The 54,269-nt window shown below is 71.1% G+C and carries 60 protein-coding genes, 1 rRNA gene, 1 pseudogene and 1 riboswitch (1 of these 63 running past the window's edge); of the genes and pseudogenes, 19 read left to right on the top strand and 43 right to left on the bottom strand.

Annotation, left to right across the window (positions count from 1 at the left end):
- The 13 genes from IO36_RS04450 to IO36_RS04390 form a co-directional block, all read right to left on the bottom strand.
- On the bottom strand, positions 1-251 hold the 5' end (the start) of the coding sequence (locus tag IO36_RS04450; protein WP_037616336.1) for a hypothetical protein. It extends 397 nt beyond the left edge of the window; only the first 251 of its 648 coding nucleotides appear in the window; the start codon lies at positions 249-251; its stop codon lies off the left edge, out of view.
- Positions 248-544 (bottom strand): hypothetical protein, encoded by a 297-nt coding sequence (locus tag IO36_RS04445; protein WP_037616333.1) that lies wholly within the window; start codon positions 542-544, stop codon positions 248-250. Before IO36_RS04445 ends, IO36_RS04450 begins: the two co-directional genes overlap by 4 nt.
- Positions 544-1,290, bottom strand: a complete 747-nt coding sequence (locus tag IO36_RS04440; protein ID WP_037616332.1) for an exonuclease domain-containing protein — start codon at positions 1,288-1,290, stop codon at positions 544-546. Before IO36_RS04440 ends, IO36_RS04445 begins: the two co-directional genes overlap by 1 nt.
- Positions 1,287-2,414: a recombination directionality factor gene (locus tag IO36_RS04435; RefSeq protein ID WP_037616330.1), complete on the bottom strand. Its 1,128-nt coding sequence runs from the start codon at positions 2,412-2,414 to the stop codon at positions 1,287-1,289. The genes IO36_RS04440 and IO36_RS04435 overlap by 4 nt, the downstream gene beginning before the upstream one ends.
- A complete protein-coding gene (locus IO36_RS04430; protein WP_037616328.1) occupies positions 2,414-3,352 on the bottom strand; it encodes a hypothetical protein in 939 nt (312 codons plus the stop codon). Before IO36_RS04430 ends, IO36_RS04435 begins: the two co-directional genes overlap by 1 nt.
- Positions 3,352-3,792, bottom strand: coding sequence for a hypothetical protein (locus IO36_RS45735; RefSeq protein ID WP_063764821.1), 441 nt, complete (start codon positions 3,790-3,792; stop codon positions 3,352-3,354). Before IO36_RS45735 ends, IO36_RS04430 begins: the two co-directional genes overlap by 1 nt.
- Complete coding sequence (locus IO36_RS04420; RefSeq protein WP_037616326.1) at positions 3,789-3,968, bottom strand: hypothetical protein; 180 nt, start codon at positions 3,966-3,968, stop codon at positions 3,789-3,791. Before IO36_RS04420 ends, IO36_RS45735 begins: the two co-directional genes overlap by 4 nt.
- Entirely contained in the window at positions 3,965-4,345 is a 381-nt protein-coding gene (locus tag IO36_RS04415) for a hypothetical protein (protein ID WP_037616325.1), read from the bottom strand. Before IO36_RS04415 ends, IO36_RS04420 begins: the two co-directional genes overlap by 4 nt.
- Positions 4,342-4,596 carry a hypothetical protein gene (locus IO36_RS04410; protein WP_037616323.1) on the bottom strand — a complete coding sequence of 85 codons (255 nt, stop codon included), beginning with the start codon at positions 4,594-4,596 and terminating at the stop codon, positions 4,342-4,344. The genes IO36_RS04415 and IO36_RS04410 overlap by 4 nt, the downstream gene beginning before the upstream one ends.
- Positions 4,596-5,360, bottom strand: a complete 765-nt coding sequence (locus IO36_RS04405; RefSeq protein WP_037616321.1) for a hypothetical protein — start codon at positions 5,358-5,360, stop codon at positions 4,596-4,598. Before IO36_RS04405 ends, IO36_RS04410 begins: the two co-directional genes overlap by 1 nt.
- Positions 5,357-5,725, bottom strand: coding sequence for a hypothetical protein (locus tag IO36_RS42895; RefSeq protein WP_051899990.1), 369 nt, complete (start codon positions 5,723-5,725; stop codon positions 5,357-5,359). The genes IO36_RS04405 and IO36_RS42895 overlap by 4 nt, the downstream gene beginning before the upstream one ends.
- Positions 5,726-5,814: 89 nt before the next feature.
- Complete coding sequence (locus tag IO36_RS04395) at positions 5,815-6,189, bottom strand: hypothetical protein (protein WP_037616320.1); 375 nt, start codon at positions 6,187-6,189, stop codon at positions 5,815-5,817.
- Positions 6,143-6,445, bottom strand: coding sequence for a helix-turn-helix domain-containing protein (locus IO36_RS04390; RefSeq protein ID WP_078942996.1), 303 nt, complete (start codon positions 6,443-6,445; stop codon positions 6,143-6,145). Before IO36_RS04390 ends, IO36_RS04395 begins: the two co-directional genes overlap by 47 nt.
- 184 nt (positions 6,446-6,629) lie before the next feature.
- On the opposite strand from IO36_RS04390, the gene IO36_RS04385 reads away from it, so the two are divergent.
- The 6 genes and pseudogenes from IO36_RS04385 to IO36_RS44160 all read left to right on the top strand — a co-directional run bounded on the left by IO36_RS04385 (position 6,630) and on the right by IO36_RS44160 (position 9,939).
- The gene (locus tag IO36_RS04385) at positions 6,630-7,091 is read left to right on the top strand and encodes a helix-turn-helix domain-containing protein (RefSeq protein ID WP_158997202.1); all 462 of its coding nucleotides are present in this window, start codon (positions 6,630-6,632) and stop codon (positions 7,089-7,091) included.
- A gap of 149 nt (positions 7,092-7,240) precedes the next feature.
- Positions 7,241-7,435 (top strand): hypothetical protein, encoded by a 195-nt coding sequence (locus IO36_RS04380; RefSeq protein ID WP_037616313.1) that lies wholly within the window; start codon positions 7,241-7,243, stop codon positions 7,433-7,435.
- Positions 7,436-7,521: 86 nt separating this feature from the next.
- Positions 7,522-8,904: a hypothetical protein gene (locus IO36_RS04375; protein WP_037616311.1), complete on the top strand. Its 1,383-nt coding sequence runs from the start codon at positions 7,522-7,524 to the stop codon at positions 8,902-8,904.
- Positions 8,898-9,038: pseudogene (locus IO36_RS44165) on the top strand (undecaprenyl-diphosphatase); the annotation flags it as partial. The gene IO36_RS04375 and the pseudogene IO36_RS44165, both read left to right, overlap by 7 nt.
- Positions 9,039-9,381: 343 nt before the next feature.
- Positions 9,382-9,555 (top strand): hypothetical protein, encoded by a 174-nt coding sequence (locus IO36_RS47320; protein WP_167347380.1) that lies wholly within the window; start codon positions 9,382-9,384, stop codon positions 9,553-9,555.
- Between the two features lie 204 nt (positions 9,556-9,759).
- On the top strand, positions 9,760-9,939 hold the full coding sequence (locus IO36_RS44160; RefSeq protein WP_078943018.1) for a hypothetical protein: 180 nt from the start codon (positions 9,760-9,762) through the stop codon (positions 9,937-9,939).
- A 636-nt stretch (positions 9,940-10,575) separates the two neighbouring features.
- Here IO36_RS44160 and IO36_RS04370 read toward each other — a convergent pair.
- Positions 10,576-11,316 carry a glucose 1-dehydrogenase gene (locus IO36_RS04370; RefSeq protein WP_037616308.1) on the bottom strand — a complete coding sequence of 247 codons (741 nt, stop codon included), beginning with the start codon at positions 11,314-11,316 and terminating at the stop codon, positions 10,576-10,578.
- A gap of 277 nt (positions 11,317-11,593) precedes the next feature.
- Here IO36_RS04370 and IO36_RS04365 point away from each other — a divergent pair, with 277 nt between their 5' ends.
- Positions 11,594-12,079 (top strand): nuclear transport factor 2 family protein, encoded by a 486-nt coding sequence (locus IO36_RS04365; protein WP_037616306.1) that lies wholly within the window; start codon positions 11,594-11,596, stop codon positions 12,077-12,079.
- A gap of 103 nt (positions 12,080-12,182) precedes the next feature.
- A complete protein-coding gene (gene lnt / locus IO36_RS04360; protein ID WP_037616305.1) occupies positions 12,183-13,769 on the top strand; it encodes an apolipoprotein N-acyltransferase in 1,587 nt (528 codons plus the stop codon).
- Here lnt and IO36_RS04355 read toward each other — a convergent pair.
- Complete coding sequence (locus IO36_RS04355) at positions 13,687-14,598, bottom strand: Gfo/Idh/MocA family protein (protein WP_037616303.1); 912 nt, start codon at positions 14,596-14,598, stop codon at positions 13,687-13,689. The two genes, lnt and IO36_RS04355, sit on opposite strands and share 83 nt — an antisense overlap.
- A 264-nt stretch (positions 14,599-14,862) precedes the next feature.
- On the opposite strand from IO36_RS04355, the gene IO36_RS04350 reads away from it, so the two are divergent.
- Positions 14,863-15,324, top strand: coding sequence for a hypothetical protein (locus IO36_RS04350; protein WP_037616301.1), 462 nt, complete (start codon positions 14,863-14,865; stop codon positions 15,322-15,324).
- A 124-nt stretch (positions 15,325-15,448) separates the two neighbouring features.
- Here the strand turns inward: IO36_RS04350 and IO36_RS04345 are convergent, their stop codons facing one another.
- From IO36_RS04345 to IO36_RS04315, 7 genes are all read right to left on the bottom strand, one after another.
- Entirely contained in the window at positions 15,449-16,006 is a 558-nt protein-coding gene (locus IO36_RS04345) for a tetratricopeptide repeat protein (RefSeq protein ID WP_037616300.1), read from the bottom strand.
- Positions 16,007-16,118: 112 nt separating this feature from the next.
- Positions 16,119-16,802 carry a uracil-DNA glycosylase gene (locus tag IO36_RS04340; protein WP_037616298.1) on the bottom strand — a complete coding sequence of 228 codons (684 nt, stop codon included), beginning with the start codon at positions 16,800-16,802 and terminating at the stop codon, positions 16,119-16,121.
- 240 nt (positions 16,803-17,042) lie between these two features.
- Entirely contained in the window at positions 17,043-18,623 is a 1,581-nt protein-coding gene (locus IO36_RS04335; protein WP_037616295.1) for an ABC transporter substrate-binding protein, read from the bottom strand.
- A 274-nt stretch (positions 18,624-18,897) separates the two neighbouring features.
- Positions 18,898-19,659, bottom strand: coding sequence for an SDR family oxidoreductase (locus tag IO36_RS04330; protein WP_037616293.1), 762 nt, complete (start codon positions 19,657-19,659; stop codon positions 18,898-18,900).
- 17 nt (positions 19,660-19,676) lie between these two features.
- Positions 19,677-20,438: a 3-oxoacyl-ACP reductase FabG gene (gene fabG / locus IO36_RS04325; protein WP_037616290.1), complete on the bottom strand. Its 762-nt coding sequence runs from the start codon at positions 20,436-20,438 to the stop codon at positions 19,677-19,679.
- A 203-nt stretch (positions 20,439-20,641) separates the two neighbouring features.
- Positions 20,642-21,025 carry a DUF3037 domain-containing protein gene (locus IO36_RS04320; RefSeq protein ID WP_037616287.1) on the bottom strand — a complete coding sequence of 128 codons (384 nt, stop codon included), beginning with the start codon at positions 21,023-21,025 and terminating at the stop codon, positions 20,642-20,644.
- Positions 21,022-21,795 carry a HipA family kinase gene (locus tag IO36_RS04315; RefSeq protein ID WP_037616285.1) on the bottom strand — a complete coding sequence of 258 codons (774 nt, stop codon included), beginning with the start codon at positions 21,793-21,795 and terminating at the stop codon, positions 21,022-21,024. The genes IO36_RS04320 and IO36_RS04315 overlap by 4 nt, the downstream gene beginning before the upstream one ends.
- A gap of 223 nt (positions 21,796-22,018) precedes the next feature.
- Here IO36_RS04315 and IO36_RS04310 point away from each other — a divergent pair, with 223 nt between their 5' ends.
- Positions 22,019-22,465, top strand: a complete 447-nt coding sequence (locus tag IO36_RS04310; protein ID WP_037616283.1) for a Rieske (2Fe-2S) protein — start codon at positions 22,019-22,021, stop codon at positions 22,463-22,465.
- A gap of 34 nt (positions 22,466-22,499) precedes the next feature.
- Here IO36_RS04310 and IO36_RS04305 read toward each other — a convergent pair whose 3' ends face one another.
- Positions 22,500-23,138, bottom strand: a complete 639-nt coding sequence (locus tag IO36_RS04305; RefSeq protein ID WP_037616280.1) for a cysteine hydrolase family protein — start codon at positions 23,136-23,138, stop codon at positions 22,500-22,502.
- A 183-nt stretch (positions 23,139-23,321) separates the two neighbouring features.
- Between IO36_RS04305 and IO36_RS04300 the strand changes: the two genes are divergently transcribed.
- Positions 23,322-23,789 (top strand): pyridoxamine 5'-phosphate oxidase family protein, encoded by a 468-nt coding sequence (locus IO36_RS04300; protein ID WP_037616278.1) that lies wholly within the window; start codon positions 23,322-23,324, stop codon positions 23,787-23,789.
- Between the two features lie 24 nt (positions 23,790-23,813).
- Here IO36_RS04300 and IO36_RS04295 read toward each other — a convergent pair whose 3' ends face one another.
- Positions 23,814-24,764: a LysR family transcriptional regulator gene (locus IO36_RS04295; protein ID WP_051899987.1), complete on the bottom strand. Its 951-nt coding sequence runs from the start codon at positions 24,762-24,764 to the stop codon at positions 23,814-23,816.
- A 75-nt stretch (positions 24,765-24,839) separates the two neighbouring features.
- Here IO36_RS04295 and IO36_RS04290 point away from each other — a divergent pair, with 75 nt between their 5' ends.
- Positions 24,840-25,775 (top strand): DMT family transporter, encoded by a 936-nt coding sequence (locus tag IO36_RS04290; protein ID WP_037616881.1) that lies wholly within the window; start codon positions 24,840-24,842, stop codon positions 25,773-25,775.
- 96 nt (positions 25,776-25,871) lie between these two features.
- On the opposite strand, the gene IO36_RS04285 is transcribed toward IO36_RS04290, so the two are convergent.
- The gene (locus IO36_RS04285) at positions 25,872-27,203 is read right to left on the bottom strand and encodes an aminotransferase class I/II-fold pyridoxal phosphate-dependent enzyme (RefSeq protein WP_078942995.1); all 1,332 of its coding nucleotides are present in this window, start codon (positions 27,201-27,203) and stop codon (positions 25,872-25,874) included.
- A gap of 35 nt (positions 27,204-27,238) precedes the next feature.
- Between IO36_RS04285 and IO36_RS04280 the strand changes: the two genes are divergently transcribed.
- The gene (locus IO36_RS04280; RefSeq protein WP_037616274.1) at positions 27,239-27,928 is read left to right on the top strand and encodes a pyridoxamine 5'-phosphate oxidase family protein; all 690 of its coding nucleotides are present in this window, start codon (positions 27,239-27,241) and stop codon (positions 27,926-27,928) included.
- A gap of 333 nt (positions 27,929-28,261) precedes the next feature.
- On the opposite strand, the gene IO36_RS04275 is transcribed toward IO36_RS04280, so the two are convergent.
- From IO36_RS04275 to IO36_RS04265, 3 genes are all read right to left on the bottom strand, one after another.
- Positions 28,262-29,245 (bottom strand): DMT family transporter, encoded by a 984-nt coding sequence (locus IO36_RS04275; RefSeq protein ID WP_037616273.1) that lies wholly within the window; start codon positions 29,243-29,245, stop codon positions 28,262-28,264.
- A gap of 202 nt (positions 29,246-29,447) precedes the next feature.
- Positions 29,448-30,467 (bottom strand): EamA family transporter, encoded by a 1,020-nt coding sequence (locus IO36_RS04270; RefSeq protein WP_037616272.1) that lies wholly within the window; start codon positions 30,465-30,467, stop codon positions 29,448-29,450.
- A gap of 46 nt (positions 30,468-30,513) precedes the next feature.
- Positions 30,514-31,092 (bottom strand): Clp protease N-terminal domain-containing protein, encoded by a 579-nt coding sequence (locus IO36_RS04265; protein WP_051899985.1) that lies wholly within the window; start codon positions 31,090-31,092, stop codon positions 30,514-30,516.
- A gap of 367 nt (positions 31,093-31,459) precedes the next feature.
- On the opposite strand from IO36_RS04265, the gene IO36_RS04260 reads away from it, so the two are divergent.
- Positions 31,460-31,888, top strand: a complete 429-nt coding sequence (locus tag IO36_RS04260) for a type II toxin-antitoxin system Rv0910 family toxin (protein WP_037616268.1) — start codon at positions 31,460-31,462, stop codon at positions 31,886-31,888.
- A 99-nt stretch (positions 31,889-31,987) separates the two neighbouring features.
- Here the strand turns inward: IO36_RS04260 and IO36_RS04255 are convergent, their stop codons facing one another.
- Entirely contained in the window at positions 31,988-32,644 is a 657-nt protein-coding gene (locus IO36_RS04255; protein WP_037616266.1) for a PadR family transcriptional regulator, read from the bottom strand.
- Between the two features lie 215 nt (positions 32,645-32,859).
- On the opposite strand from IO36_RS04255, the gene IO36_RS04250 reads away from it, so the two are divergent.
- The gene (locus tag IO36_RS04250) at positions 32,860-33,669 is read left to right on the top strand and encodes a PhzF family phenazine biosynthesis protein (RefSeq protein ID WP_037616264.1); all 810 of its coding nucleotides are present in this window, start codon (positions 32,860-32,862) and stop codon (positions 33,667-33,669) included.
- A gap of 105 nt (positions 33,670-33,774) precedes the next feature.
- Here the strand turns inward: IO36_RS04250 and IO36_RS04245 are convergent, their stop codons facing one another.
- Entirely contained in the window at positions 33,775-34,575 is an 801-nt protein-coding gene (locus tag IO36_RS04245; RefSeq protein WP_037616262.1) for a CPBP family intramembrane glutamic endopeptidase, read from the bottom strand.
- 186 nt (positions 34,576-34,761) lie between these two features.
- Here IO36_RS04245 and IO36_RS04240 point away from each other — a divergent pair, with 186 nt between their 5' ends.
- Positions 34,762-36,531, top strand: coding sequence for a substrate-binding and VWA domain-containing protein (locus tag IO36_RS04240; protein WP_037616259.1), 1,770 nt, complete (start codon positions 34,762-34,764; stop codon positions 36,529-36,531).
- Between the two features lie 40 nt (positions 36,532-36,571).
- Here the strand turns inward: IO36_RS04240 and IO36_RS04235 are convergent, their stop codons facing one another.
- Complete coding sequence (locus tag IO36_RS04235; RefSeq protein WP_037616257.1) at positions 36,572-38,089, bottom strand: glutamate-cysteine ligase family protein; 1,518 nt, start codon at positions 38,087-38,089, stop codon at positions 36,572-36,574.
- Between the two features lie 542 nt (positions 38,090-38,631).
- On the opposite strand from IO36_RS04235, the gene IO36_RS04230 reads away from it, so the two are divergent.
- Together IO36_RS04230 and IO36_RS04225 are read left to right on the top strand one after the other, a co-directional pair.
- Complete coding sequence (locus tag IO36_RS04230) at positions 38,632-39,225, top strand: hypothetical protein (RefSeq protein WP_037616255.1); 594 nt, start codon at positions 38,632-38,634, stop codon at positions 39,223-39,225.
- A gap of 410 nt (positions 39,226-39,635) precedes the next feature.
- Positions 39,636-39,830 (top strand): DUF5999 family protein, encoded by a 195-nt coding sequence (locus IO36_RS04225; protein ID WP_037616252.1) that lies wholly within the window; start codon positions 39,636-39,638, stop codon positions 39,828-39,830.
- Between the two features lie 136 nt (positions 39,831-39,966).
- On the opposite strand, the gene gcvP is transcribed toward IO36_RS04225, so the two are convergent.
- Positions 39,967-42,852, bottom strand: a complete 2,886-nt coding sequence (gene gcvP / locus IO36_RS04220; protein WP_037616250.1) for an aminomethyl-transferring glycine dehydrogenase — start codon at positions 42,850-42,852, stop codon at positions 39,967-39,969.
- Between the two features lie 177 nt (positions 42,853-43,029).
- Positions 43,030-43,125: riboswitch (glycine riboswitch) on the bottom strand.
- Positions 43,126-43,236: 111 nt separating this feature from the next.
- Here gcvP and IO36_RS04215 point away from each other — a divergent pair.
- A complete protein-coding gene (locus tag IO36_RS04215; RefSeq protein WP_037616248.1) occupies positions 43,237-43,605 on the top strand; it encodes a PRC-barrel domain-containing protein in 369 nt (122 codons plus the stop codon).
- On the opposite strand, the gene IO36_RS04210 is transcribed toward IO36_RS04215, so the two are convergent.
- The 11 genes from IO36_RS04210 to rrf all read right to left on the bottom strand — a co-directional run.
- Complete coding sequence (locus tag IO36_RS04210) at positions 43,530-45,257, bottom strand: DNA polymerase IV (RefSeq protein ID WP_037616246.1); 1,728 nt, start codon at positions 45,255-45,257, stop codon at positions 43,530-43,532. The two genes, IO36_RS04215 and IO36_RS04210, sit on opposite strands and share 76 nt — an antisense overlap.
- A gap of 72 nt (positions 45,258-45,329) precedes the next feature.
- Positions 45,330-46,004, bottom strand: a complete 675-nt coding sequence (locus IO36_RS04205) for a MerR family transcriptional regulator (RefSeq protein ID WP_078942993.1) — start codon at positions 46,002-46,004, stop codon at positions 45,330-45,332.
- A 218-nt stretch (positions 46,005-46,222) separates the two neighbouring features.
- Positions 46,223-46,696 carry a bifunctional nuclease family protein gene (locus tag IO36_RS04200; RefSeq protein ID WP_006123076.1) on the bottom strand — a complete coding sequence of 158 codons (474 nt, stop codon included), beginning with the start codon at positions 46,694-46,696 and terminating at the stop codon, positions 46,223-46,225.
- Between the two features lie 85 nt (positions 46,697-46,781).
- On the bottom strand, positions 46,782-47,537 hold the full coding sequence (locus IO36_RS04195) for a transcriptional regulator FtsR (protein ID WP_037616242.1): 756 nt from the start codon (positions 47,535-47,537) through the stop codon (positions 46,782-46,784).
- Between the two features lie 42 nt (positions 47,538-47,579).
- On the bottom strand, positions 47,580-48,527 hold the full coding sequence (locus IO36_RS44155) for an FHA domain-containing protein (RefSeq protein ID WP_078942992.1): 948 nt from the start codon (positions 48,525-48,527) through the stop codon (positions 47,580-47,582).
- Positions 48,528-48,588: 61 nt separating this feature from the next.
- A complete protein-coding gene (locus IO36_RS04185) occupies positions 48,589-49,449 on the bottom strand; it encodes a DUF881 domain-containing protein (protein ID WP_037616238.1) in 861 nt (286 codons plus the stop codon).
- A gap of 5 nt (positions 49,450-49,454) precedes the next feature.
- Complete coding sequence (locus IO36_RS04180) at positions 49,455-49,787, bottom strand: small basic family protein (RefSeq protein WP_003988855.1); 333 nt, start codon at positions 49,785-49,787, stop codon at positions 49,455-49,457.
- Positions 49,784-50,689 carry a DUF881 domain-containing protein gene (locus IO36_RS04175; protein WP_107065635.1) on the bottom strand — a complete coding sequence of 302 codons (906 nt, stop codon included), beginning with the start codon at positions 50,687-50,689 and terminating at the stop codon, positions 49,784-49,786. Before IO36_RS04175 ends, IO36_RS04180 begins: the two co-directional genes overlap by 4 nt.
- A 98-nt stretch (positions 50,690-50,787) precedes the next feature.
- Positions 50,788-53,283 carry a mannose-1-phosphate guanyltransferase gene (locus IO36_RS04170; RefSeq protein ID WP_037616235.1) on the bottom strand — a complete coding sequence of 832 codons (2,496 nt, stop codon included), beginning with the start codon at positions 53,281-53,283 and terminating at the stop codon, positions 50,788-50,790.
- Positions 53,284-53,399: 116 nt separating this feature from the next.
- Positions 53,400-54,008 (bottom strand): cardiolipin synthase ClsA, encoded by a 609-nt coding sequence (locus tag IO36_RS04165; RefSeq protein ID WP_037616233.1) that lies wholly within the window; start codon positions 54,006-54,008, stop codon positions 53,400-53,402.
- A 173-nt stretch (positions 54,009-54,181) separates the two neighbouring features.
- Positions 54,182-54,269, bottom strand: a 5S ribosomal RNA gene (rrf, locus tag IO36_RS42890); the annotation flags it as partial.

Here is a 54,269-nt window from a genome sequence, read left to right as displayed (position 1 = left end):
ACGGTGCGAGCTTGGCCGTTCCCCGCGAGGGCCTTGTTCCGCCCGGCAAGGCTGGTGTTCGCCTTTACCGCGGCGGCCAGCTGGCGGACGACGTCCTCGTGGGCGGAGCAGGCGGTGTCGCGCTGGGCTTGGGCTGCGTTCCGGTCGGCCTGGGCCGTGTCGAGCAGGCGCTGCAGATGTGCGGTAGTGGCCTTGAGCGCGGCGAGGGCCTGTTCGTGGTGGTCGCGGGTGACGAATGGGAAGCGGTTCACAGGCGTGCTCCTTGCAGGCGGCCCAGTTCCAGACGGAGGTCGACCCCGGCGGCGGCGAGGGCCTGTTGCAGCGAGAGGGCGAAGCCGGGCACGTCGGTGAGGTCCGTGTCCGGGCGGCCGACCCGGTCGATGTGCTCGGCGACGACGTCCTTCGCGCGGGACAGGTCTTCGTAGGCGCGGCGCATCTGCCGGGTGCAGGCGGTGGCGGTCTTCTGCTCCGAGTCGCGTTCGGCGATCAGTACTTCGATCGCCCGGTCCTTCGCGGCGAGGCGCTCGTTGAGTCGACGGCCCATCACGCCTCACCTGCTCGCGGAGCCGGGATCAACGGCCAGGAACCGTCGATCACCTTGTCCGGCGCCCCGCCCTGCTCCGCGGTGGCCTTCGTCCGGAACCACTGCTGCAGTCCGGCCTGCTGCTCCGCCCGCCACGCCTTCTGCGCCGCGTACAACTGCTGCGGGCCCATGCTGTTGAGCTGCCCGTACTTCGCGAACAGGGCCTCGGTGATGAGCAGTGCGGCCAGCGCGTCGGCCTCGGCGGTGTGCCAGTCCTCCAGCTCGACGCCGTACCGTTCGGCCGTCGGCTTCAGCTTCCGCATGCCCGAGCCGCGCAGCCGCTGAAGGTACTGCCGGTCGATGACGTGCGGGTCCAGCAGGGGAAGCGGGCCCGTGCCGACTCGGTCGTGAACGGTGGGCAGGCCGTTGCGGATCAGGTCGTAGTGGAGGATCGACCAGTCGAAGGAGTGGTTGAAGGCGATGACCGGCAGGTTCTGCCCGATGGCGTAGGCCAGGCAGTTCGCGATCTCGTCGAGCGCGGTCTTGGGGTTGAGCCCGTAGACCTGCACCATTTCGTCGGTGATGCCGTGAACGGCGGTGGCCTCGGCCGGGATCGGGATGCCCGGGTTGATCAGCCAGGAGAAGTCGTGCTCCTTCTGGTCGCCGCCGCGGACGATGAACGCGGCAGTCACGATCCGGTCTTCAAGGGGGTTCGGCCCGGTCGTCTCGGTGTCCCAGGCGGTCTTGCGGGCTACGGCGAAGGTCATCGGACCTCACCCGCCTTCACAGCGGCGAGGTACGTGGTGAGCTGGGCAACCGTGGCTCCCGACGGGTGCAGCCCGCCGTGCCGCTCCGCGAACCCGCCCTCGACCTGCTCGGTGGTGAGTTGGTGCGCGCCTGCCGCAGCGATGACCTGGAACCAGACGTCCTGCACGTCAGCCGGGTCATCGACGAACTCCGCCTCGATGACCTCGTCTTCGGACGGCGTCGGCGGCGGTGTCGGCTGCTCCGGCCCAGAGGCCGGGGGCGTCGCGTCCTTGGGCTTCGCGCCGAGCGCTGCGGCCTTCGCCTTGATGATCGCGGCCAGGGCGTCGTCGAGGTGACCGGCCTGGTTCGCCTGCGTCCACAGCTTGCCGACGTCATCAGGCGTCTTCGCTACAGCGACCAGCGCCGCATAATCCGGCCGGCCACCGGTGATCGCCACGCGCTCCGGGCCCGATGCAACGGCTGTCTGGGCACCAGTCATCTTTCCGGCCATCAGGGCGGCCGGGGTGATCTCGACGTCGAGCGTCGGGACCATGAACCGGGCGGGGCCCTCGTCGCGCTGGACGAGCTTCTCCTCCATGCCGAGCCATCCGGCGACGTACCCGCCGGCCTGGGCCAGCAGTTCGGCGGCGGGCGGGAGTTCGGTGGCGGCGTAGTAGCCCTTGGTGATCAGGAGCCACTGGCCGAGGGCGGGAACGTCGCGGAGCATGACGTTGACCCGGGTGGTGATCTTGCATTCCCGGTTGTCCGGGTCGCAGACGCAGGGCCGGTCCTTCTTGTGCTCGGTGACGCCGTCGCAGCGCCTCTGGCACTTCGATCCGGCGTACAGCTCGTACCACTGGGAGACGGCGTCCTGCGGCGGGATGAGGACGGGGAGCCGGTTGGTGGTGGAGTACACCTCGAACTCGGCGGGGCCGCCGTTGGCCGGGGTCCACGGCTTGACCTCGCCGCCGTAGAGGGCGGCGACCTCGGTGAGGATCTCCCGCGACGGAGAGGTGAAGCGGAAGTGCTTCAGCTTCGCCGGGCTGGTGTAGGCGTTGCCCTTCTTGGACACGCCGGACACGACGTGGCCGATGCGGATCTCGCCGAGCTGCCGCATGCGGCGCTGCAAGTCGATGATGGGCATCAGGCGGCCCTCTCTTCGCTGGTGTTGGGCAGGGTGAGGGCAGGGCGGATGACCTGCTTGGACAGGCCGGACGTCCACTCGGCGTTGCGCTTGACGGTGAGGAAGGCATCGAAGACGGCGTCGTCGGCGACGGCGGGGATGAGGCGGAATCCCTCGGGGCGCAGGTGCAGGACGACGCCGGCCCAGAAGGTGGTGGGCATCGGGACGGTGGATCCGTCGCGGAGCCAGGCGACCTTGGCGTGCCGGTAGGCGGCCATCTGGAGCGAGGCCTCGGGGTAGACGCCCTTGACGTCGAGCTCGCCGCCCGTCTTGGTGTCGCCGCAGAACACGGAGTCGGCGGGGACGTCGGTCTGGAAGTAGGCGGCGAGCGCCTGCGCGATGAGCGGCGAGCGGACCAGGTAGTCGAGGGTGCCGGCGTAGCCGTGCTGTTCGTTGCCGACGACCATCTCGGATGCCTCGAAGGTGACCTGCCACTCCTTGACGAAGCGGAGGAAGTGGCCGAGGAAGGGGGCCATCTCCTCGTCGTCGAGGAGTTCTTCGGGGATCGGTGTGCCCAGCACGTGGGATTCGATGATCTTGTGGACTGCGGTGCCGATGTCGGCGCGCTCGTCCTTCTTGCGGGTGTGGGCCCGGCGCAGCCAGTCGTAGGCCTCGGTGCGCTGGTCGGGAAAGAGGCTGCTGCGGACCAGATAGGGCAGGTTGGCCATCGCGGTCTCGGCGGTGATGTTCCCGGCCCAGAAGGTGAGGGCGTCGCCCTTGCTCGTGCCTTGTTCGAGGATGGTGGTGACGCGGCGGTACTTGGCGCCGGTGACCTTGTCGCGGTACCAGCCCTGGGAGGGCTTGGGGATGCGGTCGGCGCCGGTGGGGGCCGGGGCGGCGGCCTTGCGGCGGCGGCCGGCGGCCGGGGCCGAAGCCCCGGCCTGCACGGTGGTCGTCATCAGGCGGTCTCCTGCCAGTCCTGCGCGGTCTGCGGCAGCGCGGTCACGTCGACGGTCGGGGCGGGCCCCCACACGGCGTCGCCGTAGGCGGCCTGGTGGCGGGCGGCGATCCGTCGGGCCGCGTCGGCGCTGGCGTCGACCTCACCGCGCTGGATCTGGCCGATGACGCGGTCGGCGTCGATGCTCATCGAGCGACGCCCTTCCTGGGACTTGAGGTGGTAGATCCGGCGGCCCGTCTCCAGGTCGACGACCGCGGTGAGGAGCCCGCGCGCGGCCAGCGCGCGCAGGTCCTTCCGGACGGTGTTGCGGCCGGCCGTGGACCACCGGCTCTGGGCGAGGAACCGGACCACGCTGTGGGTGGTGATCGGGTTGCCGTGGGTGCGGGCGGCGAGGATGTTGGCGAGGTAGTCGCGGCGGTGGGCGACGTCGTTGTCGTTCACGGGCGGGGCTTCTTTCGGATGGCGGGTGCCGTGACGTAGCCGCAGGCCAGGACTGCGACGGGGAGGGTCGAGCCGAGGGGCTGCGCCCACGGGTTGGGGAGCGCGGAGGAGGCGACGATCGCGGCCATGGCGGCGAGGAGGGTGACGGCCCAGTGCAGGGCCAGGCGGGCGCTCATGCGGTGGCCTCGCCCTCGCGCTGGCCGGGGATGACGACGGCCGGGGCCGGGGTGAGCGCGTGCAGTCGGTCCGCGAGCCGGGCCGCCGCCTGGTCGTACAGCGGGAGTTCGAAGCCGAGGCGGTCCGTCAGCTTCTCGACGAGGAGGGCCTCCGGCTTCCAGCCGTCGTGGGCCCTGGCCTCGGCGCGGTCGGTGACGATGTCGTCGAGGAGGCCGAGGAGATCCGAGTCGTCGGCGAGGGCCTCGATCATGGCGGTGAGGTAGTGCTCGACGTCGAGCATCGCTCCGCCCGGGATGCGGCGGACGTACAGCCGGTACGGGCCGGTGATGACGGGGCGGCGGAAGATGCGGTGCAGGTACAGGCGGACGCGGTTCACAGGGTGGCTCCGTTCCCGGCAGCGAGGGTGAAGAGGACTGCGGCGATGAGCGCGGTGTCCTGGAGGGTGTGGCGGGCGCGGACGATCTCGACGAGCAGCCGGTCTCGCGCGGTGGCGAACAGCGGCCGCGGGTCGAAGTCCCGCAGCTCGGCGTCGTGGAGGAGGTAGAGCAGCGCCGCGCATGACGCCCAGGCGCTGACTCCCAGCGAGACGGCGGCCGCCCAGTCGGCGGGGCTGTGGGTGGGGGCCATCACGAGCCATCCGGTGCGGGCAGGTCGCGCGACACCCGGTAGTCGTGGTGCAGAGGGGAGTCGTGCGGGTCCTCGACCGCGGCGCGCTGGCCGGCCAGCAGGTTGCGCAGCTTGGCCACCTGCGGCGTCACGTCCCCACTGGCCTCCGGCGACGGGGCCTTGAAGCCGCCCCGCTCTACCGCCCGACGCACAGCACGCGCCTGGTGCTCCCAGTACTCGCGCTGCCCAGGGTCGAGGTACCCCCACCCCTCGCCCTCCGGCATGAACCGCTCGTACAGCCAGGCCGGGAGCGTGTCCCCACCGTTCTCCTCGGCCGCGCGGTCAGCCTCCGTCGGGCAACCGTCCGCGTGCCGGCCGAACCGCTTCGGGCAGCCACACGGGTGTACCGCCTCGCCGACCGCCGACTCCAGGGCGGCCACAGTCGGGCAGGGCCAGGCCATGCCGTCGTGTGCGCAGCGCTCCGGGTCGGGGTGGTTCACGTGCAGGAACCGTGTCCGGCGGATCCGCAGCGACAGCTTCCCGATGTAGTGCAGGTTCGAGTTGGCGCAGGCCTGGCGGTGCGGGCGGATGTTCTCCTCAGCGCTCACGCGGGCTTCCAGCTCGGCGTTCCGAGTCCTCAGCCGCTCCAACTCCGCGGCGGTCTCGGGGGACATCAGCATCTGCGCCGCGTCCAGTGCCAGCGCGATACCCGTCGCCGTTCGGCGGCCCTGCTCCATCGCGGCCAGCACCACACCGGCCGCCGCGTTCACCGACCGGGCGTTCACCGGGCCACCGCCGCGGCGATCTCGTGCATCACCGGGTCATCCGACGCCTGCACCACGGTCACGTAGACCGGCACCACCGGGAACCGGGGCGAGTCAGACCACGTCCGCGTGTGCAGCGTCCACGCCGTCTGGCCGTGCGGCAGTTCGACCTTCGTGACCGTGCCGCCCATCGCTTGCAGCCAGGCACCGAGGACGCCCATGTCCGCGCCCGTGACCTGCACTCCGGTGGGGGTGGCCTGGTGGGCGACGCGCTCCGTGTACGGCAGGTCGCGGACATCCACGGTGCTGCGGTAGCTGAAGTCGTTCCGCTCCTGCGCGGCCTGCTGGGCGCGGAAGGTGCTGCGCTCTGTAATCTGAGTGGTCAAGGTGACCTCTCCTTCACTGTGTGGTGGGGTTGCCGAGTCGTAGGGCTGCTCAGGCCGGCTAGTCGGAGCGGCCCTTCGGCGTTTGTGGGTCAGGTACCGGCGAGCGCCGGGGTCTTCGAGCGCAGGCGGCGGGGGCGGCCGGTCGATACCGGCGGCGTCTCCTTCGCGCGCTGCCGCGCTTCGGACTCTTGGCGGGCGATCTCTGTGATCACGGCGAGGTCCGAGGTGCTGAACATGAGCTGTCGGCTCATGTAGAAGCCGGGGAACTTCCGTCCCGCGCTTCCGTCTTCGGGACGGTTGTAGCCGTCGCGCAGCCAGCTCTGTCCGGTGGTGTCGTCCGGGAGTTCCGGGTCGGTGAGGCCGAGCCGGATCGCGGCGTTGCGGACGTTGTAGAAGTTTTCGAGGGCCGGGGTCGGCTCAGCCGTCCTCTGGGTGGGGACGGGGTGCGTCTTCGTCGCGGCCACGGGAGTCCTTCCTGTGTTCGGTCTCGTCTGTGGGGGCGAGGAGTTGGTGGTTGTCGGTCTGGATCTGGAGGGCGGTGCGCAGTGCCGTGTATGTGGGGGGCCGCATGTCGGTCTTGAGGCCGGTCTCGATCTCGCTGAGGTAGCTGTGGGACATGCCGGCTTCCTTCGCGCACTGGCGGAGGGTGAGGCCGACTTCCATGCGGCGTTTACGGATTTCCGCCCCGTCCACCTGGAAGGTGGGTTGGGGTCTTTCCATGCGTTGAAGGTAGCGGAGGAAACTGGCGGAAACTAGCGGTACGCGCGAGTAACTTGGAGATGTCGCGAGTTTCCGAGAGTTATGACGAGGGTTCTCGCGGGTTCCCGCCTACTTCCCGCCACGTTCCGGTCACGGTACGAAGCGCATATAGCGGTCGCTGGCGGTCGCTGGCATCATGTGCGGCATGGCAACCCCCGATGGCGACCCCACCCGCCACCTGCAGAAACTCGCGGCGCTCGTGACGCAGCGGCGAGTGGCGCTCGGCTTCGCCAGCAAAGAGGCGGCGGCCGACGCCTGCGGGATCTCGCACACGACGTACCGGAAGATCGAGGGCACCGAGACCGCGGCGCCCAGCCGCGTCCGTGACAGCACCTACGCGAAGCTGGACGTGGGCTTCGGCTTCCGGCCCGGTTCGACGAAGGCCGTCGCGGACGGGGTGTCCGACTCCATCACCCTGGGGGACGGCACGCAGCTGATCGAGGGTGGGCAGATCCGGGACTTCAGCCGGCTCGAGGAGGAGGTGGACCGGGCCTTCACCATCTCGGCCCAGCTGACTGCTCCGCACCTGACGCTGAGTGAAGCCAAGGCCCTGAAGGACGAGATGTTCAAGGAGCTGAGGGCGCGCGGAGTGCTAAAAGAGGAGTAATTGCCTCCGGCGACCATGCAACCTTTTTGGCGTTACCTAATCGTGATTTTGGCAAGCTGAGGAAAGTTCAACAACACTCTGTTGCACAGCCGTCACACGTGTAAGCCTGGCGGTCCACATGAGGGGTTCTCCGAGGTCTAGGGGGACCTATGGCGACGATGGTGTTGTTCGACAGAGCCGGTTTCGAGGGCCACGTTCTGGAGGAGGACGGCGAAACCGTCTGTGTCCTGACCCCCGCAGCAGCCACCGATCCCGCGGTTCAGGCGCGGGTACGGGAACTGATGCACAGCCAGGGGATCGATTGCCGAAAGTGCCGCGCCTGCGTGGTCGGCACGGCAGAGTAGTCGGTCGAGTAAGCGGAAGCCGGTGGCAGGGGTGCCTGCCGGCACATCCGCACCCAACACTGCGCGACTCATCTGGGGGATGACGCATGCCCTATCCCGAACAGCGCGGGAACAAGTGGCGAGTCCGATGGAACACCGGCAAGCGGCACCCCGAGACGGGACGCTGGCTGCACGACAGCCAAGGAGGCTTCGACAGCCGGGAAGCCGCCATCGCCTACGGGCTGGACCGCGAGTCCGACATCCGCAACGACCGCTACATCAGCCGCCGCGACGGCGCGGTCCTGATGAGCGAGTACTGCAAGACGTGGCAGCAGACCCTCGACGTCGGTCACCTGCGCAAGAGGAACATCGCCTCGTACATCCGCCTCTACATCGAGCCCCGCTGGGGCGACATGGCGGTCGCCGACATCAAGCCGTCGGCATACCGGGCCTGGGAGCTGTGGCTGAAGGACCAGCCGAACATCGGCGACGCCTACCGGCGGGAGATCCTGCTGGTCTTCAGCATGATGATGGACGACGCGGTCAACGACGAACTGCGCCAGGCCTCCCCCGTGCCCAAGCAGCGGCGCCGCGGCCGGTACGTGAGGCGGAAGAAGGAGCGGAAGCGCAACCTGCGCATCGAGGACGTCCACCAGCTGGCGTGCAACGCCCTGCAGTACTGGGGCTTCACCGGCTACGTCTTCCAGATGATGATGCCGTTCACCGCCATGCGGCCCGCCGAGCTGTACGCGCTGCGCCGCGAGTACTGCCACCCTCAGTGGCCGGCCTCCGACCCCCTGGACGACCGGGACGAAGAGGACCGCGACGAGCGACACAGGGACGACCTGGAGCGCTACGGCGCCGAGCTGATGCCCGCGGTACGGGTGCAGTGGCAGCACCAGCGCGAGGACGGCGAGTTGAAGCTGTTCCCGCCGAAATACGAGTCGCGGCGGGCGCTCGTGCTGCCGCCGTTTCTGGCCGAGCTGCTGGAGATGCTGCTCGCGAGCCACGAGTCCGAGTGGGTGTTTACGTCAATCAATGACGGGAGACTCGCGGACGCGAACTTCACCTACACGTACTGGCGGAAGTTCGCCGACGGCCTGGAAGCGCGGCAGAAGTCCGAGAAGGGCGACCGCCGGAAGGGCTCGAAGCGGTGGCTGCCTGGCTGGCCTGCCGTGCCGAACTGGCAGGGCAAGCGCATGTACCTGCTGCGCCACGGCCACAAGGAATGGCTCGACGACGACGGTCACTCACGGATCGCCGTAGAGACGCGGATGGGCCACGAGGTGGCCGGCGTCGAGGGGCTTTACGCCAACGTGACTGTGGGGATGGAAAAGCGCATCATGGAGTCGATGCAGGAGCGGTGGCTCCGATTCGTGGTGACTCTCCCGGATGACTGGGAGCCGCCCCTGTCTCCCACTCCACTCCCAGTTGATCTTCGAGAGTGGATGTCTTTGCAGGTCAAGGCCGGTAAAGCTCTGGGGTTCTGACGTTGTTCATGAAGTTCATCTCCCACAAGAGCTTCATGCCGTTCGTCTGGTACCGCATCGCCCTCGGATTCGTCATCATCGGCCTGGTGGGAGCGGACGTCCTGAGCCCTCACGCGGCCGAGTCGTCGGGCTGACAACGACCGCTCCGGAGGGCGCATGATCATCTCTTTCGAGTGAACGGTGCGGAAACCCTCGCCCCGAGCCCCTGCGGCGGGCGTACGGAGCACCGGGGAGAAGCCTGGTGGAGGCGCAGCCCCCGGGGTCACTGGGTCGTACCCCCTCCGCGGTGAGCTCGACTCGAACCCGACGCGGCGGCACGCTCCGCCCCGACGCCCGCCCTTGACCGGCGACAGCGCCGTGAGAGCGCGGCAACGCAAGGGCCGTGGGCGCCGGCCGGGCCCCTGGGCCGTCTGGCCGAACGCTTCTGCGGACCGGGTTGCGGCGTTTTAGCGTGGCCTCTCCGACTGGAGGTGGAGCATGCCGAACGATCCCACGCTGGGCCGGCTGGGCAAGGAAGCGCGCAGTGTGAAGTTCCCCGACGGCAGCCGCGGGGTCATCCTGGTGAGCGCCGGCATCCCTCAGGACGAGGCGGAGGTGCTCGCGGCCCGCGTCTGGGAGGAACGCGCGGAGGTGAGCGGGCTGCCCGGCTGAGGCCCCCGCGGCCTCGACGGGGGAGCGGTTCCCGGCCATGTCACCCCGACGGCCGGGAGCGCGCAGGTAATGGTCAACTCGCCTGGTGAAAGCGGGAGTTCGACCGTCCGAACCGCGCCGCCCCCGACCACCGTGACGCAGCGCATACGACTTGCGTAGCCGCCCGGTAGCGCAGTGTCAGTCCTTGCGCCTAGGCTGGTCCGCATGTCCCCCGAAGTCACCCCGCCTGGTTCCGTGCGCTCTGCCGCCGCGTTGAACGAACAGATCCGCGCCCTGTGGACGCGGACAGGCGGCTCGCTGTCCGCACAGGAGCGGGCGGAGTACGAGCTGTTGATCGTGAAGTGGGCCGAGGCGATACGCGGCGAGATCATCGAAGCGGCGTAGGACCGGCCGGTCCCACGGCCCACGGTCCCGCGCCCCCACGCCGGAACCTCCGCCCGGGCGGACTCCCCCGCCCACCTCACCGCCGCGCTACGGCGCCCCCGGTCGGACAGCCCTGCGGGACACTCCGGCCCGCTGCACCACCCCCCTCGCGGCACCAGCGCCCCCTCGCGCACACCGTCGCCACGGCTCGCACAGCCCGTCGGTGACCCCAGCGCCACCACATCGGCGCACACCCGGTCGGACGGTTCCCTCGGACACCCCGGCGCCACACACCAGCGCACACCCGCTCGGACAGCTCCCCCGGACACCCCGGCGCCACGCACCAGCGCACAGCCGGTCGGGCTGCTCCCGCGGACACCCCGGCGCCGCCGCACACCTGGTCGGACAGCTCCCTCAGGCATCCCGGCACCACCGCTCCCGCGTACACCCCCGGCTCCCCGCCACAATCCATCCCCGGCCAGCCGCGCCCGCCCCGCCCCGCGCACGACTCCGTTCCCCATCCGCCGTTCACGGTCTCCGGCCCGTGACCACGCGACGGCCCGGAGACCCGGCGCGCCCCTCCGCGCGTGCGTTCCCGGCGCTCACCACATACCCGGCACCCGGCCCCGCCCGTAGATCCCCGGACGACGCGTCGCCTCACCGCCCGCCCGAAACCCGCAGCACCGCCCCCGTCGTGTAGGACGCGTCGGGTGACAGCAGCCATGCGATCGCGGCGGCGATCTCCTCCGCCGCGCCCACGCGGCGCAGCGGAATCGACGCGGCTGCGCGTTGCGCACGGCCCGGGTCACCCATGGCCGCGTGCATCTCGGTGTCGATCATGCCGGGAGCGACGGCGTTGACCCGGATGCCGTCGGGGCCGAGCTCCTTGGCGAGGCCCGTGGTCAGCGCGTCCACCGCGGCCTTGCTCGCCGCGTAGTGCACGAACTCGCCGGGGCTGCCGAGCGTGGCGGCCGCCGAGGAGACGTTCACGATGGCACCGCCCCCCAGCGCGGCCATGGACCGGGCCGCCCGGCGCGCGCACAGCAGCGCGCCGAGGACGTTGACTTCGACCACGCGGCGCAGATCGGCGGGGTCGGCGTCCGCGAGTCGCCCGAGCGGTCCGGTCACCCCGGCGTTGTTCACCAGCCCCGTCACCGGTCCCAGCCGGTCCGCGGCCAGGTCGAAGAGCCGCTCGACAGCCCCCTCCTCGGAGGTGTCCACGCGTACGGCGAGAGCGCGGGCCCCGGCCTCGCGGACGGCGGCCGCGGTCCGTTCGGCGGCCTCCTCGTCCCGTACGTAGCCGACGACCACGTCGTGCCCGTCCGCCGCGAGCCGGGCACAGGTCGCGGCGCCGATCCCCCGGCTGCCTCCCGTGACGATCGTGACCGGTCGTGCCATCCGAGCCTCCCGTGTTGCTGCATGGACGCGGACCGGGACGAGTCCGGCGAAGCACCGTGGCGCCGGGACCGTCCGCGGTCGATCATGGAACACCGACGATGCCACATCGGCGTATGCGAAAGTCGGGCCCGGGACTTCGCGGACTTCGGGCACCGGCACGTCCGCCCCGAACCGTCCCCTCCGACGCCGGCCCGAACCCCACCCGACACCGAACCCGACACCGAATATCCCCGCGCGGGCCCTTGGCGTGGCAGGCCGCGTGGCCAACACTGAGCCGATGACGCAGCGTGTGGAGCTCTCGACCGTGCTGGACCGTTTCTCCGTGGACGAGGTCGTCACCGGGTACGCGGTGGCCGTGGACGACGGCGAATGGGATGCCTACCGGGGGCTGTTCGCGCCGAAGGGCCGGGCCGACTACCGCTCGGCCGGCGGCATCGAGGGCGACTCCGCCGAGGTCGCCAGGTGGCTCGAGGAGAGCCTGGCCCTCTTCGCCATGCGCCAACATCTCATCGTCAACCGGCGCGTACGGTTCGGCGTGCTGGAGCAGGACATCGGTGACACGGCCGAGGTCCGGGCGGACTACATCAACCCGATGAGGTTCGCCGGCCAGGACGGGGACTCCACCGCCCCCGACCTGGTGTGCGGCGGCCGGTACGCCTTCGGACTGCTGCGTACGGACGAGGGCTGGCGGCTGCGCCAGGTGGTCGTGGAGGAGAAGTGGCGCCGGATGCCCGGCCCCCGACAGCAGCCCGCGGCCGGCTGAGCCACGCCCCGCCCCCGCGCGCCCCTTCCCGATCACCACGCCCCCTGTCGGAGATCGCCGGCGACGCGCACACTGGAGACATCGCGGGGCAGGGAGGCGAAGAATGAACAGGCCCGACCGCGCGTTCGGCCCATGGCTGGTCTCCCCCTGGCGGCGCGGTGTCGTCGCCGCGCTGGCGGGCGCCCTGCCGATGCTCGCGTTCCCCGCCCCGTCCTGGTGGTGGTTCGCGTACGTGGCCCTCGTGCCCTGGATGCTCCTGGCCCGCTCGGCCCCGACCGGCAGGCGTGCCGCGTACGACGGCTGGTTCGGCGGGTTCGGGTTCCTGCTGGCGGTGCACCACTGGCTCCTGCCGAGCCTGCACGTCTTCCTGGTGGTCATAGCCGCGCTGCTCGGCGCCCTGTGGGCCCCCTGGGGCTGGCTGGTCCGGCGGTTCCTGGCCGGAGTGCCCTCGCCGGGACGGGTCGGCGCCGCGCTGCTCGTCCTGCCGTCGGGATGGCTGATGGTGGAGCTCGTCCGGTCCTGGCAGGGCCTCGGCGGTCCCTGGGGTCTGCTCGGATCGAGCCAGTGGCAGGTGGAACCGGCGCTGCGACTGGCCTCGGTGGGCGGGGTGTGGCTGCTGAGCTTCCTGGTGGTGGCGGTCAACGTCGCCGTCGCCGTGCTGGTGTCGGTGCGGGAGTCCCGTGTGCCCGCCGTGGCCGGACTGGTCGCGACGGCCGCCGCGACCTCGGCGGCCTGGGTGTGGTCACCGCGTCCCGACGTCGAGGGCCGGGTGCGGATCGCGGTCGTGCAGCCCGGTGTCGTGGACGGGAACACGAGCGGTGACAGGCGCTTCGCGCGCGAGGAGACACTGACCCGTCAACTCGTGGGCCAGGGCGCCGACCTGGTCGTGTGGGGCGAGAGCAGCATCGGCTTCGACCTGGCCGACCGGCCCGATCTGGCGCACCGCGTCGCGGTCCTGTCCCGGGAGGTCGGCGCCGACATCCTGGTGAACGTCGACGCGCGTCGCTCCGACCGGCCCGGGATCTACAAGAGTTCGGTCCTGGTGGGGCCGCACGGTCCGACCGGGGACCGCTACGACAAGATGCGGCTGGTCCCGTTCGGCGAGTACGTGCCCGCGCGTTCCCTGCTCGGCTGGGCCACCTCGGTCGGCAAGGCGGCGGGCGAGGACCGCAGGCGGGGCACGGAGCAGGTGGTGATGAACGTCGGGCACGGGCTGCGCATCGGCCCCATGATCTGCTTCGAGACGGCGTTCCCCGACATGAGCCGGCACCTCACCGAGGACGGCGCCGACGTCCTCGTGGCGCAGTCCTCGACGTCGACGTTCCAGCACAGCTGGGCCCCCGAGCAGCACGCCTCGCTCGCCGCGCTGCGGGCCGCCGAGACCGGCCGTTCGATGGTGCACGCGACCCTCACCGGGGTCTCCGCCGTCTACGGTCCGGGCGGCGAGCGCATCGGCTCCTGGCTGGGCACGGACGCGAGCAGCGCGGTGGTCTACGACGTGCCGCTGGCCCGGGGCGTCACTCCGTACGTCCGGTTCGGCGACTGGCCGGTGGACGGCGCACTGCTCGTGATGGCGGCGCTGTGCGTGACGGAGGGCTCCCGCGCGTTCAGGCTGCGCCGGACTGCTCCTGAACGGCTCGTACCACGCGCTCGCACAACTCGTGAGTCGCCAGCGCGTCCCGGGCGCTGAGCACCTTCCCCGAGCGCACCGCGTCGAGGAAGGCGAGGACGGCCTGCTCGATGCCGCGCTGCCGGGCCACCGGCACCCAGTCGCCGCGCCGGCGCACGGTCGGCTGGCCCTTGTGGTCGATCACCTCGGCGAGGTTGACGACCTGCCGCTTGGAGTCCTGGCCGGAGACCTCCAGGATCTCCTCGCTCGAGCCGCTCAGCCGGTTCATCACGCCGAGGGCCGTGAAGCCGTCCCCGGCGAGCTGGAGGACGACGTGGTGCAGCAGTCCGTCCTCGGCGCGGGCCCGTACCGTCACGTCGTCGACCGGACCCGGCACCAGGAAGCGCAGGGTGTCGACGACATGGATGAAGTCGTCGAGGACCATGGTGCGGGGTTCCTCGGGGAGCCCCGTGCGGTTCTTCTGCATCAGGATCAGCTCGCGGGGGTGCTCGGCGCACTGCGCGTACGCCGGTGCGTGACGCCGGTTGAACCCGACGGCGAGGCTCACGTTCCGCTCCTCCGCGAGCCGCACCAGCCGCTCCGACTCGCCCAGCTCGTAGGCGAGCGGCTTGTCGACGTACGTCGGCACGCCCGCTTCCAGCAGCCGGGTGACGATCTCCGGGTGGGCCACGGTGGGCGCGTGCACGAACGCGGCGTCGAGTCCCTCGGCCAGCAGCGACTCGAGGTCGGTGTGGCGTCGGTCCCGCGGCAGGTGGAGGCTGTCGGCGACCCGGTCGAGCGTGGCCGGAGTCCGTGTCTGCAGATGCAGGTCGACGTCGGGCTGCACGCCCAGGACCGGCAGATACGCCTTCTGCGCGATGTCGCCGAGTCCGATGCAGCCGACCTTCACAGGGGTCTCCTTGAGTCTCCGACGCGGGTTCCGTCGGAAGCATACGGCTGCCGCGCCGGGGGCACACGGGCGGCCGGTCGCCCCGGGGGCGGACGGGTCTGCGGCCGGTGTCCGATCGGAGCCCGACCGGACCGGAGCCCGACCGTGCAGCGTGTCACCTCGCCGACCTCCGGGACCGCCGGAGGAGCGGAAGGATCACCCGTGTGGGGCATGCTGTGCCGCTCGGCTCCCCGGAAGGGGCCCGGAACCAGCAGAGTTGCGCGGGTGCAACGAACGACGACGACCGCAACGCTTCTGGTCGCCGTGGCCGTCACCGCCCTCTCGGGCTGTGTGACCGTCCAGCGGCCGCCCGCCTCCGGAACTCCCGCCGCCCCGTCGGAGCTCACCGCGCCGCATCCGGACGGCAAGGGCGGGCCGCGTCCCGCCCAGGACCCCGCGCGGGAGGCACTGGAGAGCGTCGGCCCCTCACGGAAGGCCGAGCCCGGGACCACACCATCGCACCGGGCGACTCCCCCGCCAAAGGCCGTGGCCCCTGTGGCGCCTCCGCGGCACGTCCGCCCGGCGCCGCGTCCCGAGCCGCGACCGCACCAGCGCCGTACCGCCGCTCCGTCCGGCGCTCCCTCCCTGCCGAAGCGCGCGGACCTGTGCGCGCTCGGCAAGAAGTACGGGGGCTGGAAACCGGACAGCCCGGAGGCGGTCCTCTGCGCGAAGGCGTACGGACACTGACGTCACCGGCGACACGGCGGACGACCGGAGAAGACGGCAGACGACGGCACGAAGGGCGAAGGCACGGGCGGCGAAGGCACGGTGTCCCGAACCGCACCAGGGGCGCGGCCCGGGAAGGACCCCCTCAGGGGCGCTGTCTCGGCGGGCCCAGGGTCTCGCCCCCGGGCCCGTCGAAGCGGTCCGATACCCCGGTCTCCGCCGCGATGCCGCTGTCCTGGAGGCGCAGCTCGAGACGGCCGATCGCCGCGCGGACGCCGTCGCCGTACCGGTCGTCCGCGAGGGCGCCGGCCGCGCCGCGGGCCCGGCGCAGATGGGTGCGGGCGGCCTCGGCACGGCCCAGCTTGGCGTAGTCGGCGGCGAGGTTCAGATGGAGCGAGGGATAGAAAGCGCGGACGGCGAGGGACTGGTGGGGTGCGGCCACGCGGCCGTCGGTCAGCTCCTCGGCCGCCGACAGGGCCCGCAGGTCCCAGGCGAGTTCGTCCGCCGGGTCGTCCTGGGTGTCGGCCATGTAGTGGGCCAGGGTGCAGCGGTGCAGGGCGTCGCCGCCGTCGCCGATCTCCCCCCACAGGTCCAGGAAGCGGCCCCGGGCCTCCTCGCGGTCACCGGCGTGGTGCAGCATGACGGCCTGTCCGATCCGGGTCATCATGGCGTCCGGCGCCGCCTGCTCCTGTTGCTCCGCCACCGCGTCCTCCAGGCTCGTCGCTGTCCCTCACGACGCTAACCGGAGCCGGTGACAATCGCGCTCAGGCACCGCTGGGCCAGGCCGGTGACGGGCCTGGCCGGCGGCGCGGCGGTCAGCCGAGGTCGGGGATGCGCCAGTCGATCGCCTCATGGCCCTGGGCGGCCACGGCCTCGTTGATCTGCGTGAAGGGACGCGAGCCGAAGAACTTCTTCGCGGACAGCGGTGACGGGTGGGCGCCCTTCACCACCACGTGCCGCTCCTCGTCGATCAGCGGGAGCTTCTTCTGCGCGTAGTTGCCCCACAGGACGAAGACGGCCGGGTCGGGCCGGTCGGCCACGGCGCGGATGACCGCGTCGGTGAACTTCTCCCAGCCCTTGCCCTTGTGCGAGTTCGCCTCGCCGGAGCGGACGGTCAGCACCGCGTTCAGGAGGAGCACGCCCTGTTCGGCCCACGGCATCAGATAGCCGTTGTCCGGGATCGGGGTGTCCAGCTCCTCCTTCATCTCCTTGTAGATGTTGCGCAGCGACGGCGGGGTCTTGACCCCGGGGCGGACCGAGAAGCACAGGCCGTGCCCCTGGCCCTCGCCGTGATACGGGTCCTGGCCGAGGATCAGCACCTTCACGTTCTCGTACGGGGTGGCGTCGAGGGCGGCGAAGACCTCCTCCCGCGGCGGGTAGACGGGACCCTTCGCGCGCTCCTCCTCGACGAACTCGGTGAGCTCCTTGAAGTAGGGCTGCTGCAGTTCGTCACCCAGGACGCCGCGCCAGGACTCGGGCAGCATGGCGATATCGGTCACGTCAACTTCCTTCGATGTGCGATGACTTCCTCACCACAGAACCTACCGTCGCCCACTGACAATCGGTTCAGGGCCCGTGCGAAGGCCGCCCGGAGGGTACGGTGGGGCCTCTGCGGCCCGCCACGGGCGCACCGGCGGGCATGCGTCCCCGGGGCCTCCTCACCCCCGGTCACCGGCCCGCCCACCGGGCGGCCACCAGCCCACCAGCCCACCGGCCACCGGCCACCGGCCACCAAGCCGCTACCAGCTGGTCTTGCGGTCCAGCTCCCACATCATCATGATCGTCGACGGGTCCAGGGTCCGTTCCGCGCCCGAGATCTCCTCGTTCGCGGCCACGTACTGCCTGCCCTGCCACAGTGGCAGCAGCCGGGCGTCGTCCACGAGGATCTTCTGGGCCTCCTCGAACTCCTTGACCACCGCGCCCCGGTCGCGCACCCCGCGCGAGGCGGGCAGCAGGACATCGGTGATGCGCGGGGCCGGATAGGGCGTCCCGAGCGCGTTCCGCTCCCCCACGAACGGTGCGATGAAGTTCTCCGCGTCGGGGAAGTCGGGGAACCAGCCGCGGCCGAACACCGGGTACTCGCCGGCGCGGTAGCCCGCCTCGTACGTCTTCCAGGGGCGGCTCCTGAGCGTCACGGTGAACAGTCCGGAGCCGTCGAGCTGGCGCTTGAGCTCGGCGAACTCGGGCGCGGTCTCGGAGCCGTAGCGGTCGGTGGTGTACCAGAGGGTGAGCGGGACGCGGCGGTCGATGCCCGCGTCGTGCAGGATCCTGCGCGCCTTGGCCGGACTCGGGGTGCCGTAGTCGTCGAAGTAGCCGGTGGTGTGCCCGGCCAGGCCCGCCGGGACCATGGAGTACAAGGGGTCGACGGTGTCGCGGTAGATCTTGTGCGCGATGGCCGGGCGGTCGACGACCTGGGCGATCGCGTGCCGGACGGCGGGCTTCGCGGCCCAGGGGTCCTTCGGGTTGAACACGAGATAGCTGATCTCGGTGCCGGCGCCGTCGATGAGTTGGATGTCCTTGCGGGTTCCCTGGTTCTGGAGGGCGACGACGTCCGAGGCGGCGAGGCCCCGGTAGGTGACGTCGATCTTCCTTTTCCTCAGGGCCCCGACCAGCTGCGCCGAGTCCTGGAAGTAGCGGATGGTCACCGCGTCGTTCTTGCGCCGGGCGAAGCCGTCGTAGTGCTCGTTCCGGACGAGTTCGGCCTGCCGGCCCTCGGTGTAGGAGCGCAGCCGGTAGGGCCCGGAGCCGACGGCCTTGTCCCCCTCGCGCACGGCGTTCGCGGGGTAGTCGTCCGGGTCGACGATCGACATCGCCGGTGTGGCCAGCACCAGCGGAAAGGTGGCGTCCGGCTTGTTGAGACGGAAGACCACGTCGCGCCTGCCCAGCACCTGGACCCGTTCGAGGCTGCCGAGCAGGCCGGCGGGTCCGCCGGGGACGCCGATCCTCCTGATGCGGTCCACGGAGTACTTGACCGCGGAGGCGTCGAGCGGATCGCCGTCGGAGAACTTCATGTCCGGGCGCAGTTCGCAGCGGTAGACGCTGTTCGTCCCGTCCGTGAATCCGCACTTCGCGGCGGCGTCGGGCTGGGGCGAGACGGCACCGGAGGGATAGCTGAGCAGCGTCTGGTAGATGTTGCGGAACAACTCCCACGAACCGTCCCACGAGGCGGCCGGATCCAGGGTGCTGGGGGCACTGGTGGTACCCACCACGATCGGTCCCTTGTCCGCCGGCGATCCCGTGTCGAGTGTGCCGCAGGCGGCCACCAGGGCTATGGACGTGACCGCCGCGAGCTGTCGCAGGTATCGGTTCCGGTTGAGCACGCACACGCTCCTCGATCAGCCGTGACAAGGGTCGGCAGACCGTATCGCGGTGCCCCGCCAGAGGAACGGTGTTTCCCCGACAGGGCACTTGATCAGCATGTATGTGACCGCGTTGTCAGAATGCTGTGAACGCGTCGGCACTCCGGGCACCGAACTCGGCGCCGCTCGACACGGGCTGAGCGTTTGTCAACTTTCAACAAAAAGCCGGTCGGACGCTCCCCGGGTCCGGGGAGCGTCCGACCGGCCTTCAGGCCCTTCGAATCGGGCCTTCAGATCATTCGACTCCGGCGTTGAGGAACATCCCGCCGTCGACCACGAGCGTCTGGCCGGTGACCCAGTCCGACTGCTGCGAGGTGAGGAAGGCGGCCGCCCCGCCGATGTCGGAGGGCACGCCGAGCCGGCCGAGGGGGTAGGCCGCGGCGGCCTCCGCCTCCCGGCCCTCGTACAGTGCGGCCGCGAACTTCGTCTTCACCACACCCGGCGCGATGGCGTTGACCCGCACCTTGGGCGCGAACTCGTGCGCCAGCTGGACGGTCAGGTTGATCATCGCGGCCTTGCTGACGCCGTACGCGCCGATGAACGGCGAGGGCGCGAGGCCGGCGACCGAGGCGATGTTGACGATCGCGCCGCCGTTCTCGCTCTGCCAGGCCTTCCAGGTGCGCTGGGCGAAACCGAGCGCGGAGATGACGTTGGTCTCGAAGACCTTCCGCGCCACGTTGAGGTCCAGGTCGGCGATCGGCCCGAACACCGGGTTCGTACCGGCGTTGTTGACAAGGAAGTCGACGCGGCCGAAGGCCTCCATGGTGCGCTCCACGGCGACGGCCTGGTGGGCCTCGTCGTGGGCTTTGCCGGCCACACCGATGACGCGGTCGGCGCCGAGCTTCTCGACGGCCTCCTTCAGCGCGTCCTCGTTGCGGCCCGTGATGCAGACCCGGTCGCCGCGGGCGACCAGGGCCTCCGCGACGCCGTAGCCGATGCCGCGGCTCGCGCCCGTGATGAGCGCGACGTTGCCCGAGAGTTCGGGAAGGGTGGTCATGTGCGTTTCCCCCGCGACTAGTTGAGCGGCCCGCCGGCCACGTACAGCACCTGGCCGGAGACGAAGCCGGCGGCCTCGCCGGTGAAGAAGGCGATGGAGTTGGCGATGTCGTCGGGGTTGCCGACGCGCTGCACGGGGATCTGCGTGGCGGCGGCGGCCTGGAAGTCGTCGAAGTCCATGCCGACGCGGGCGGCGGTGGCGGCGGTCATGTCGGTGACGATGAAGCCGGGCGCCACGGCGTTCGCGGTCACGCCGAACTTGCCGAGCTCGATGGCCAGGGTCTTGGTGAGGCCCTGCAGACCGGCCTTGGCGGTGGAGTAGTTGGCCTGGCCGCGGTTGCCCAGAGCGGAGGAGGACGACAGGTTGACGATCCGGCCGAACTTGGCCTCGACCATGTACTTCTGGACGGCCTTGGCCATCAGGAAGGCGCCGCGCAGGTGCACGTTCATGACGGTGTCCCAGTCGGACGCGCTCATCTTGAACAGCAGGTTGTCCCGGAGGACACCGGCGTTGTTCACCAGGATGGTCGGCGCGCCGAGCTCCTCGGCGATCCGCGCGACGGCGGCCTCCACCTGGGCCTCGTCGGAGACGTCGCAGCCGACCGCGAGAGCGCGGCCGCCGGCGGCGGTGATCTTCTCGACGGTGTCCTTGCACGCGGCCTCGTCGAGGTCGATCACCGCGACGGCGCGGCCCTCCGCGGCCAGTCGTACGGCGGTCGCGGCGCCGATGCCGCGCGCGGCACCGGTGACTACGGCGACGCGCTGCTCAGTGGTGGACATTGCTGGTTCTCCTCGCCCTTGGAAAAGCCGGCCCAAGCCCGGCCAAGCTGTCTCGACAACCTTGCGGAGTCTTCGGTGTCCCTCGGGACCCGCGGCTCACACGGTACGCCCGTCCGGTGAGCGACCGCTTAGTACCTTCAGCAGACGTGACGCTAGAAGCCCTGGCACCCGGTGTCAACGGCGCACCGCGCGCATGTGATCCATTACCTGACCAGGAGCCGGAGCAACCGCTCGGTCTCGGCCTCGGGGTCGGCGGTCAGACCGGTGTGCACGGGACCGGGCTGGACCACGGTCGAGCGGGGTGCGATCAGCCAGCGAAAGCGCCGTCCGGCGTCGTCGCCCGCCGCCTGACCTGCGGCTCGGCCGCCGGCGCAGACACCTTCCACGGCGCGCAGAGCGGCCCGTACACCCGTGACGTCGGCGTCCGGGTCGAGCGCGAGCAGTTTGCGCTCGTCCAGATGGGTGCGGGCCGCGACGAAGGAGTGGGCGCGGCAGTAGACCAGCACCCCCGCGTTGAAGCATTCGCCGCGTTCGATCCGCGGCACCACGCGCAGCAGCGCGTACTCGAAGACGTCCCGCTCGTTCACTTGTCTCCCCCGGCGCCGTCGATGCCCTTGATCCGCTCGTGGATGACGGCGGCGCGTGCCAGCAGCGGCCGGGCGTAGGCGCGGCGCAGCGCGTCCACCGTGTCGAAGCCCGGCTCGTCGGCCAGCCAGACGTCGGGGATCTGGGCCGTGACCTCGGTGAGCAGGTCCTCGGTGACCAGGGGGGCCAGTTCGGCGGCGGCCGCGGCGACGTCCGGGCCGAAGGGGGCGAGGGCGTGGTCGGAGATGTCGTACGGCTTGGCGGCGGACTTCTCCGCTCCGGGCCAGTGGTGGTGCCAGATCATCGTGGCACCGTGGTCGATGAGCCACAGGTCGCCGTGCCACATCAGCAGGTTGGGGTTGCGCCAGGAGCGGTCGACGTTGTTCACCAGGGCGTCGAACCAGACGATCCGGCCGGCCTCCTCGGCGCTCACCTCGAAGGCGAGCGGGTCGAAGCCGATGGCGCGGGGCAGGAAGTCCATCCCCAGGTTCGGTCCGCCGCTCGCCTTCAGCAGTTCCTGGACCTCCTGGTCAGGTTCGCCGAGCCCGAGGACCGGGTCGAGGCCGATCGTCACCAGGCCGGGCACCCGCAGCCCGAGCCGGCGGGCGAGTTCGGCGCAGACCACCTCCGCGACGAGCGTCTTGCGCCCCTGTCCGGCGCCGGTGAACTTCATGACGTACGTCCCGAGGTCGTCGGCCTCGACGAGTCCCGGCAGCGAGCCGCCCTCGCGCAACGGCGTGATGTAGCGGGAGGCGTTCACTTCCTTGAGCATCGCCCCAGGTTACTGGGGATGTCCCGGCCGGCGGACGCGACCCGGTGACGGCGTCGGCCGTGCTCCCCGCGATCCGGACGCGGGGCCGAGCGCCGGCCGGCACACGCACCTGTCGGGGCGCTGTCGATCAGGTCAAGAAGTCGCCATTGCCTGAACAGCGCGAGTTGACGGACCGTACCTCTGATCAGATCCAGATCATGTCCGCTCTGAAGGGAATGCCAGGATGACCAGCGAATCGCTCCACTCCGCACAGACTCCGGCCCGGCGCACCGTCGTCGCGGCGGTCGGCGCGGCAGGGCTGGCCGCCGCGCTGACCGCGTGCGGGGCGGACGACAAGGCCTCCACCGCGGGATCCGACAACGGGGCGGCGGGGAACGCGGCCGGGACGGAACTCGCCAAAACCGCCGACATCCCCGAGGGCGGCGGCAAGGTGTTCGCCGACAAGGGGGTCGTGGTGACCCAGCCGAAGGCGGGCACGTACAAGGCGTTCTCGTCCAAGTGCACCCACGCGGGCTGCGCGGTCAAGGGCATCGCGAACGGGGTCATCACCTGCCCCTGTCACGGCAGCGAGTTCTCCGCCACGGACGGCAGCGTGAAGAAGGGGCCCGCGACGACCGGTCTGGCCGCCGCCGACATCGTCGTCAACGGGGACTCCATCAAGCTCGCCTGACCATCGGCCGCGGACCGGACGGGGGCGGCAGGCGTCAGCCGCGCCGGCGCCCGAGGCAGGCGAGCACCTCGTCGGTGGTCGTGACCGTGGCGACCAGCGCGAGCGTGTTCCGCACCATCGCGGGGGTGTACTCGGAGGGCACTCCCGCGATCGCGTCGGCGGGGACGACCACGGTGTAGCCGCGGTTCACCGCGTCGAACACGGCGTTGGGGACGGCGATGTTGGCCGAGACCCCGGTCACGACAAGGGTGCGGCAGCCGAGGTTGCGCAGCAGGGCGTCGACGTCGGTGCCCGAGATCGGCGACAGTCCGTGCAGTCTGCGTACGACGAAGTCCTCCTCGGCGACCTCGACGGGCGGCGCGATCCGCACGGCCGTCGTGCCGGTGGTCTGGCGCACCGGAAGCCGCTCGGCCGCCCGGAACAACCGGGCGTTGCGGTTCGCGCCCCGGCCGTCGGGGCGGCGCTCGGCGACGGCGTGGATCACCTGCACCCCGCTCGCGTGCGCGGCGCCCACCAGCCGGGCGATCCTGTCGAGCACCCCCGTCGACCGCGCCTCCCGGGCGAGTTCGGGCAGGGCGCTGTCGGGACCCACGACGCCCTGTTGGCACTCCACGGTGAGCAGTACCGTGCCGACGGGGTCGAGGAGTTCACTGAGGTGCTCGGACGACGGCATGGCTCTCCTTGTCGTCGCGGTCGGGACGGCGGAGCGTAACGACCATTGCGTGAGGACGGAAGACGCCTCATGCTTTTTCTGACGGAACGTCAGACCGCTTTACGGACAGCCTTCGGCGGACTCCGCCGATGAGCACGGCGAGATCGGCCCGCAGGTGGCCGACTCACAACAGGAGGGGACCGTATGGCCGTCACCCAGCGCAGGGGCCGGAAGATCATGATGACTCCCGGGGAACTGGACGAATTCCTCACCACCCAGCGCACCTGCCGCGTCGCCTCCGTGTCGAAGGACGGGGTGCCGCACGTCAGCGCGCTCTGGTTCGCCTGGGACGGCGTCTCGCTGTGGCTGTACTCGGTGGTGCGCAGCAAGCGCTGGGTGCAGCTGCGCAACGACCCGCGGGTGGCGGTGGTGGTCGACTCCGGTGAGGAGTACGGGGAACTGCGGGGCGTCGAACTGTCGGGCACGGTGGAGTTCGTCGGCGAGTTCCCGCGCACCGGCGAGCTGTGCGCCGAACTCGACGTCCCCGAGACCCTGTTCGCCCGCAAGAACTTCGGCCTGGAGGAGATGCCGCACGACGGCCGGCACGCGTGGATGCGGCTGACGCCGGACGCGATCGCCTCGTGGGACTTCCGCAAGCTGCCCCCGATGTAGCCGGCGCGTCCGGATCGGCGGGGGTCACGCCGATCCGGACGCCGGGTCCTGGCCGGCGGCCGTTCGCGTCCCCTGCTCGACGGCCTCCCCGGCCCGGCGCAGGGCGTCCACCGCCGCCCTGATCGAGGGCCGGCGGTCGGCGTCGGCCCGCCACACCACGTAGACATGGCGCCGCACCCGCTGGCGGACCGGCACCGTGACGACACCGCCAGGCATCGGATGGCGTCCGAGAAGCGGGGCCACGCACACCCCGAGCCCCGCGGCGACCAGTCCGAGCTGGGTGTGCGTCTCCCCGGCGCGGTGCCCGATGCGGGGTTCCACGCCCTGCGAGCGCAGCGTGAACATCAGCCATTCGTGGCAGAACTCGCCCTCGCCCCAGGTGATCCACTCGTCCTCGGCGAAGTCCCCGAGGTCCACCTCGTCACGGCCCGCGAGCCGGTGACCGGCCGGCAGCGCCACATCGGCGGGGTCGTCGAGGATCGACGCCTTCACCAGACCGTCGGGCAACGGCATCGGCTTGTTGTACCAGTCGAGCACGACGGCCAGGTCCAGGTCCCCGCGCAGCACTCCGGCGACCCCGGCCTCCGGCTCCAGCTCGCTGGAGCGCACCCGCAGTCCGGGGTGGTCGGCGCGCAGGCGCGCGAGCGCCGCCGGGAACAGTCCGCGCGCCGCGGTCGGGAACGCCGACAGCCTCAGCTCTCCGGCCACCTGGCCGCGCTGCGCCTCCAGATCGGACTGCGCCAGTTCCACCTGGGACAGGATGCGGGCCGCGTGCTCGGCGAGGAGCCGCCCGGCGTCCGTGAGCCGCACGCCCCGGCCGTTCTTGGCGAGCAGCCGCTGTCCCACCTCGCGCTCCAGCTTCGACATCTGCTGGGAGACGGCCGAGGTGGTCACGTGCAGTCCCTCGGCGGCGCCGCTCACCGAGCCGTGCCGGGCGAGGGCGTCGAGCGTGCGCAGTCTCTCCAGATTCAACATGTAAGCAATGCTACGAGATATCGCTCGAACAATCTTGCTTGTGCTACGAGATTGTTCTGCCCCATCCTGCTGCCCATGAGCACCCTCGCCTCCTCCCGCCCCGTCGCGCCCGCCGACCTGGAACCCCGCCCCCGCACCGCCCTCGACTGGCGGATCCGCTTCGGCCTCCTGTCGCTGATCTGGGGATTCAGCTTCCTGTTCATCAAGGTCGGCACGGAGGGCTACGCGCCGTTCCAGGTCACCTTCGGCCGCCTGCTGTTCGGCAGCGCGGTGCTCGTGGCGGCGATGGCGGTCAAGCGGGAGCGGCTGCCGCGCGGGGCCCGGACCTGGGGCCACCTCGCGGTCGCGGCCTTCCTCCTGAACGCGCTGCCGTTCTCCCTGTTCGCCTACTCCGAGCTGACGATCCCCTCCACGCTCGCGGGCATCTGCAACGCGACGTCGCCGCTGTGGGGCATGGCCCTGTCCCTGGTCGCCCTCTCCGAGGACCGGCCGACCCGGCGCAGGGTCGCGGGCCTCGGCATCGGCTTCCTCGGCGTCCTGACGGTCCTCGGCGTCTGGCAGGGCTTCCACGGCCTGGACGCCACGGGCACGGCGATGGCCCTGCTGGCCTCGCTGAGCTATCCGATCGGCTGGATCTACGTCCGCCGGACCCTGGCGGGCACCGGCAACTCGCATCTGTCGATGACCGGCGCCCAGCTGCTCCTGGCCACCGCCCAGCTGGCCTTCGTCACCCCGCTGTTCACGACGCTCCCGAGCCGGGTCGCCTGGGTGCCGCTGCTCGCGATCGCCGCCCTGGGGGCGCTCGGCACCGGTCTGGCCATGCTCGTGCAGTACGGCATCGTCGCCGAGGTCGGCCCGACGACGGCGCAGATGGTCACGTACTTCATCCCGGTCATCGCCACCGCCGCCGGTGTCGCGATCCTCGGCGAGTCGCTGGCCTGGTCGACGCCCGTCGGCGCGGTGATCGTCCTCGCGGGTGCGGCGCTCACCCAGGCGAAGCCGCGCCGCTGACGCCCGCGAGGCTGACCTCTGCGCCGCCGACATCGGCCGGGCCGTTGCGGCTCAGCCGTAGCGGGCCCGGCCGGTAGCGGCGGGGCCCGCTGCGGCTCAGCCGTAGCGGCGCGCGGGCGCCGGGTCCACGGCGGCGGCGACGGCGTCCGCGAGCGGCCCGGCGTCCTCGGGCCGGAGCGTCGAGACGGTGATTCGGACGCCCGGCGGCGAGTCCATCCTGAAGCGGGCACCGGGGGCGACGGCCCAGCCGCGCTGGAGCAGCCGGGCGACGGCCGCGGTCTCGTCCGGCACCGGGATCCAGACGTTCATGCCGCTGCGTCCGCGCGCCTCGACACCGCGCGCCCGCAGGGCGTCGATCAGCAGGTCGCGGCGCGCCCCGTACGCGGCCGCCACGGCGCCCGCGTCGACCGCGCCGGAGGTCCACAGCTGGACCACGGCCTTCTGGAGGAGACGACTCACCCAGCCGGGCCCGAGCCGCTGCCGCCCGTGCACCCGGTCGGTGGTGAGCGGGTCCCCGGTGAGCACGGCGAGCCGGAGGTCGGGCCCGTAGGCCTTGGCCACGGAGCGCACGAAGGCCCAGTGTTGCGTGACCCCGGCGAGGGGGTGCAGGGGCAGATCGACGATCCGGTGACCGTGGTCGTCCTCGACGAGCAGGGTCCGCGGGTACTCCCCCAGCACGGCGCGCAGGGCTCCCGCGCGGGCGGCGGTGACGGCGGCGCCGGTCGGGTTCTGCGCCCGGTCGGTGACGATCAGGGCCCGCGCCCCGGCCGCGAGCGTCCGCCGTACGTCATCGGGGAGCGGCCCCTCGTCGTCGACGCCGACGGCGGCCGTGCGCAGCCCGAGCGCCGGGAGCAGGTCGATCACGCTGCCCCAGCCCGGGTCCTCGACGGCGACGGTGTCGCCGGGCCTGAGGTGGGCCATCAGGACCCGCTCGATCGCGTCGAGCGATCCGGAGGTGACGACGACGTCCCCCGCCGGCACGCCGTCCGCGTCGAGCTGGGCGCGGGCCAGGCGCGCCAGTTCCGGCTCGACGGCCTCCTGTCCGTACTGCACCGGGTTCCGGTCCGACTCCCGCGCCGCCGCGGCGAAGGCCCCGGCGAGGGAGGGCAGCAGGGCCGGATCGGGATTGCCCTCGCCCAGGTCCCGCACCCCCTCGGGCGCCTCGACGCGCAGCTGTTCACGCCCGGTGGTGGCCGGCTTCGGGCGCACTCGGCTGCCCCGGCGGCCGGCGGTCTCGATCACCCCGCGCTCACGCAGGGTGCGATAGGCGGCCGCGACAGTGTTCGGGTTGACCCCCAGCTCCTCGGCCAACTCCCTCATGGGCGGGAGGAGTTGCCCCGGCTCCAGCTCCCCCGCTCCGACCGCGCGCTCCACGTCGGCGGCAATGTCGGCTGCGCGACGCCCAACGATCCGATACTCTCCTAGCACAAAAGAGATTATGCACTAGTGCAATGGAGATGGCAATGTCGGAGATCAGTACCCCCACCGGGACCACGGGCGCCGGCGCCTACACCCCGACCGACCGCACCGTCCCCACCCGCTCCAAGGAACGCGCGGCGTACGACAAGGACCAGGTGCACGCGATACTCGACGAGGGGTACGTCTGCCATCTCGGGTTCGTCCGTGACGGCGCCCCGGTCGTGCTGCCCACGCTCTACGCGCGCGTCGGCGAACGGCTCTACGTCCACGGGTCGACGGGTTCCCGCCCGCTGCGGATGACCGGCCAGGCCGATCCGGGGCTGGCCGTCTGTCTGACGGTGACCCATGTCGACGGACTGGTCCTGGCCCGCTCGGCCTTCCACCACTCCATCAACTACCGCTCGGTGGTCGTGCACGGCATCGCCCAACAGGTGACGGACCCCGAGGAGCGGCGCCTCGCGCTGGACGCGCTGGTCGACCACGTCGTTCCCGGCCGCTCCGCCGACTCCCGGCCCGCCAACGCCAAGGAGCTCGCGGCCACGGCCGTGATCAGCCTGGACCTCGACGAGGTCTCCGCCAAGGTGCGCGGCGGCGGCCCGAACGACGAGCCCGAGGACCTCGGCCTCCCCCACTGGACCGGTGTCGTCCCGCTGGCCAAGGGATACGGAGTCCCGGTCCCGGCGGACGACCTGGCACCGGGCATCGGCCTGCCCGACTACCTGAAGACCCTCTGACATCCGCGGCCCCGCCGAGCGGCGGGGCCGCCTGACGGCACGAGTCCGGCGGCCGGCCCGGGGAGGTCGGCCGCGAACCCGGTGCGGACCCTTCCGGGGTCGGCAGTCCGGTGCCGGCCCGGAGGGGACGGCAGCCCGGAGCCGGCCCGGAGGGGACGGCAGCCCGGCGCCGGCCCGGAGGGGACGGCAGCCCGGCGCCGGCCCGGAGGGGACGGCAGCCCGGCGCCGGCCCGGAGAGGACGGCAGCCCGGCGCCAAACCGGAGCGGTCGGCAGCCCGGTGCCGAACCCGAAGGGTCCGGCACCGGGCTCACCCGCCCGCCCGCCTCCGAGCGTCAGACGAGAAGCGGCGCCTCCTCGGGCGTCGCGAGCCGTTCGGTGCCCGCGGTGCGCGCCTCCGCCACCGCGAGTGCGGCGACCGAACCGAGCATCAGCAGGGTGCCCGCGAGCGTCGCCGCCGTGAGCCTCTCACCGAGCAGTCCCACGGCGAGCACGGCCGCGCAGACCGGCTCCAGGAGCATGATCACGGACACGGAGGCCGAGCGGACGACCGCGGCTCCGGCGAAGAAGAGCGCGTAGGCCAGCGCCGTCGGGACGGCGGCGACGTACACCAGCAGGACCAGCAGCCGGACCGGCTGCACGGTGTGCGGGACCAGGCCCTCGGCGAGCCCGAGCGGCAGCAGGCAGACGGTGGTGACGGCGAACGTCCACACCGTCGTGCTCGAACCGTCGGCGCGGCCGTCACGTCCCCACCAGCGGGTGAGCAGGGTCATCGCGGAGTATCCGGCCGCGGAGAGCACCGCCAGCGCGACACCCGAGGGCCGCACGGTGGCGTCCCCGCCGCCCAGGACGAGCACGCAGAGCCCGGTCAGCGCCCCGGCGACCGCGACGCTCCCGCCGCGGCCGAGCCGCTCCCCCATGGCCAGCCGGGCGCCGACGGCGATGAGGACGGGCCCCGCGCCGAGGGTGACGACCGTCGCCACGGCGAGGCCGGTCGCCTCGACCGCGGCGAAGTAGGCGGTCTGGAAGACGGCCAGCCCGAGGCCGGTCAGACCGATCCGCAGCACCTTGGCGCGCAGGGGCTCCCGCACGATCGGGCCGTCGCCCCGTGCACCGGGGCGACGGCGCGGGCGAAGACGGACCGCGAGCAGCAGGGCGAGGCCGCCCGCGCAGCGCCAGAAGGACAGGGCGACCGGCCCCATGTCACTGGTCCGGTAGACCAGGGACGCGGCGGCGCCCGCGGTGCCCCAGGCGACACCGGCGACGATCAGATAGAGCAGGCCTCGCCCGACGGGCAGGCCGACAGCTGTGTTCGACACGTGTTCTCTCCGCAGATCCGCAGAAGTTCGGGAAGGGACCGCGTCGCCGCCCGGGCCACGGGGGCTGGGGCGTGCGGAAGGTCCTCGGACTTCATCTGCGGGCAGCGCCGTTCCGCCCGGCACGGGGCCGGGCGGTGTTCCGGAATGCCCGCCTCAGGCGGCCGGAGGCGGAAGAACGAGCGTCGCAGGCATGATCTCCACTCTAGACAGCCGTTCCCCGCGCCGACAATTCCCTCTCGGCGTCGCCCGTCCCGCTCGCGACCGGATCCAGCGAGGGTTTCGCGGGGGCGGACGACTGCGCGATGAAGGCGCCGAGCAGGACCACCGCGCCGCCGGCGATCTGGGGCGCCGAGAGGTGTTCGCCCAGCAGCACCCACGCCAGGACCGTGGCGATGACGGCTTCGAGACAGGCCACCACGCCCGCGACCTGCGGGGAGAGCCTGCGTACGGAGACGACTCCGGTGACGTACGCGACGACGGTGGCGACGAGGACGATCCAGCCGAGGAGCAGCGCGGCGGGCACCGACGTGCCGTTCATGTCGGCGCTTCCCCCGAGGACGGACCAGTGCATGCTCCAGGGGCGGGCGACCGCGGTCAGCACCAGGGTGCCGACGAGCAGCCCGTACGCGATCACACCCAGCGGGTCGGGCGCCTCGGCGCCCGCGTCGCTGCCCTGGTCGGACAGGACGAAGTAGCCGACCTGGCAGCAGGCGGCGCCGAGCGCGAGCAGGAGTCCGAGGAGGTCGAAGCCGAGTCCCGACCACACCTCCACCACGCAGGCGAGTCCGCCGGCCGCGAGGACCACGCCGAGAGCCGCGGCACGGGTGACGGGCCGGCGCTGCACGAAGCGCACCCAGCCGAGGACCAGCGCGGGGGCGAGGTACTCCACGAGGAGGGCGACGCCCACGGGTATCCGGGATATCGCCGCGAAGTAGCAGGCCTGGACACCGGCGACGCCGAGGAGTCCGAACCCGGCGAGCAGCGCGGGACGCCGCCGGACCAGGTCCCGGTGACGCACGGCCAGCGGCAGCATGACGAGGGCGGCGCCGGCGACGCGCAGCCACACCACGTGGAGCGGATCCAGCCCCGCCTCGATCAACGGCTTGGCCGCGACTCCCGATCCTCCGAAGGCGACCGCCGACAGGAGCGCCAGTCCCAGACCGACGCCTCTCCCGCGGTTGCCCTCGCTGCTCTGACTGCCCTGAGACGTGTGCACGGGCACATGATGACAGGCCACGACATGAGCGTCATCCCCGAAGACACCTGTCTCAACGGCTGGATGCCGAGGCGGGTCCGTGCAGCCCGCGCTCGACGCGGTCCAGCAGCCTCGGCAGGTCGACACCGGCACTGCCGAGCACCTCGACGGCCCGCGAACGGGGATCGGCGACGAGCGCCACGAGCAGGTCGAGTCCGCGGGCGTGACCGTCGCCTCGCAGCACGGCACGCCCGTAGGCCGTCTCCATGGCGCCGGCCGCCACCGGCGACCAGCCCGGGCCGCCCGGACCCGGTCCGGCACCCGAGTTCTCGACCGCGCTCTGCCACCGCAGCCCGTAACCGATGCTGCGCTGCACGAGGTAGCCCAGCAGCCGGGCGAGCTGCGGCCCCCCGTCGAAGGCGGCCCGCACCTCCGGGTCGCACTCCAGCAGGGAGTGCAGCAGATGGGCCGTGTCGATCTGCCGGTCCCCGTCGCGCAGCGCCCGTCTGCGGGCGCCGGACACCACCGGGGCCAGCTCGGGTCCGTGACCGGCCTCGGCGCCGGCACGCTTCGGTCCGCTCGCGGCGGCGGACTGCTCGGGAACATGGGGCAGCACGGGTTCCACCCCATCAGTCCCGGGGCTCCCGGTCATCCTCGGCGGGCAGCATCTTCGGATCCGACACAGGGTGGGCATCCCGGCACGGGTTGTCCTCCTCACGGATGACTTCGCGCCGGTTCTTCCCCGACGGGGCGCGCCGCCTTGCGCGGCCCACTCCGGGTCGCCCGCCCCGCCGAGTCGCCCCCTCCAAGCCGTCCGTTCCGAGCCGTCCGTTCCGAGCCGCCCGCATCGAACCGCCCGCATCGAACCGCTGCTCCAGGCCGCCGCTCCGGGCCGCTGCTCCGGGCCGCGTCCAAAATATCTGACGGTTCATCAGTATTGAATGTTCCAGGACCTGGAGCTACGTTCCGCGACACCGTAGCTGCGCCGGGCGCAGCGCCCGACACGAAGGGGTGGTCGCATGGCCGAAGTCAGCGCGGAGGCACGGATCGACGCTCCCGCCGAGAAGATCTGGGGCCGGCTCACGGACTGGTCCGCCTACGGCGAGTGGAACGCGACGCACACCAGCTTCCCGAAGGGCGGCCCGGACAAGCTCGAGGTGGGCGGCACCTTCGCGGAGAGCATGAAGCTCATGGGCTTCCCCGCCGAAGTCACCTGGACCATCGAGGAACTCGAGATCGGCCGGACCCTCGCGATCCGCGGCAAGGGTCCGATGTCGGTGAACGTCTCCACGCGCTACACGCTCACACCGGAAGGCGACGCCACGTCGGTGCGGATCGACGGGGAGTTCACGGGCGCGGCCGTCTCGTTGATGGCCGGCAAGCTCAAGGACTCGGCGACGGCGGCCCTCGACGAGTCGCTGCGCAAACTGGCCGGCCTGGTGGCCTGAGCCTGACGCGGCCGCGCGAGGGCGCCCGGCGCTCCGTAGACGGAAAGGCGCCCCGCGGAAACACATCCACGGGGCGCCGGCAGGTACCACAGCACGCCGTCAGTCCTCGTCGGCGAGGATCAGGTACAGCTTCTTGCGGGCTTCGTTGATGACCGCCAGCGCCTTCTCGCGCTGGCCCTTGCTGCCGGTCTTCCAGACCTGGCCGAAGGCCTCCATGAGACCGAACCCGGCCTGCCGGATCTCGTGCAGCGACTCCCAGTCGACCCCGCGCCCGGCCTCTTCCCAGGGCGCGTCGGGACCCTCGTCGGCCGCGCTGCGGCCCGGCTCGGTGAGCGAGAACAGCTTCTTGCCGCCCTCGGCCTCGCTGGCGATCAGGCCCTCGTCCTCCAGCAGCTGGAGGGTCGGGTACACCGAACCCGGGCTGGGCTTCCACGCCCCGCCGCTGCGCTCGGCGATCTCCTGGATCATCTCGTAACCGTGCATGGGCCGGTCCTTGAGCAGGGCGAGGATCGACGCGCGTACGTCGCCGCGCCGCGCCCTCCCCCGCGGTCCGCCCCGGCCGCCGCGTCCACCCCAGGGGCCCGGGCCGAAACCGGGGCCGCCGAAACCGGGGCCGCCGCCGGGACCACCCGGACCGAAGGGTCCGAAGGCCCCCCGCAGCCCCTCGAAGCCGCCCCGACCCCGATGGCCGGGTCCGCCGTGGTGTCCATGTCCGTGTCCGTGCTCGTATCCGAAGTCTTCTCCACGGGACCGCATCGCAATCACTCCATTCCATCGTTGATCGGTCGCGATGCGTCAACGATATATCGGAACGACTCGCATGACAAGCCTGTTCCCCATGGAGAGCGTCCGTGCAGGTGGGCCGCCGCCCGCCGGTGAACCGGTCGTGTCCGGCAGCACTTGCCGTCCCGGGGCCAGATCCCCCGGATTGGCCTTGGCCGGGGATCCCGCGGGGCCGCTAGCTTCGGATCATGCGGATTCGTATCGTCGACGCCTTCACCGACCGTCCCTTCGCCGGCAACCCGGCGGGGGTCCTCCTCCTCGACTCCTTCCCCGACGACGCCTGGCTCCAGAACGTGGCCCTGGAGGTCAACCACGCGGAGACGGCGTTCGCCCACCAGCTTCCGGCGGGCGGGGAGGCCGACTGGGCGCTGCGCTGGTTCACCCCCGCCACCGAGGTCGCCCTGTGCGGACACGCGACCCTCGCCACCGCGCACGTCATCGCCACCACCGGCGCCCACCAGGGGCCGGTGCGCTTCGCCACGCTGAGCGGAATCCTCGTCGCCACCCCCGAGGCCGACGGCTCGATCACCCTGGACTTCCCGACCGCGCCCCTCACCCCGGTCGAGACCCCCGACGGCGTCGCCGGGGCGCTAGGCGCCAACCCCCTCAGCACGTTCGACACCGGCCCGAACACCGGTGACCTGCTGATCGAGGTCGCCGACGAGAAGACGGTGCTCGGTCTCGCCCCGGACCACCAGGCCCTCGCGCGCTACTCCGAGCGCGGCATCATCGCGACGGCCCGCGCCGAGGACCCCTCACGGGGCTACGACTTCGTCTCCCGCTGCTTCTTCCCGAACGTCGGCATCGACGAGGACCCGGTGACCGGCAGCGCCCACACGGCCCTGGCCCCGTTCTGGGCCGAGCGGCTCGGCCGCCCCGCCCTCACCGGCCTCCAGGCCTCGCCGCGCTCCGGACTGGTCCGCACGGAGGTACGCGGCGAGCGCACCCTCCTCTCGGGCCACGCGGTCACGGTCATCGAGGGCGACCTGCTCGTGTAGCGGGCCCGCCCTGCTGCTCGCCCATGCGTCACGGCACGCGAGAGGGGCGTACGAGATGTCCGTACGCCCCTCTCGCGTCCCGCGCCCGGCCGGCCTGAGCGCCCCTCAGGCCGTCGGGAGCCAGCCCACCTTCCCCGCGAGCAGCGCGTACCCCACGAAGGCACCGATGTCGAGCAGCGAGTGCGCGACGACGAGCGGCCCGACCCGGCCCCAGCGCCGGTACAGCCAGACGAAGACCACGCCCATCACCATGTTGCCGACGAACCCGCCGATGCCCTGGTAGAGGTGGTACGAGCCGCGCAGCACCGCGCTCGCCATGAGCGCCGTCCCCGGTGTCCAGCCCAGCTGCCCGAGCCGGCGCAGCAGGTACCCGACGACGATGACCTCCTCCAGCACGGCGTTCTGCACCGCCGAGAGGATCAGCACCGGGAACTTCCACCACACGTCCGGCAACGCCTCCGGCACGACCGTCAGATTCGCGCCGAAACCGCGCGCCGCCAGATAGAAGGCGATGCCCGTGCTGCCGATCACGGCCGCGACCAGCGCGCCGCGTCCGAGGTCCGGCCAGGGCCGCGTCCGGTCGAAGCCGATCACGCGCATCCCCTTGCCCTCGCGCATCAGCAGGTGAGCGACCAGCGCGACCGGCACCAGCGCGGACGCGATGCCGAAGAGCTGCCAGGCCAGGTCGAGCCAGGGCCGGCCGGGCGCCGCCGAGGCGTTGAGCGTGGCCGCCTGGTCCTTGAGCCCGCCGGGCTTCGTCACGGAGCCGACGAAACTGATCAGCGCGGAGACTCCGCTCGCGCCGAGCGACAGCGCCAGGACCAGCAGCGTCTCGTCCCGGAACGTCCGCCGGGTCAGCCTCTCCGCCGGAAAAGAATCGGCCACCGATCCCGCCTCCACCTGCACTCCCGCCTCCAGTTGGGTATTCCCACCGCATCCCCGTCCGCGCCCCGCTAGGGTCTCGAAAGAAGTTACGAAGATCGTGCGCGACAGGCCGCCGGGGGGCGGGCACCGTACGGGGCGTACGTCCCCCATCGCCTGTTCTTACGGCTGTCTCACGGCGCAGGCTCACCTCGAAGGGACCTCACCGTCATGGGACGTCACAGCTTGCCCGACGCGAGACGGGCGGGCTCCGCCGACCCCCGGGTCCGCGCGCGTCGCCGCAACACGGCCCTGGCGACGGCACTCGTCCTCACCGTCGTCGGGGGCACGGCCGCCGCGGTCCGCGGCGGCCTCTTCTCCTTCGAGAGCTCCTGCGACGACGACACCGTGCGCATCGAGGTGGCCGCCTCGCCGGACATCGCCCCCGCGCTCAGGGCCGTCGCCGAGGACGCCCGCGCGAAGGACGTCACCTCCGACGGCCGCTGCCTCGACGTCCATGTGACCGCCCGCGAGTCGTACAAGGTCGCCGCTGCGCTCGGGGCGGGCGAGAAGTCAGCCGCGCAGGTGTGGGTGCCGGACTCCGACGCGTGGGTGGAGCGGGTCGGCGACACCAGCGCCGCGACGCCGGTCACCAGCCTGGGCAACGTCGCCTCGACACCGGTCGGCGTCGCCGTCGTCCCCTCGGCCGCCAGGACACTGGGCTGGCCCGCGAAGACGTACACCTGGACCGAGCTGGCCGGCGAGACCAAGGCGGCCGGGAAGCTCAGCCTGGGCACGGTCGATCCGGCCCGCAGCTCGACGGGACTGCTCGCGCTGGCCCGGATCGGCGCGGCCACGTCCGGCACCAAGGACGGTGACATCAGGGCGGCCGCCCTGGCCAAGACGCTCTCGCAGCACACCTCGGAGAGCGACGCCCAGCTCCTGGCCACCCTGCCCCGCGACACCCGGGACGACACGCAGAGCGGGTCGGGCCGCAATCAGGCGCTGATCCTCTCCGAGCAGGCCGCGTTCGCGCACAACACCGCGCAGGACGGCGGCCCCGGCCTCGACCTCTTCTACCCGAAGGACGGCTCACCGCTGCTCGACTACCCGTACACGCTGATCGACGAGCCGGGCCTGAGCACCGACCAGGGCCGGGCGGCGCTGCGGTTCATGACGCTGCTCGGCGAGCCGGCACCCCGGCAGTTCCTGCGGATGTTCGGGTTCCGCACGGATCCGGAGAGCCCCGCGGCCACGCTCGTCGCCGAGGCGGGCGGGAGGGCCCCGCAGCCGTACGCGCGCATCCTGGACGACTCCGCCTCGAAGGGCGCGGTCCAGGAGGCCCTCGGCATGTGGACGATCACGGTGGAGAGAGCCCGCATCACCACGGTCGTCGACGCCTCCTCCTCCATGGCCGAGCCGGTGCCCGGCGGCGACCGGTCCCGTATGGACGTCACCAAGGAGTCCCTGCTCCAGGCGCTCGCCACGTTCACCGACGAGGACGAGATCGGGCTGTGGAAGTTCTCCACGAAGCTCGACGGAGACAAGGACTACCGCGTCCTGGTGCCGACCGGGCGGCTCGGCGCCGGCAAGAAGAAGACCGACCGCCGCACGAAACTGGCGGCCGCCTTCAAGAGCCTCGAGCCGGTCCCGCACGGGGAGACGGGTCTGTACGACACCACGCTCGCCGCGTACAAGGCCGCCGTCGCCTCCTACGCGAAGGGCCGGTTCAACGCGGTGGTCGTCCTCACGGACGGCGTCAACCGGGACCCCGGCAGCATCTCCCGGGCCGATCTCGTCTCCGAGCTGCAGAAGCTCGCCGACCCGGAGCGTCCGGTGCCGCTGATCGCGATCGCGGTGGGCCCCGACAGCGACCGGCGGGAGGTCGACCAGATCGCCCGCGCGACGGGCGGCTCGGGCCAGCGCGTCAACGAGCCCTCGCAGATCCACGCCGCGATGCTCAAGGCGATCACGGCGGCCGGCGTGGGCACCACGGACTGACACCGGCCGCCCGGATCCGCGGGCCCACGCGCCGTGCCCGTCACCCCAGCGGCACCGGCTCCGGAAGGCCGACCGGCCAGGTGTGCACGGGCTCACCGAGATGCATCAGCTCGCCGTAACGCCGTGTCGTCGCGGCCAGCGCGGCATCGCGGCCGAGTCCCTTCTCCAGCGCCCGGTGGAAGGTGTCCGCCTGCCAGGTCGCGCCGTTGACGCGCAGCCTGCACCGGTCCTCGATCACACCGAGGTACAGGTCCCGGTCGGCGGGCTCGATCCCCCAGGCGTCCAGGCCCGCCGCCGCCAGCGGCAGCAGCTCGTCACGCACCAGGTTCGCGGCGTCCACCTGCGCGGTCCCGCCGTAGCGGCCGCGCCGCGGCCACTCCAGGCGCGCGTCGATGCCGTACCGGCAGGCCGCGTCGAAGTTGGCGGCGGCCGTCTCGAAGGACATCCGGGTCCACACCGGGCGCTGCTCCTCGGCGAGCGCGCGGACCAGACCGTAGTAGAACGCCGCGTTGGCGATCACGTCGGTGACCGTCGGTCCCGCGGGAAGCACCCGGTTCTCGACGCGCAGATGCGGGACGCCGTCCGCGATGCCGTACACCGGCCGGTTCCAGCGGTACACCGTGCCGTTGTGCAGCACCAGTTCGGCGAGCCTGGGCACGCCTCCGGCGTCGAGGACACCGAGCGGGTCCTCCTCGTCGCAGATGGGCAGCAACGGCGGGAAGAACCGCAGGTTCTCCTCGAAGAGGTCGTACGCCGAGGTGATCCAGCGCTCGCCGAACCAGGTGCGCGGCCTGACCCCCTGCGCCTGGAGCTCCGGCGGCCGGGTGTCGGTCGACTGCTGGAAGAGCGGGGGCCGCGACTCCCGCCACAGCTCGCGCCCGAACAGGAAGGGCGAGTTGGCGCCGATCGCGATCTGCGGAGCCACGACCGCCTGCGCCGCGTTCCACACGTCCGCGAACCGGTTCGGCGTGACCTGGAGGTGCAACTGCACGGACGTGCACGCGGCTTCCGGCGCGATGGACGCCGACCTGCACACCAGGCGCTCCACACCGTCGATGTCGAGTTCGAAATCCTCGCCGCGGGCGGCCACGATCTGATCGTTGAGCAGCCTGTACCGGTCCACGGCCGACAGGTTGGAGGACACCAGATCGTCCTGGCCGAGCGTCGGCAGAATACCGATCATGACGATTCCGGCGTCGACCTCGCTGGCTTTCCGGTGGGCATAGGCGAGCGAGGTACGGATCTCCTCGGCGAGCCGGTCGAATACCCGGCCTCCCAATCGGTGCGGGGCTATGTTGACTTCCAGGTTGAACATGGCGAGCTCGGTCTGGAAGTCCCGGCTGGCAATCCTTTCCAGTACTTGCCCGTTCATCATTCTGGGCATGCCGTCGGGGCCCGCGAGATTCAATTCGATCTCCAGGCCCATCAGGTTCTTGGGGCGGTCGAACCGCTTCTCCTCCAGCAGTCGCTCCAGCCCCGTCAGACACTGTCGGAGCTTGTCGCGGTGGCGCTGCCGATCGGACAGGCCGAACGTCCCTGCCACGACCTTCTCCCCCATCGAAGCGTCCCTCCTCGGATGGGCAGGCCGAGTTCCGGCCCTGGCGTCCCGGGTTACGGGGGATGATGCCCAGGCAACACGATCCATAACGTCCCGCGCGCGCCCTTCGACCGCTAGTCTGGACATCGGCCCCGGGCACATTCACGGGGCATGGAGCATTCTGCAAGTTTACCGCCCGGAATGATCTCGTGAAAAACGCCGACGAGAATCGGCCGTCCACTGCGGCGAAGTATTCCGAGGTCACCGTGATTCGATCGCGCAGAACCGGGATGAATCCGTCGTTTCAGCGACCGGATATCGACTTGCCGACCGTATTCGGGCCGACTAGACGAAACAACGCCTGAACACGTGTCGTATAAACTCCGCTACCGAGGCAGAGAGTTGGCGCTCGCGGTCCCAGGTCCTGTCGTCCGGGTGAGGGCGGCAGGCGACGTCCTGTCGGCAGATCCAGACCCCTCGCCCCACCTCTGACCCGAGAGCTGACAGCGCCGTCCGCCCCCGCCCTCGCGCCACTGTGCCTGTCGAATGAGAGGCGACCCACCATGCCGCTGCACGTACCCCCGGCTCCCGCGCCCGCCCTGCGCACCGTCCTCACGGCACTCGGTTCCCCCACCGCTGTCCGCGAAGCCCGCACCCCGTCCCTGCGCCTGGCCCAGGGACCCGTCACGCCCGAACTCCCGCTCCCCGTCCACGTCCTGGATCGCATCACCCCCGCGGGCGCCTCCGCCACCCGGCTCGCCGGGTGGCGGTTCCTGATCCGCAGCGGCGAGCGGGCCGTGGCCGGCGCCGACACCATGCTGACCCCCGACGGCTGGGCCTTCTCGCGCTTCTTCGAAGGCCCCTACATCACCGCGACCGAGCGCGCCCTGCGCCAGGCCGAGACCATGCAACAGTCCTACCAGGCACGTCTGTTGTCCGTGCCCGAGCTGTACATGCTCACGCTCTGGCTGCACGGCGACTGCGCCGCGGACGGCGCCACCGGCCATCCCGCCGCGACCGATCTGCTCGTCCCGCTCGCTCCCGCCCCGCCCGGCATCGCCTCCCACCGCCCGTACCTCGTCACCGAACTGCTGCCGGTCCTCACCCTCCGGGTCACCCCGGCGCCCCCGGCACCGCTCCTCGGCTCCCCCGCCTGACCCCTCGCGCGCCGCGTCCGCGGCCCGCTTCCGTGCCCCGCCGCCGGACCCGTCCTACGGTGTTCCCGACCGCGGGGCACGGCGCTGCCCGCACCCGGAGGAACCGTTCGCTCGTTAGGGCTCCAGAGCGCTCGTACGAGGCAGAACATGCTCCGCGCCCGACCGGACTAGCCCGATCCGGCCACCTCGAACCACCCGAAAGGACAGCGCAGTTGGGGTGAACCCTCCGCACGGGTGATGCGTCATCAACCTGTGAGAAGCGGTGCCCTCAAATCCCTGCGGATCGGCGCCCGTAGGGCAACACTGGGTTTCGACCACACATCAACGGGGGAGCGGCGATGAGCGATTCGAGCCGCACGACAGACACCACAGCCATCACTCAGATCTCGACCCAGCGAAAGATCCCATCCATGTGCCAGCACCAGCCACTGTGTCCCTCAGCCGAATCAGCCGACCGGGAGTCCGCCCGCCTCGTGGCGCATCACCCGGAGCAGGGATGGAGCCTGCTGTGCAACGGCGTTCTGCTCTTCGAGGACACCGGTGAGCTCCTGCCGGACGGCCAGATCATCGCCCCGCACCGCCCGCTGGCGATGACGGCCGCCTGATCCGCACGACCCGGACGGTCGCGATCGGGCCGACCGGACACAGCAGGGGCCGGCCCGGAGACGTACTCTCCGAACCGGCCCCGACGCATGTCCGCGGAGGGTCACTCCGCGTAGGCGCGCGCGTGCCGCGTGCCGATCAGTCCTCGTAGGCGTCCAGCGGCGGGCAGGAGCAGACGAGGTTGCGGTCGCCGTACGCCTGGTCGATGCGGCGCACCGGCGGCCAGTACTTGTCGGCGGCCGAGACACCGGCCGGGAAGACGGCCTCCTCGCGGCTGTAGGGGTGCTTCCAGTCGCCGCCGAGCGCGGCGGCGGTGTGCGGCGCCCCGCGCAGCGGGTTGTCGTCCACGTCCCACTCGCCGGCGCCGACCTTCTCGATCTCCGCGCGGATCGCGATCATCGCGTCGCAGAAGCGGTCGATCTCGCCCAGGTCCTCGGACTCGGTGGGCTCGATCATCAGCGTGCCGGCCACCGGGAACGACATCGTCGGCGCGTGGAAGCCGTAGTCGATCAGACGCTTGGCGATGTCGTCGACGCTCACGCCGGTCGCCTTGGTGAGCGGGCGCAGGTCGATGATGCACTCGTGCGCGACGAGGCCGCCGGGACCGGTGTACAGCACCGGGTAGTGCGGCTCGAGGCGCTTGGCGATGTAGTTGGCGGAGAGCACGGCCACCTGCGTGGCGCGCTTGAGGCCCTCGCCGCCCATCAGCCGCACGTACGACCAGGAGATGGGCAGGATGCCCGCGGAGCCCCAGGGGGCGGCCGAGATGGGGCCGACACCGGTCGCGGGACCGGCCTCGGGCTGCAGCGGGTGGTTCGGCAGGTACGGCGCCAGGTGCGAGCGCACGCCGACCGGGCCGACGCCGGGGCCGCCGCCGCCGTGCGGGATGCAGAAGGTCTTGTGCAGGTTCAGGTGCGAGACGTCGCCGCCGAAGTGGCCCGGCTTGGCGAGGCCCACCAGGGCGTTCAGGTTGGCACCGTCGACGTAGACCTGGCCGCCGGCCTCGTGCACCTGGGCGCAGATGTCGGCGACGTGCTCCTCGAAGACACCGTGCGTCGAGGGGTACGTGATCATCAGCACGGACAGCTCGTCGCGGTACTGCTCGATCTTGGCGCGCAGGTCCTGGACGTCGATCTCGCCGTCGTCCGCGGTCTTGACGACCACGACCTTCATACCGGCCATCACGGCGCTGGCGGCGTTCGTGCCGTGCGCGGAGGACGGGATGAGGCAGACGGTGCGCTGGTCGTCGCCGTTGGCGCGGTGGTAGCCGCGGACCGCCAGCAGACCGGCCAGCTCGCCCTGCGAGCCGGCGTTGGGCTGAAGCGACACCTTGTCGTAGCCGGTGACCTCGGCGAGCCGGTCCTCGAGCTCGTGGATGAGCGTCAGGTAGCCCTGCGCCTGCTCGGCGGGCGCGAAGGGGTGCAACTGCCCGAACTCGGGCCAGGTGACCGGCTCCATCTCGGTGGTCGCGTTGAGCTTCATCGTGCAGGAGCCCAGCGGGATCATGCCGCGGTCGAGCGCGTAGTCGCGGTCGGAGAGCCTGCGCAGGTAGCGCAGCATCGCCGTCTCGGAGCGGTGCTGGTGGAACACGGGGTGCGTCAGGTACGCGTCGGTGCGCAGCAGCGCCTCGGGCAGCGTGTCCTCGGTGCTCGCGTCCAGGGCCTCGACGTCGCCGTCGACACCGAACGCGCTCCACACGGCGGCCAGCTGCTCGCGCGTGGTCGTCTCGTCGCACGAGATCGACACCTGGTCCGCGTCGACGAGGTGGAGGTTGACGCCGTTCTCGCGGGCGGCGGCGACGATCTCGGCCGCACGGCCCGGAACCCGCACGGTGAGCGTGTCGAAGTAGGCGCCGTGCACCAGCTCGACACCGCCGGCGGTGAGCCCGGCGGCCAGGACCGTGGCGTAGCGGTGGGTACGCCGGGCGATGGCCCGCAGGCCGTCGGGGCCGTGGTAGACCGCGTACATGCCGGCCATGACGGCGAGCAGCACCTGAGCGGTGCAGATGTTGCTGGTCGCCTTCTCGCGGCGGATGTGCTGCTCACGCGTCTGCAGGGCGAGGCGGTACGCCTTGTTGCCGTCGACGTCCACGGAGACACCGACGAGACGGCCGGGGAGGCTGCGGGCGAAGTTCTCGCGGACCGCCATGTAACCGGCGTGCGGGCCGCCGAAGCCCATCGGGACGCCGAAGCGCTGGGTCGTACCGACGGCGATGTCCGCGCCGAGCTCGCCGGGCGAGGTCAGCAGGGTCAGGGCGAGCAGGTCGGCGGCGACGGTGACGACGGCGCCGAGCGCGTGCGCCTGCTCCACGAGCGGCTTGATGTCGCGTACGGCACCGGAGGCGCCCGGGTACTGGACGAGCACGCCGTTGATCTCACGGCCGGCGAGGTCGGCCGGGATGCCGTCGGAGAGGTCGGCGACGACGATCTCGACGCCCGTCGGCTCGGCGCGGGTCTCGATGACGGCGATGGTCTGCGGCAGCGCGTCCGCGTCGACCAGGAAGAGGCCCTTCTTGTTCTTGCCCATCCGGCGGGACAGCGCCATGGCCTCGGCGGCGGCGGTGCCCTCGTCGAGGAGGGAGGCGCCGGAGGTCGGCAGTCCGGTCAGCTCCGCGACGACGGTCTGGAAGTTCAGCAGCGCCTCGAGGCGGCCCTGCGAGATCTCCGGCTGGTACGGCGTGTACGCGGTGTACCAGGCCGGGTTCTCCATGACGTTGCGCAGGATCACCGGCGGGGTGAAGGTGCCGTAGTAGCCGAGGCCGATCATGGAGCCGAGCACCTGGTTGCGGTCCGCGAGGGAGCGGAGCTCGGCCAGTACCTCGGCCTCGGTGCGGGCGCCCGGCAGGTCCAGGGCCTCGGCGTTCTTGATCACGTCCGGCACCGCGGTGGCCGTCAGCTCGTCGAGCGAGCCGTATCCGACGTGCGCGAGCATCTTGGCCCGTGCCTCGGAGTCGGGTCCGATGTGGCGCTGCTCGAACGGGATGCCCTGTTCGAGCTCGGAGAGCGGAATGCGAGGGGCGGTCATGGCGGAGGCCTCCTGGTCTGACGCGACCTTCGGGGGGCACCCCTAAACGGGTACCCCGACGGCCTCCCCCTCTGTCATCTCAACCTGAGAGTTTCACCGGAGGTCCCGAGGACGATCCGGTTTTCACCGTCGGTGAGAGCGGAGGCCATCGACACCCGCTCTGCTTTCCAGAGTGACCTCGTCCGTGCGGTACGTGTGCCTGAGAGATTCCGGGGAGGATTTGCTCCTTCGGCGCCTCCGGTGAAATCCGGAGGACTCTCCCGCACGGGATCAGCGGCCACTGCCAGCCTACCAGCGGCGACTGGCGGGCAGCTCGAGTGGCCGCCTTCACAGATGTGCTCTTTTGTAGTACTTACGGATGAGTTTGCGACCACTGGAGGGACCGTGCAGACCGACATCGATCCGCGCAACCTGATCGGCCGCAAGGCGTTCGACAGCAACGGCACCAAGATCGGCACGATCGACGAGGTCTACCTCGACGACGCGACCGGTGTACCGGAGTGGGCGGCCATACGCACCGGGCTGTTCAGCAGGGACGCGTTCGTGCCCCTGGAGCCCAGCGAGATCGTCGAGGGCACCCTGCGCATCCCGTTCGACCGGGCGCTGATCAAGGACGCCCCCGACTTCGGTGTCGGCCGCCACCTCTCCCCCGAGCAGGAACTGCAGCTCTACCACCACTACGGGCTCGACGTGGCGTCCCCGCCGCCCCCGGACCGGGACTTCGGCCACCTCGCGGGCTCCGAGGACACCTGAGCCCCCGCTTCCCGCGAAAGGGACTCCGGGTGCGCCACCGCGTCCACCGACGCCGGCGACCCCGATCCCGCCGCCTCGATCCCGGACGCCGAGGCTCCGGCGTCGCCGGCGCAGGCCCCCGACGCCGCAGTCCCGGATTCACGCGCTCCGGATTGCCTCGTCCCTACACGGGACACCGGCAGGTCGGGGCCCAGGGTCCGGGCCTCCGGCGCCGGGGGCTCCGGGCCCGCCTTTCCGGCCCCGGACTCCGGCGGCTCGGCACCGGGCGGCAGCCCCGGGGTGTCCTCGGGTCTTCGCTCCACCAGGGGCAGCGGGTCGGCCGGTTCCAGGTGAGGGTCGTCCGTCCTGAACGTCCGTACCCGGCCGGGCCCGGACCAGGGCGTCTCGAACCGCACCGTGACCCGCCCCAGCCCGCTCCCCTGCACCCAGCCGTGCCCGAACTCGGCATGCCGCACATCGTGCCCGGAGGGCCACCGCCGCTCCGTGGGCGCCGCCTCCCCGGCCGGGGAGGCGGCCGCCTCGGCCGCTACGTCCGCACCCACGGCGTGCTCCTCGGCCGCCGGCTCCTCCGCGGCGGCGGCCTGCGCCTGCGCGAAAAGGTCCTCCTGCGTGTAGTCGGCGAGCCCGGAGACGCCGACCCCGAGGAGCCGGACGCCTCCAGTGGTGTCCACGCTGTCGAGCAGCCGGGCCGCCGCCTCGCGGACGACACCGGGGTCGTCCGTGGGCCCGCGCAGCGTCTCGGACCGCGTCAGCGTCGAGAAGTCGTACCTGCGTACCTTGATCACGATGGTCCGGCCCGAAAGACCGGCCCGGCGCAGCCGCCCCACACACCGGTCCGCGAGCCGCTGCACCTCCAGCTCCACCCGCATCCGGTCGTGGATGTCCACGTCGTAGGTGTCCTCCACCGACACCGACTTCGTCTCCCGCTCGGCCACCACGGGCCGCTCGTCCCGGGCCAGCGCCATCGCGAACAGCGCGTGCCCATGAGCGTTCCCCAGCAGCCGTACGAGTTCGTCCTCGCCCGCCTCGGCGAGCTCCTCGACCGTGGTGATGCCCGCCCGGCGCAGATGGTCGCCGGTGGCCGGCCCCACGCCGGGCAGCGTCCGCACCGGCATGGGCCCGAGCAGCGCGCGCTCGGTGCCCGGCTCGATGAGGACGAGACCGTCGGGCTTGGCCTGCTCCGAGGCGATCTTCGCCAGCATCTTGGAGGCGGCCAGCCCCACCGAGCCCGTGAGTCCCGTGACGGCCCGGATGTCCGCGCGCAGCTTGGTGCCGGCCAGGCGCGCCGACGCCTCGTCCCAGGCCGTCCCGCCCGCCTCCAGATCCACGAACGCCTCGTCCAGGCTCAGCGGCTCCACCAGCGGCGACAGGGCCCGCAGCAGCGCCATCACCTGCTCGCTGACCTCGCGGTACAGCCCGAAGCGGGGCACGAGGTAGGCGGCGTTCGGCGCGCGCCTGCGGGCCTGAGCCATGGGCATCGCCGAGTTCACCCCGAAGACCCGCGCCTCGTACGAGGCGGTGGCCACCACTCCACGGGGCCCGAGCCCGCCCACGACGACGGCCTTCCCGCGCAGGCTCGGCTTGGACGCCTGCTCCGCCGAGGCGAAGAAGGCATCCATGTCGAGATGCAGGATCGTGGGCGCGGTTCTCACATCTCCGATGCTGCCCTACGCCACTGACAATGCCCCGGCAGGCCGGGGCATCGCGTCATCGGTCGCGGTGGATCACACCGCGCGGTTGCGCCTGCGCGCCAGTTCGTCGGCGGGATGGTGCGCGAGCAGCGTCTCGCCGGTGTCCACGCGCTCTCCGTGCAACTGCGACAGGGCGCCCTCGACGTCCCGCCACACCACGCCCACGGCGATGCCGAAGACCCCCTGGCCGCCCTGCAGCAGGGCGTGCACCTCGTCCGGCGAGGTGCACTCGTAGACCGTCGCGCCGTCGCTCATGAGCGTCATGCGCTCCAGGTCCTGGAAGCCGCGCTCCCTCAGGTGCTGGACCGTGGTGCGGATGTTCTGGAGCGAGACCCCGGTGTCGAGGAACCGCTTCACGATCTTCAGGACCACCACGTCCCGGAAGCTGTACAGACGCTGCGTCCCCGACCCGTAGGCGGGACGCACGCTGGGCTCGACGAGACCGGTCCGCGCCCAGTAGTCCAGCTGCCGGTAGGTGATGCCCGCGGCGGCACACGCCGTGGGCCCCCGGTAGCCGACCTCCTCGGGAACGGTCCCTTCCTCGCCGGGCACTGCCGCCGGCCGCAGCGGGACTTGATCGGCCGCGCTGCCATGCTGGGGGCGCCCCCTGCTCGAGCCGAGCCGAGAGCTGGGGGGAGGGTACGGGCCGCTCTCTCCCGGACCGTGTCCGGGAGCACCCCCAGCCGTACCGTCGCCGCTGCTTCTCACGCCGACCTCCGTCCTTGACCTGCCTTCTCGACGGTAGGCAGTCACCCGGGGCGCGTCAACGATCGCCACACTCGGCACGCCGAGTGATAATCACCCTAAGAGTGGTTTCCCGTGCCCTACCGCGGGGAAAGGCTAGCCGAATGCGCCCGTCACGGGCCGCGGCACACCACACTCGCCGCGGGCAATTGCCTCCCGAGGAGGCCCTCCGGCGGTCCGCCTCACTGGCTGTTGGTGCCGAAGTCCTCGGGTGAGATCTGGTCGAGGAACTCGCGGAACTTCTCCACCTCGTCCTCCTGCTCGTCGGGGATCGCGATACCCGCGTCGTCGAGCACCCCGTCACTGCCGTAGATCGGCGTTCCGGTGCGCAGCGCGAGCGCTATGGCGTCGGACGGCCTGGCGCTCACCTCGACTCCGCTGGCGAAGACCAGCTCCGCGTAGAAGACGCCCTCACGCAGGTCGGTGATGCGTACTTCGGTGAGCTCCTGGCCGACCGCCTCCAGCACGTCCTTGAACAGGTCGTGGGTCAGCGGACGCGCGGGGGCCATGCCCTGCTGAGCGAAGGCGATGGCCGTCGCCTCCCCCGGTCCGATCCAGATGGGGAGGTAGCGGTCGCCTCCCACTTCACGCAGAAGCACGATCGGTTGGTTGGAGGGCATTTCCACCCGGACACCTACGACATCGAGCTCGTTCACACAGCAACCCTAGGCCGTGCCCGGGACGTTTGGGTAGTCGGGCACAGAACGGGTGGTCGATCCCGGCCCGCGCCGATGGCGCCGATCAGCGCAACCGCACACCCAGCGCGGTCTGCACGAGCGCCGCGTGCAGTTTCACCGTGAGCCCCGCGAGTTCCTTCGTACGGGCCTCCGCGTGCGCCCGGGTCTGCGGATTGCGGTGGCGCCGCAGGGGCGCGACCACCTGGTCCACCAGACCGGCGTCCCGCTCCGCCGCGGCCTTCATGGCCCGCAGATGGCGCGGCTCGATCCCGAAGCGCCCCAGCTCGACAACGAGCGCGGCGACGGTCACCGCCTCCGCGTCGTAGGCGCCGTCGTTCAGCGGACCGATCAGGCCGTAGGACTCCCACTCCGCCAGCTGCTGCTCGCCGATCTCCGCGGCGGCCAGCAACTCCTCGCGGCCCACGCGGGCCACCGTGGGCCCCTCGGGCTCGCCGTAGAGCTCGCCGAGGGGTTCTCCCTCGCCCGCGTCGCGCTGCCGGCCCACGGAGGGCAGACGCACCTGCTCACCGCGTGCCAGGGCGTCCAGATGCTCCCGGATCACCTTCAGCGGGAGGTAGTGGTCCCGCTGCATCCTCAGGACGTGACCGAGGCGCTCGACGTCGTCCGCGGTGAACTTGCGGTACCCCGAGGGGGTCCGCTGCGGCTCGACGAGCCCCTCCGACTCCAGGAACCTGATCTTGGAAATCGTGACTTCGGGGAACTCGTCGCGCAGCAGGCTCAGCACCGCGCCGATGCTCATCAGCCCGCTGTCCGCGGCGGCGGTACCGCTGCCGGCACCGCCGCTCGGTGTTTGAAGCATGGACATTCCCTCGGTGTCCCCCCGGACGGAGTTGGGGGAGGGTCAGATGCCCCGCTGGCTCGCGTAGAACACCAGCCGGTACTTGCCGATCTGCACCTCGTCACCGTTGGACAGCGGGACCTGGTCGATCCGCTCACGGTTGACGTACGTGCCGTTCAGGCTGCCGACGTCGGCGACCGTGAACGAACCGTCCGCGACGCGACGGAACTCCACGTGCCGACGCGACACCGTCACGTCGTCGAGGAAGATGTCGCTCTGCGGATGACGCCCGGCCGTGGTCAGCTCGCCGTCCAGGAGGAAGCGGCTGCCCGAGTTGGGGCCCCGGCGCACCACCAGGAGCGCCGAACCGACCGGCAGCGCGTCCACGGCCGCCTGCGCCTCCGGAGAGAGCATCGGCGAGGGCGTCTGGCCCGTCACCTCGGCGTCGTAGGCCTCGATACCGGAGATGGAGATGGTGGACGTCGTCTCCGACGGACGCTCCGGTCCACCCCGCAGCGGCGCACCGCAGTTGGAGCAGAACCGGCTGTTCTCGCCGTTGCGGTTGCCGCACCTCGTACACACCTGGGCCGACATGGACGGATCCTCCTGCCGCGGCTGCCCACCGGGGGCATGGGACGCATACGGGTCGGAGGCATACCCTCCGCCCGCGCTCGAGGCTGACGGTTCCCCGAAACCTATGCGGCCCGGCTGGCCAGGGTCAACAGACGACGCGCCCTGACCGGTGACCTGGTCCCGGAACAGCGGACGGTCGCCGCTCTGGGCCTCCGCGTCCGCCTGACGCGGTGCGCGATGGCGGGCAGCCGCGCTGTCGCCGCTGTCCTCTCGCGTGCTCTTGCCGAACAACTTCGCAAACAACTTCACGGGCGATTCCCCTTGACCGAAACAGACCCGCCCGTGGGGCAGGACGAACCCTGATTGAACACACCGGTCGACCCGGACATCCTCACAACGTCCGTATCCACCAGACAGTTTCCACCACGCACCACCCATTCGGTGCGCCGACCCCCCGCAACCTCCCGCCCTCGCGCGACGGCCCCCATCCGACCGCCGTTCACCGGGAGGACGACCGAGCGTAGTCAGGCCGCTCCGCCGGTCGCAAGGCATCGACGACGATCTTCGTCGAACGGTCCACCGTGACGGTGGCCTGCTCCTTCTCCAGTGTCTGCACCACGCCTCCCGGAATGTTCAGCGCCGGCTCGAGATCCTGCGGCTTGCCGATGACCTTGAAACGATAGGGCTGGGTGATCTTGTTCCCGTCGACCTTCACTCCGCTTCCGGAATCGGACAGATAGGTACTGGCGACCACACGCACGCCGTTCACCTGGATCGCCTCCGCGCCGGCGGCACGCAGTTCCTGGATGGCGTCGAGCAGCATGTCCGCCTTGACCGTCCCCTTCGTGTCGTCGATCGTCAGAGTGATGCCGGGGCCCTGTGCGGCCACGGTGCCCGCCAGAATGCCGAGTTGCTTCTCCTTCTCGACCGTCTGCTTGCGGGCCTCCTCGGCCTGGTCCGAGCTGTTCTCCAGCTCGGTGCGCTGGTCCTCGAGACCCTGCTTCTCGTCCTCAAGACGCTGAGTTCGGCTGTCGAGTTCATCGAGAATGCGCACGAGATCCTCCTGACGCGCCCCGCGCAGCGCGCTGTCCCCGTCGCTGTTGGACGCCACCTGGACGGCCAGGCCGAATCCCAGGCCGAACAGCAGCACGGCGACGATGAGTTGGGCCCGCGACACCCGCGGCGGCCACAGGCCCTTGACCAGCCTCTGACGGCCGCTGAGCGGCTGCTCGCCGCTCTCCTCGGCCGACGGCGGCCCGGGCTCCCCAGCGGCCGCGGGGACCTCCTCCGGCAGCTCCCTGCGCAGCGGGTTCTCGGTGACCTCGGGAGTCTCGTCCTCGTTCTCGTTCTCGTTGCTCATCGGCCTCACGCCCGGAACACGTGCCGGCGGATGGCCGCGGCGTTGGAGAAGATCCGGATGCCGAGGACGACCACGACACCCGTGGACAGCTGGGCGCCCACACCCAACTTGTCCCCCAGGAAGACGATCAGCGCGGCGACGACCACGTTCGACAGGAACGAGACCACGAAGACCTTGTCGTCGAAGATGCCGTCGAGCATCGCGCGCAGACCGCCGAACACGGCGTCCAGCGCCGCCACGACGGCGATCGGGAGATAAGGCTCGACGACCGCCGGAACCTCGGGACGGACCAACAGTCCAGCCACGACTCCCACGACGAGGCCCAGTACGGCGATCACGGTGTGCCCTTCTTAGTGCTCGGCTCTGCTGTACGTACGATCACACTCGGTGCGGCGGACAACCGGACGTCCCCCTCCACGGAGATGCTGGTCCTGATGCCGTAGTTCTCCTGCAGCGCATGCAGATACAGCCCGTCGTCGCTGTTCTGGAATCTCGTGCTGAGCCGTTGGCCGTCCCCCACCGCGAGCACCGTGTACGGCGGCACCAGCGGCTTGTTGTCGACCAGTATCGCGTCACCCGCGGCCCGGATGGCCGACAGGGCGGTCAGCCGCCGCCCGTTGACGGAGATGGCCTCGGCACCCGACTCCCACAGACCGTTGACCACACGCTGCATGTCACGGTCGCGCACCCGGCCGGTGTCGGAGAAACCCGAGGTCTCCCGCGGATTGGTGCCGTCACCGCCCGTGCTGGCCTCCTTGGCGTCGTTCACGACGAGCCGCACACCGGGGCCGTGCACGTCGGTGGCGCCGGACAGGATGCTCACCAGGTCGGCCTGCTCACCGCCGTCCTTCTTCAGCGCCGCCCGCTGGCGGGCGCTGACATCCGCGCGCAGGGTGTCGACACCGCTCTCCAGCTTGTCCGCGGCCGTCGTCTCGCGCTCGATGCGGTCGATGAGCTCCTGGCGCTCCTTGGCCACGACGGGAGCCGCCAGCCGGGCGTTCGCCGCCCCCACGGTGACCACGAGCGCGGCCAGGACCAGGCCCACCGCGAGACCCGCCTTGGCCCGGAGCGTCCTCGGCAGCCCGCCGTCGCCCTGGGCCTCCCTGCGGGCCGCCGCCTCGGCGTACCCCTCGTCGAGACTGTGGTCCATGACGTTGGTGAGCAGCGACATGGAGGCGTCCGGGCGCGGGGGGCGCGGAGCGCTGCTCCGAATGGGGGGCTGCTGCGGCATGCCGCACATCGTCGCACGTCGCGGGTACTAGCTCCGAATGGCCCCACCGACGTGCCGGACAGGCCCCTTTGGGGGCACTTGTCCGACACGTACGGGTGAAGAGCGTTTCAGCGGCCGGCGCTGTCCACGACGGCCGACCACTCGTCGAGCAGGGCCTCCGCCGAGGTGTCGTCCGGGCCCTCGGCCCAGAGATGGGTCACGGCCTCGGCGGGGTCGGGCAGCACCATGACCCAGCGCCCGTCCGCCTCCACGACCCGGACGCCGTCCGTCGTGTCCACGAAGCGGTCTCCCGCCTCCTCCACGACCCGGCGCATGACGAGACCCTTCACGGCCCACGGGGTCGCGAGATCCCGCTTGATGACGTGCGCCCGCGGAATCCGCGCGTCGATCTGGCTGAGCGTGAGCTGGGTGCGCGCCACCAGACCGATGAGCCGTACGAACGCGGCCGCGCCGTCGAAGACACCGCTGAACTCGGGAATGATGAACCCGCCGCGGGCGTCGCCGCCGAAGATCGTCGACTCCTCGCGGCCGACCCTGGTCAGGTCGTCGGGCGACGTGGTCGTCCACTCCACCTGCGTGCCGTGGTACGCCGCGACCTGTTCGGCGATCCGGGTCGTCGTGACCGGCAGCGCCACCCGCCCGCTGCGCCGCTCGGCCGCCACGAGGTCCAGCATCACGAGCAGGGCTCGGTCGTCCTCGACGATCCGCCCCTTCTCGTCCACGAGCGAGAGCCGCTCGCCGACCGGGTCGAACCGCACGCCGAACGCGGCCCGGGCGGACGCGACGATCTCGCCCAGACGCACCAGCCCTGCCCGCCGCGTCTCCACCGTCTCGGTCGGCCGGGACTCGTCGAGACCGGGGTTGATGGTCAGGGAGTCCACCCCGAGCTTGCCCAGCAGGCTGGGCAGCACGAGGCCGGCACTGCCGTTGGAGGCGTCGACGACGACCTTCAGCCCGGAGTCCGCGATCCCGGTGGTGTCGACGTTGCGCAGCAGCGAGCCGGTGTACGAGTCGAAGACGCTGGCGGGGAAGTGCAGGTCCCCGATCTCGCCGGGGAAGGCACGCCGGTACTCCTGGCGCGCGAACACCCGGTCCAGCTTGCGCTGGCCGCCCTGCGACAGGTCCGCGCCCTGCCCGTCGAAGAACATGATGTCGACGGAGTCGGGCACTCCCGGGGTCGTCCGGATCATGATGCCGCCGGCACTGCCTCTGGCCGTCTGCTGCCGGGCGACCGGCAGCGGTACGTTCTCGAGGTCGCGTACGTCGATGGCGCTGGCCTGCAGGGCCGAGATCACCGCCCGCTTCAGCGCGCGGGCGCCTCGGGAGTGGTCGCGGGCCGTGGTGACGGTGGAGCCCTTCTTCAGGGTCGTCGCGTAGGCGCCCGCCAGACGCACGGCCAGCTCCGGGGTGATCTCGACGTTCAGGATCCCGGAGACACCACGAGCGCCGAAGAGATGCGCCTGGCCGCGCGACTCCCAGATCACCGAGGTGTTGACGAAAGCGCCGGCCTCGATGGTCTTGAACGGGTAGACACGGACGTTGCCCTGAATGATCGATTCTTCACCGACGAGGCATTCGTCGCCGATGACGGCGCCGTCCTCGATCCGGGCGGCCCGCATGATGTCGGTGTTCTTTCCGACCACGCAGCCGCGCAGATTGCTGTGCTGCCCGATGTACACGTTGTCGTGGACGACGGCCCGGTGCAGGAAGGCACCGCTCTTCACCACGACGTTGGAACCGACCACGGTGTGCTCGCGGATCTCGGCGTTCGCCTCGACCTTGGCGTAGTCACCGATGTAGAGGGGCCCGCGGAGCACGGCGTCGGGGTGCACCTCGGCACCCTCGGCCACCCATACGCCCGGGGAGATCTCGAACCCGTCGAGTTCCACGTCGACCTTGCCCTCGAGGACGTCGGCCTGGGCCTTCACATAGCTCTCGTGGGTGCCGACGTCCTCCCAGTAGCCCTCGGCGATATAGCCGTAAACGGGCTTGCCTTCCTTCATGAGCTGGGGGAAGACGTCGCCGGACCAGTCGACGGAGACGTCGGCCTCGACGTAGTCGAAGACCTCGGGCTCCATGACGTAGATACCGGTGTTCACGGTGTCCGAGAAGACCTGGCCCCAGGTCGGCTTCTCCAGGAAGCGCTCGACCTTGCCTTCCTCGTCCACGATGGTGATGCCGAATTCCAGCGGATTGGGCACACGCGTCAGACAGACGGTGACGAGCGCGCCCTTTTCCTTGTGGAAGTTGATGAGTTCGGTGAGATCGAAGTCGGTGAGGGCATCCCCGGAGATGACGAGGAACGCGTCGTCCTTCAACGCCTCCTCGGCGTTCTTGACGCTGCCGGCGGTACCGAGTGGCTTCTCCTCATTGGCATAGGTGAGCTCCATGCCGAGCTCTTCGCCGTCACCGAAGTAGTTCTTGACCAATGAGGCCAGGAACTGGACGGTGACCACGGTTTCGTTGAGCCCATGCCTTTTGAGCAGCCTGAGCACATGCTCCATGATCGGGCGGTTCGCCACGGGCAGGAGCGGCTTGGGCATGCTCGAGGTCATAGGACGAAGGCGTGTGCCTTCGCCTCCGGCCATCACGACGGCCTTCATGTCGGAAGCGTCCTCCTTGAAGAGACGACGGTACAGCCGACTTCACCCGTCCTGATTGTCCCGCAGTTTCCGAGCGGGGGCCATCGGGGCACAACAGCCGCCCAATCGGGCCGAGCTCATTCGGCCATGGTGTCCGCACGGATCAGCCGGCGGACCTGCACCACGTAGAGGACTCCTGCCCACCAATAGAGCGTTGTACCCCACCCGGCGAACGCCCATCCGAAAATAGATCCGAGTGTCCCGATCCAGCCGCTCATGTCGCTGAGCAGCAGCAACGGGAAGGCGTACATCAGGTTGAAGGTGGCTGCCTTCCCGAGGAAGTTCACCTGCGGCGGCGGATAGCCGTGGCGCCGGAGGATCAAGACCATGACCGCCAGGACCAGCTCGCGTGCGAGAAGCGCGGCCGTGAGCCAGATCGGGAGAATCTCGCGCCAGGTGAGTCCGACCAGCGTCGACAGAATGTAGAGCCGGTCGGCCGCGGGATCCAGCAGCCGGCCGAGGCTGCTGATCTGGTTCCAGCGCCGGGCGAGCTTGCCGTCCAGATAGTCGCTGATACCGCTCAGCATGAGGACGAGCAGCGCCCAGCCGTCGCTGTTGGGACCACCGAACTCCGGCCTGAGGATCAACCACAGGAAGAGGGGTACGCCGGCGAGACGCGCCATGCTGAGGATGTTCGGGATGGTGAGGACCCGGTTCGTCTGAACACGGGTCTCCTGGACCTCCACCCGGGGGCCTCCTGTGGGAAACGAGCCAACGATGCCCCCTGACCTTACCCGCAGCCCCGGCGTCAGGGCGCAGAGGGGGATGCGGGAAGCGGGACGTCATCAGGAAACCGTGCCGGAAAAACAAAAAGCTCCGGCTCCCGGGAAAATTCCCGGGAGCCGGAGCTCTAAAATTTGTTCGGCGGCGTCCTACTCTCCCACAGGGTCCCCCCTGCAGTACCATCGGCGCTGTGAGGCTTAGCTTCCGGGTTCGGAATGTAACCG

Origin of the sequence: Streptomyces aureus (assembly GCF_000725495.1) — a bacterium.
In the GTDB taxonomy this organism is placed as follows: domain Bacteria; phylum Actinomycetota; class Actinomycetes; order Streptomycetales; family Streptomycetaceae; genus Streptomyces; species Streptomyces aureus_B.
This window is presented reverse-complemented; position numbering and strand designations above follow the sequence as displayed.

Excerpts from the sequence above, each read along its gene's own strand:
- IO36_RS04385 (WP_158997202.1), top strand. The coding sequence starts at position 6,630 with ATGGCAACCCCCGATGGCGACCCCACCCGCCACCTGCAGAAACTCGCG.
- IO36_RS04235 (WP_037616257.1), bottom strand. The coding sequence starts at position 38,089 with ATGGGGGAGAAGGTCGTGGCAGGGACGTTCGGCCTGTCCGATCGGCAG.
- IO36_RS04290 (WP_037616881.1), top strand. The coding sequence starts at position 24,840 with ATGAGCACCCTCGCCTCCTCCCGCCCCGTCGCGCCCGCCGACCTGGAA.
- IO36_RS04330 (WP_037616293.1), bottom strand. The coding sequence starts at position 19,659 with ATGACCACCCTTCCCGAACTCTCGGGCAACGTCGCGCTCATCACGGGC.
- IO36_RS04265 (WP_051899985.1), bottom strand. The coding sequence starts at position 31,092 with ATGACCGGGAGCCCCGGGACTGATGGGGTGGAACCCGTGCTGCCCCAT.
- IO36_RS04410 (WP_037616323.1), bottom strand. The coding sequence starts at position 4,596 with ATGGCCCCCACCCACAGCCCCGCCGACTGGGCGGCCGCCGTCTCGCTG.
- gcvP (WP_037616250.1), bottom strand. The coding sequence starts at position 42,852 with ATGACCGCCCCTCGCATTCCGCTCTCCGAGCTCGAACAGGGCATCCCG.
- IO36_RS04365 (WP_037616306.1), top strand. The coding sequence starts at position 11,594 with ATGACGCAGCGTGTGGAGCTCTCGACCGTGCTGGACCGTTTCTCCGTG.
- IO36_RS04225 (WP_037616252.1), top strand. The coding sequence starts at position 39,636 with ATGTGCCAGCACCAGCCACTGTGTCCCTCAGCCGAATCAGCCGACCGG.
- IO36_RS04440 (WP_037616332.1), bottom strand. The coding sequence starts at position 1,290 with ATGACCTTCGCCGTAGCCCGCAAGACCGCCTGGGACACCGAGACGACC.
- IO36_RS04375 (WP_037616311.1), top strand. The coding sequence starts at position 7,522 with ATGCCCTATCCCGAACAGCGCGGGAACAAGTGGCGAGTCCGATGGAAC.
- IO36_RS04240 (WP_037616259.1), top strand. The coding sequence starts at position 34,762 with ATGGGACGTCACAGCTTGCCCGACGCGAGACGGGCGGGCTCCGCCGAC.
- IO36_RS04430 (WP_037616328.1), bottom strand. The coding sequence starts at position 3,352 with ATGACGACCACCGTGCAGGCCGGGGCTTCGGCCCCGGCCGCCGGCCGC.
- IO36_RS44155 (WP_078942992.1), bottom strand. The coding sequence starts at position 48,527 with ATGGGTGGTGCGTGGTGGAAACTGTCTGGTGGATACGGACGTTGTGAG.
- IO36_RS04255 (WP_037616266.1), bottom strand. The coding sequence starts at position 32,644 with ATGCGGTCCCGTGGAGAAGACTTCGGATACGAGCACGGACACGGACAT.
- fabG (WP_037616290.1), bottom strand. The coding sequence starts at position 20,438 with ATGTCCACCACTGAGCAGCGCGTCGCCGTAGTCACCGGTGCCGCGCGC.
- IO36_RS04280 (WP_037616274.1), top strand. The coding sequence starts at position 27,239 with ATGTCGGAGATCAGTACCCCCACCGGGACCACGGGCGCCGGCGCCTAC.
- IO36_RS04315 (WP_037616285.1), bottom strand. The coding sequence starts at position 21,795 with ATGCTCAAGGAAGTGAACGCCTCCCGCTACATCACGCCGTTGCGCGAG.
- IO36_RS04250 (WP_037616264.1), top strand. The coding sequence starts at position 32,860 with ATGCGGATTCGTATCGTCGACGCCTTCACCGACCGTCCCTTCGCCGGC.
- IO36_RS04420 (WP_037616326.1), bottom strand. The coding sequence starts at position 3,968 with ATGAGCGCCCGCCTGGCCCTGCACTGGGCCGTCACCCTCCTCGCCGCC.
- IO36_RS04260 (WP_037616268.1), top strand. The coding sequence starts at position 31,460 with ATGGCCGAAGTCAGCGCGGAGGCACGGATCGACGCTCCCGCCGAGAAG.
- IO36_RS04305 (WP_037616280.1), bottom strand. The coding sequence starts at position 23,138 with ATGCCGTCGTCCGAGCACCTCAGTGAACTCCTCGACCCCGTCGGCACG.
- IO36_RS04230 (WP_037616255.1), top strand. The coding sequence starts at position 38,632 with ATGCCGCTGCACGTACCCCCGGCTCCCGCGCCCGCCCTGCGCACCGTC.
- IO36_RS04295 (WP_051899987.1), bottom strand. The coding sequence starts at position 24,764 with ATGTTGAATCTGGAGAGACTGCGCACGCTCGACGCCCTCGCCCGGCAC.
- IO36_RS04170 (WP_037616235.1), bottom strand. The coding sequence starts at position 53,283 with ATGAAGGCCGTCGTGATGGCCGGAGGCGAAGGCACACGCCTTCGTCCT.
- IO36_RS04445 (WP_037616333.1), bottom strand. The coding sequence starts at position 544 with ATGGGCCGTCGACTCAACGAGCGCCTCGCCGCGAAGGACCGGGCGATC.
- IO36_RS04175 (WP_107065635.1), bottom strand. The coding sequence starts at position 50,689 with ATGTGCGGCATGCCGCAGCAGCCCCCCATTCGGAGCAGCGCTCCGCGC.
- IO36_RS44160 (WP_078943018.1), top strand. The coding sequence starts at position 9,760 with ATGTCCCCCGAAGTCACCCCGCCTGGTTCCGTGCGCTCTGCCGCCGCG.
- IO36_RS04300 (WP_037616278.1), top strand. The coding sequence starts at position 23,322 with ATGGCCGTCACCCAGCGCAGGGGCCGGAAGATCATGATGACTCCCGGG.
- IO36_RS04195 (WP_037616242.1), bottom strand. The coding sequence starts at position 47,537 with ATGCTTCAAACACCGAGCGGCGGTGCCGGCAGCGGTACCGCCGCCGCG.
- IO36_RS04380 (WP_037616313.1), top strand. The coding sequence starts at position 7,241 with ATGGCGACGATGGTGTTGTTCGACAGAGCCGGTTTCGAGGGCCACGTT.
- lnt (WP_037616305.1), top strand. The coding sequence starts at position 12,183 with ATGAACAGGCCCGACCGCGCGTTCGGCCCATGGCTGGTCTCCCCCTGG.
- IO36_RS04435 (WP_037616330.1), bottom strand. The coding sequence starts at position 2,414 with ATGCCCATCATCGACTTGCAGCGCCGCATGCGGCAGCTCGGCGAGATC.
- IO36_RS04390 (WP_078942996.1), bottom strand. The coding sequence starts at position 6,445 with ATGGAAAGACCCCAACCCACCTTCCAGGTGGACGGGGCGGAAATCCGT.
- IO36_RS04185 (WP_037616238.1), bottom strand. The coding sequence starts at position 49,449 with ATGAGCAACGAGAACGAGAACGAGGACGAGACTCCCGAGGTCACCGAG.
- IO36_RS04310 (WP_037616283.1), top strand. The coding sequence starts at position 22,019 with ATGACCAGCGAATCGCTCCACTCCGCACAGACTCCGGCCCGGCGCACC.
- IO36_RS47320 (WP_167347380.1), top strand. The coding sequence starts at position 9,382 with ATGCCGAACGATCCCACGCTGGGCCGGCTGGGCAAGGAAGCGCGCAGT.
- IO36_RS04370 (WP_037616308.1), bottom strand. The coding sequence starts at position 11,316 with ATGGCACGACCGGTCACGATCGTCACGGGAGGCAGCCGGGGGATCGGC.